Source organism: Streptomyces sp. NPDC002276, from assembly GCF_053891435.1.
This window is the reverse complement of record NZ_JBSFCQ010000015.1, coordinates 167809-223311: the sequence shown is the minus strand read 5'-3', so window position 1 is coordinate 223311 and position 55503 is coordinate 167809. Positions and strand designations below refer to the sequence as shown.

Annotated in this window: 55 protein-coding genes and 3 pseudogenes (2 of these 58 cut by a window edge); 31 read left to right on the top strand and 27 right to left on the bottom strand. The window is 69.7% G+C overall.

Annotated elements, in window-relative coordinates; genetic code table 11:
- A protein-coding gene (locus tag ACWIHT_RS33335) for an alpha-ketoacid dehydrogenase subunit beta (protein WP_456172027.1) crosses the window boundary here: on the top strand, positions 1 to 389 show its end. 604 nt of this gene lie to the left of the window's left edge; only the last 389 of its 993 coding nucleotides appear in the window; the start codon falls outside the window, past its left edge; the stop codon is at positions 387 to 389.
- Positions 390 to 399: 10 nt separating this feature from the next.
- Positions 400 to 1851 (top strand): dihydrolipoamide acetyltransferase family protein, encoded by a 1452-nt coding sequence (locus ACWIHT_RS33330; RefSeq protein ID WP_456172026.1) that lies wholly within the window; start codon positions 400 to 402, stop codon positions 1849 to 1851.
- Between the two features lie 41 nt (positions 1852 to 1892).
- On the opposite strand, the pseudogene ACWIHT_RS33325 reads toward ACWIHT_RS33330, so the two are convergent.
- The 4 genes and pseudogenes from ACWIHT_RS33325 to ACWIHT_RS33310 all read right to left on the bottom strand — a co-directional run bounded on the left by ACWIHT_RS33325 (position 1893) and on the right by ACWIHT_RS33310 (position 4473).
- Positions 1893 to 2577: pseudogene (locus ACWIHT_RS33325) on the bottom strand (contact-dependent growth inhibition system immunity protein).
- A gap of 27 nt (positions 2578 to 2604) precedes the next feature.
- Positions 2605 to 2903 (bottom strand): annotated as a pseudogene (locus ACWIHT_RS33320) (RNase A-like domain-containing protein).
- Positions 2904 to 2937: 34 nt separating this feature from the next.
- The gene (locus ACWIHT_RS33315; protein ID WP_456172025.1) at positions 2938 to 3636 is read right to left on the bottom strand and encodes a hypothetical protein; all 699 of its coding nucleotides are present in this window, start codon (positions 3634 to 3636) and stop codon (positions 2938 to 2940) included.
- Between the two features lie 81 nt (positions 3637 to 3717).
- A complete protein-coding gene (locus ACWIHT_RS33310) occupies positions 3718 to 4473 on the bottom strand; it encodes a hypothetical protein (protein ID WP_456172024.1) in 756 nt (251 codons plus the stop codon).
- A gap of 216 nt (positions 4474 to 4689) precedes the next feature.
- Between ACWIHT_RS33310 and ACWIHT_RS33305 the strand changes: the two genes are divergently transcribed.
- Both ACWIHT_RS33305 and ACWIHT_RS33300 read left to right on the top strand, forming a co-directional pair.
- Complete coding sequence (locus tag ACWIHT_RS33305; protein WP_456172022.1) at positions 4690 to 5238, top strand: DUF5753 domain-containing protein; 549 nt, start codon at positions 4690 to 4692, stop codon at positions 5236 to 5238.
- A gap of 5 nt (positions 5239 to 5243) precedes the next feature.
- A complete protein-coding gene (locus ACWIHT_RS33300) occupies positions 5244 to 6380 on the top strand; it encodes a DUF6183 family protein (RefSeq protein WP_456172021.1) in 1137 nt (378 codons plus the stop codon).
- Positions 6381 to 6455: 75 nt separating this feature from the next.
- On the opposite strand, the gene ACWIHT_RS33295 is transcribed toward ACWIHT_RS33300, so the two are convergent.
- Positions 6456 to 7364, bottom strand: coding sequence for a D-alanyl-D-alanine carboxypeptidase family protein (locus ACWIHT_RS33295; RefSeq protein WP_456172020.1), 909 nt, complete (start codon positions 7362 to 7364; stop codon positions 6456 to 6458).
- A gap of 289 nt (positions 7365 to 7653) precedes the next feature.
- Between ACWIHT_RS33295 and ACWIHT_RS33290 the strand changes: the two genes are divergently transcribed.
- Together ACWIHT_RS33290 and ACWIHT_RS33285 are read left to right on the top strand one after the other, a co-directional pair.
- Positions 7654 to 8349, top strand: a complete 696-nt coding sequence (locus tag ACWIHT_RS33290) for a GntR family transcriptional regulator (RefSeq protein WP_456172018.1) — start codon at positions 7654 to 7656, stop codon at positions 8347 to 8349.
- Positions 8346 to 9674: an MFS transporter gene (locus tag ACWIHT_RS33285; protein ID WP_456172017.1), complete on the top strand. Its 1329-nt coding sequence runs from the start codon at positions 8346 to 8348 to the stop codon at positions 9672 to 9674. The genes ACWIHT_RS33290 and ACWIHT_RS33285 overlap by 4 nt, the downstream gene beginning before the upstream one ends.
- Positions 9675 to 9713: 39 nt before the next feature.
- Here ACWIHT_RS33285 and ACWIHT_RS33280 read toward each other — a convergent pair whose 3' ends face one another.
- Positions 9714 to 10499 carry an SAM-dependent methyltransferase gene (locus tag ACWIHT_RS33280; protein ID WP_456172016.1) on the bottom strand — a complete coding sequence of 262 codons (786 nt, stop codon included), beginning with the start codon at positions 10497 to 10499 and terminating at the stop codon, positions 9714 to 9716.
- Positions 10500 to 10594: 95 nt separating this feature from the next.
- Positions 10595 to 11419, bottom strand: a complete 825-nt coding sequence (locus tag ACWIHT_RS33275; RefSeq protein WP_456172014.1) for a maleylpyruvate isomerase family mycothiol-dependent enzyme — start codon at positions 11417 to 11419, stop codon at positions 10595 to 10597.
- 189 nt (positions 11420 to 11608) lie between these two features.
- Between ACWIHT_RS33275 and ACWIHT_RS33270 the strand changes: the two genes are divergently transcribed.
- Together ACWIHT_RS33270 and ACWIHT_RS33265 are read left to right on the top strand one after the other, a co-directional pair.
- Positions 11609 to 12409 carry a carbon-nitrogen family hydrolase gene (locus tag ACWIHT_RS33270; RefSeq protein ID WP_456172013.1) on the top strand — a complete coding sequence of 267 codons (801 nt, stop codon included), beginning with the start codon at positions 11609 to 11611 and terminating at the stop codon, positions 12407 to 12409.
- The gene (locus ACWIHT_RS33265) at positions 12406 to 13002 is read left to right on the top strand and encodes a hypothetical protein (protein ID WP_456172012.1); all 597 of its coding nucleotides are present in this window, start codon (positions 12406 to 12408) and stop codon (positions 13000 to 13002) included. The genes ACWIHT_RS33270 and ACWIHT_RS33265 overlap by 4 nt, the downstream gene beginning before the upstream one ends.
- Here the strand turns inward: ACWIHT_RS33265 and ACWIHT_RS33260 are convergent.
- Complete coding sequence (locus tag ACWIHT_RS33260; RefSeq protein WP_200712920.1) at positions 12999 to 13490, bottom strand: LURP-one-related/scramblase family protein; 492 nt, start codon at positions 13488 to 13490, stop codon at positions 12999 to 13001. The two genes, ACWIHT_RS33265 and ACWIHT_RS33260, sit on opposite strands and share 4 nt — an antisense overlap.
- On the bottom strand, positions 13487 to 14497 hold the full coding sequence (locus ACWIHT_RS33255) for a GlxA family transcriptional regulator (RefSeq protein ID WP_456172011.1): 1011 nt from the start codon (positions 14495 to 14497) through the stop codon (positions 13487 to 13489). Before ACWIHT_RS33255 ends, ACWIHT_RS33260 begins: the two co-directional genes overlap by 4 nt.
- A 43-nt stretch (positions 14498 to 14540) precedes the next feature.
- Here ACWIHT_RS33255 and ACWIHT_RS33250 point away from each other — a divergent pair, with 43 nt between their 5' ends.
- From ACWIHT_RS33250 to ACWIHT_RS33240, 3 genes are all read left to right on the top strand, one after another.
- A complete protein-coding gene (locus tag ACWIHT_RS33250) occupies positions 14541 to 14939 on the top strand; it encodes a cupin domain-containing protein (protein WP_456172010.1) in 399 nt (132 codons plus the stop codon).
- A gap of 108 nt (positions 14940 to 15047) precedes the next feature.
- Entirely contained in the window at positions 15048 to 15845 is a 798-nt protein-coding gene (locus tag ACWIHT_RS33245) for a class I SAM-dependent methyltransferase (protein ID WP_456172009.1), read from the top strand.
- A 120-nt stretch (positions 15846 to 15965) separates the two neighbouring features.
- A complete protein-coding gene (locus ACWIHT_RS33240) occupies positions 15966 to 17066 on the top strand; it encodes an FAD-dependent oxidoreductase (RefSeq protein ID WP_456172008.1) in 1101 nt (366 codons plus the stop codon).
- Positions 17067 to 17072: 6 nt separating this feature from the next.
- Here the strand turns inward: ACWIHT_RS33240 and ACWIHT_RS33235 are convergent, their stop codons facing one another.
- Together ACWIHT_RS33235 and ACWIHT_RS33230 are read right to left on the bottom strand one after the other, a co-directional pair.
- Entirely contained in the window at positions 17073 to 17264 is a 192-nt protein-coding gene (locus ACWIHT_RS33235) for a DUF397 domain-containing protein (RefSeq protein ID WP_456172007.1), read from the bottom strand.
- Between the two features lie 10 nt (positions 17265 to 17274).
- On the bottom strand, positions 17275 to 18120 hold the full coding sequence (locus ACWIHT_RS33230; RefSeq protein WP_456172006.1) for a helix-turn-helix domain-containing protein: 846 nt from the start codon (positions 18118 to 18120) through the stop codon (positions 17275 to 17277).
- Positions 18121 to 18349: 229 nt separating this feature from the next.
- On the opposite strand from ACWIHT_RS33230, the gene ACWIHT_RS33225 reads away from it, so the two are divergent.
- The 3 genes and pseudogenes from ACWIHT_RS33225 (at position 18350) to ACWIHT_RS33215 (ending at position 21026) form a co-directional block, all read left to right on the top strand.
- Positions 18350 to 18805, top strand: a complete 456-nt coding sequence (locus ACWIHT_RS33225; RefSeq protein ID WP_456172005.1) for an ATP-binding protein — start codon at positions 18350 to 18352, stop codon at positions 18803 to 18805.
- Positions 18806 to 18906: 101 nt separating this feature from the next.
- Positions 18907 to 19135 (top strand): annotated as a pseudogene (locus ACWIHT_RS33220) (DUF6879 family protein).
- A 46-nt stretch (positions 19136 to 19181) separates the two neighbouring features.
- On the top strand, positions 19182 to 21026 hold the full coding sequence (locus ACWIHT_RS33215; protein ID WP_456172004.1) for a thioredoxin-like domain-containing protein: 1845 nt from the start codon (positions 19182 to 19184) through the stop codon (positions 21024 to 21026).
- Positions 21027 to 21052: 26 nt separating this feature from the next.
- Here ACWIHT_RS33215 and ACWIHT_RS33210 read toward each other — a convergent pair whose 3' ends face one another.
- From ACWIHT_RS33210 to ACWIHT_RS33190, 5 genes are all read right to left on the bottom strand, one after another.
- On the bottom strand, positions 21053 to 21217 hold the full coding sequence (locus ACWIHT_RS33210; protein WP_019055237.1) for a hypothetical protein: 165 nt from the start codon (positions 21215 to 21217) through the stop codon (positions 21053 to 21055).
- A gap of 66 nt (positions 21218 to 21283) precedes the next feature.
- Positions 21284 to 22342, bottom strand: a complete 1059-nt coding sequence (locus ACWIHT_RS33205; RefSeq protein ID WP_456172003.1) for a glycosyltransferase — start codon at positions 22340 to 22342, stop codon at positions 21284 to 21286.
- Between the two features lie 172 nt (positions 22343 to 22514).
- Entirely contained in the window at positions 22515 to 22745 is a 231-nt protein-coding gene (locus ACWIHT_RS33200; protein ID WP_093627866.1) for a DUF6458 family protein, read from the bottom strand.
- 98 nt (positions 22746 to 22843) lie between these two features.
- The gene (locus tag ACWIHT_RS33195) at positions 22844 to 24139 is read right to left on the bottom strand and encodes a M18 family aminopeptidase (RefSeq protein ID WP_456172001.1); all 1296 of its coding nucleotides are present in this window, start codon (positions 24137 to 24139) and stop codon (positions 22844 to 22846) included.
- A gap of 119 nt (positions 24140 to 24258) precedes the next feature.
- Positions 24259 to 26085 (bottom strand): acyl-CoA dehydrogenase, encoded by a 1827-nt coding sequence (locus tag ACWIHT_RS33190; protein WP_456172000.1) that lies wholly within the window; start codon positions 26083 to 26085, stop codon positions 24259 to 24261.
- A gap of 137 nt (positions 26086 to 26222) precedes the next feature.
- Here ACWIHT_RS33190 and ACWIHT_RS33185 point away from each other — a divergent pair, with 137 nt between their 5' ends.
- From ACWIHT_RS33185 to ACWIHT_RS33150, 8 genes are all read left to right on the top strand, one after another.
- On the top strand, positions 26223 to 26696 hold the full coding sequence (locus ACWIHT_RS33185) for an SseB family protein (RefSeq protein ID WP_019073480.1): 474 nt from the start codon (positions 26223 to 26225) through the stop codon (positions 26694 to 26696).
- Positions 26697 to 26851: 155 nt separating this feature from the next.
- Positions 26852 to 27664 (top strand): SDR family NAD(P)-dependent oxidoreductase, encoded by an 813-nt coding sequence (locus tag ACWIHT_RS33180; protein ID WP_456171998.1) that lies wholly within the window; start codon positions 26852 to 26854, stop codon positions 27662 to 27664.
- 463 nt (positions 27665 to 28127) lie between these two features.
- Positions 28128 to 29453, top strand: coding sequence for an aminotransferase class I/II-fold pyridoxal phosphate-dependent enzyme (locus tag ACWIHT_RS33175; RefSeq protein ID WP_456171996.1), 1326 nt, complete (start codon positions 28128 to 28130; stop codon positions 29451 to 29453).
- On the top strand, positions 29401 to 30387 hold the full coding sequence (locus tag ACWIHT_RS33170) for a diiron oxygenase (protein ID WP_456171995.1): 987 nt from the start codon (positions 29401 to 29403) through the stop codon (positions 30385 to 30387). Before ACWIHT_RS33175 ends, ACWIHT_RS33170 begins: the two co-directional genes overlap by 53 nt.
- Positions 30384 to 31127, top strand: a complete 744-nt coding sequence (locus ACWIHT_RS33165; RefSeq protein ID WP_456171994.1) for a tryptophan 2,3-dioxygenase family protein — start codon at positions 30384 to 30386, stop codon at positions 31125 to 31127. The genes ACWIHT_RS33170 and ACWIHT_RS33165 overlap by 4 nt, the downstream gene beginning before the upstream one ends.
- A gap of 143 nt (positions 31128 to 31270) precedes the next feature.
- Positions 31271 to 32242, top strand: coding sequence for a pirin family protein (locus ACWIHT_RS33160; RefSeq protein WP_456171993.1), 972 nt, complete (start codon positions 31271 to 31273; stop codon positions 32240 to 32242).
- A gap of 444 nt (positions 32243 to 32686) precedes the next feature.
- Positions 32687 to 32854 (top strand): hypothetical protein, encoded by a 168-nt coding sequence (locus ACWIHT_RS33155; RefSeq protein WP_456171992.1) that lies wholly within the window; start codon positions 32687 to 32689, stop codon positions 32852 to 32854.
- 63 nt (positions 32855 to 32917) lie between these two features.
- A complete protein-coding gene (locus tag ACWIHT_RS33150) occupies positions 32918 to 33988 on the top strand; it encodes an AI-2E family transporter (protein ID WP_456171991.1) in 1071 nt (356 codons plus the stop codon).
- On the opposite strand, the gene ACWIHT_RS33145 is transcribed toward ACWIHT_RS33150, so the two are convergent.
- On the bottom strand, positions 33934 to 36102 hold the full coding sequence (locus ACWIHT_RS33145; protein ID WP_456171990.1) for a SpoIIE family protein phosphatase: 2169 nt from the start codon (positions 36100 to 36102) through the stop codon (positions 33934 to 33936). The two genes, ACWIHT_RS33150 and ACWIHT_RS33145, sit on opposite strands and share 55 nt — an antisense overlap.
- Before the next feature lie 174 nt (positions 36103 to 36276).
- On the opposite strand from ACWIHT_RS33145, the gene aspS reads away from it, so the two are divergent.
- The 3 genes from aspS (at position 36277) to ACWIHT_RS33130 (ending at position 39669) form a co-directional block, all read left to right on the top strand.
- Positions 36277 to 38040 (top strand): aspartate--tRNA ligase, encoded by a 1764-nt coding sequence (aspS, locus tag ACWIHT_RS33140; RefSeq protein ID WP_456171989.1) that lies wholly within the window; start codon positions 36277 to 36279, stop codon positions 38038 to 38040.
- A 129-nt stretch (positions 38041 to 38169) separates the two neighbouring features.
- Complete coding sequence (locus ACWIHT_RS33135) at positions 38170 to 39132, top strand: intradiol ring-cleavage dioxygenase (RefSeq protein ID WP_456171988.1); 963 nt, start codon at positions 38170 to 38172, stop codon at positions 39130 to 39132.
- 162 nt (positions 39133 to 39294) lie between these two features.
- Entirely contained in the window at positions 39295 to 39669 is a 375-nt protein-coding gene (locus tag ACWIHT_RS33130; RefSeq protein ID WP_456171986.1) for a hypothetical protein, read from the top strand.
- Between the two features lie 13 nt (positions 39670 to 39682).
- Here ACWIHT_RS33130 and ACWIHT_RS33125 read toward each other — a convergent pair whose 3' ends face one another.
- The 3 genes from ACWIHT_RS33125 to ACWIHT_RS33115 all read right to left on the bottom strand — a co-directional run bounded on the left by ACWIHT_RS33125 (position 39683) and on the right by ACWIHT_RS33115 (position 41909).
- Positions 39683 to 40462: a hypothetical protein gene (locus ACWIHT_RS33125; RefSeq protein ID WP_456171985.1), complete on the bottom strand. Its 780-nt coding sequence runs from the start codon at positions 40460 to 40462 to the stop codon at positions 39683 to 39685.
- 41 nt (positions 40463 to 40503) lie between these two features.
- Complete coding sequence (locus tag ACWIHT_RS33120; RefSeq protein ID WP_456171984.1) at positions 40504 to 41406, bottom strand: hypothetical protein; 903 nt, start codon at positions 41404 to 41406, stop codon at positions 40504 to 40506.
- 80 nt (positions 41407 to 41486) lie between these two features.
- Positions 41487 to 41909: an ATP-binding protein gene (locus tag ACWIHT_RS33115; protein ID WP_456171983.1), complete on the bottom strand. Its 423-nt coding sequence runs from the start codon at positions 41907 to 41909 to the stop codon at positions 41487 to 41489.
- Between the two features lie 216 nt (positions 41910 to 42125).
- On the opposite strand from ACWIHT_RS33115, the gene ACWIHT_RS33110 reads away from it, so the two are divergent.
- From ACWIHT_RS33110 to ACWIHT_RS33095, 4 genes are all read left to right on the top strand, one after another.
- A complete protein-coding gene (locus tag ACWIHT_RS33110) occupies positions 42126 to 42968 on the top strand; it encodes a helix-turn-helix domain-containing protein (protein ID WP_456171982.1) in 843 nt (280 codons plus the stop codon).
- A 3-nt stretch (positions 42969 to 42971) separates the two neighbouring features.
- A complete protein-coding gene (locus ACWIHT_RS33105; protein WP_456171981.1) occupies positions 42972 to 43151 on the top strand; it encodes a DUF397 domain-containing protein in 180 nt (59 codons plus the stop codon).
- Positions 43152 to 43169: 18 nt separating this feature from the next.
- Entirely contained in the window at positions 43170 to 43364 is a 195-nt protein-coding gene (locus ACWIHT_RS33100; RefSeq protein WP_456171979.1) for a DUF397 domain-containing protein, read from the top strand.
- A 149-nt stretch (positions 43365 to 43513) separates the two neighbouring features.
- Entirely contained in the window at positions 43514 to 44869 is a 1356-nt protein-coding gene (locus tag ACWIHT_RS33095; RefSeq protein WP_456171978.1) for a pectate lyase family protein, read from the top strand.
- 52 nt (positions 44870 to 44921) lie between these two features.
- Here ACWIHT_RS33095 and ACWIHT_RS33090 read toward each other — a convergent pair whose 3' ends face one another.
- The gene (locus tag ACWIHT_RS33090; protein WP_456171977.1) at positions 44922 to 45398 is read right to left on the bottom strand and encodes a hypothetical protein; all 477 of its coding nucleotides are present in this window, start codon (positions 45396 to 45398) and stop codon (positions 44922 to 44924) included.
- 46 nt (positions 45399 to 45444) lie between these two features.
- Positions 45445 to 46095: a TetR/AcrR family transcriptional regulator gene (locus ACWIHT_RS33085; protein ID WP_456171976.1), complete on the bottom strand. Its 651-nt coding sequence runs from the start codon at positions 46093 to 46095 to the stop codon at positions 45445 to 45447.
- A 116-nt stretch (positions 46096 to 46211) separates the two neighbouring features.
- On the opposite strand from ACWIHT_RS33085, the gene ACWIHT_RS33080 reads away from it, so the two are divergent.
- A complete protein-coding gene (locus ACWIHT_RS33080; protein WP_456171975.1) occupies positions 46212 to 46949 on the top strand; it encodes an SDR family NAD(P)-dependent oxidoreductase in 738 nt (245 codons plus the stop codon).
- Here the strand turns inward: ACWIHT_RS33080 and metG (ACWIHT_RS33075) are convergent.
- The 3 genes from metG (ACWIHT_RS33075) to ACWIHT_RS33065 all read right to left on the bottom strand — a co-directional run bounded on the left by metG (ACWIHT_RS33075) (position 46946) and on the right by ACWIHT_RS33065 (position 52137).
- Complete coding sequence (gene metG, locus ACWIHT_RS33075) at positions 46946 to 48529, bottom strand: methionine--tRNA ligase (protein WP_456171974.1); 1584 nt, start codon at positions 48527 to 48529, stop codon at positions 46946 to 46948. The genes ACWIHT_RS33080 and metG (ACWIHT_RS33075) overlap by 4 nt on opposite strands.
- Before the next feature lie 4 nt (positions 48530 to 48533).
- On the bottom strand, positions 48534 to 50258 hold the full coding sequence (gene metG / locus ACWIHT_RS33070; protein ID WP_456171973.1) for a methionine--tRNA ligase: 1725 nt from the start codon (positions 50256 to 50258) through the stop codon (positions 48534 to 48536).
- Between the two features lie 136 nt (positions 50259 to 50394).
- Positions 50395 to 52137, bottom strand: coding sequence for a VWA domain-containing protein (locus tag ACWIHT_RS33065; RefSeq protein WP_456171972.1), 1743 nt, complete (start codon positions 52135 to 52137; stop codon positions 50395 to 50397).
- A 214-nt stretch (positions 52138 to 52351) separates the two neighbouring features.
- Here ACWIHT_RS33065 and ACWIHT_RS33060 point away from each other — a divergent pair, with 214 nt between their 5' ends.
- Entirely contained in the window at positions 52352 to 52885 is a 534-nt protein-coding gene (locus tag ACWIHT_RS33060) for a hypothetical protein (RefSeq protein ID WP_456171971.1), read from the top strand.
- Between the two features lie 16 nt (positions 52886 to 52901).
- On the opposite strand, the gene ACWIHT_RS33055 is transcribed toward ACWIHT_RS33060, so the two are convergent.
- Together ACWIHT_RS33055 and ACWIHT_RS33050 are read right to left on the bottom strand one after the other, a co-directional pair.
- A complete protein-coding gene (locus ACWIHT_RS33055) occupies positions 52902 to 54863 on the bottom strand; it encodes an FUSC family protein (RefSeq protein ID WP_456171970.1) in 1962 nt (653 codons plus the stop codon).
- Between the two features lie 26 nt (positions 54864 to 54889).
- On the bottom strand, positions 54890 to 55503 hold the 3' portion of the coding sequence (locus tag ACWIHT_RS33050; protein WP_456171969.1) for an endonuclease/exonuclease/phosphatase family protein. It continues 385 nt past the right edge of the window; 614 of the gene's 999 nt are visible here — the last part of the coding sequence; its start codon lies beyond the right edge, outside the window; it ends in the stop codon at positions 54890 to 54892.

Below are 55503 nucleotides of genomic sequence, written 5' to 3'. Positions count from 1 at the left end.
GCGTGGTCCGCGAGGGCACCGCCCTGACCCTCGCCGCCTACGGCCCGATGGTGAAGCTCTGCCAGGAGGTCGCCGACGCGGCGGCCGAGGAGGGCAAGTCGCTGGAGATCCTGGACCTGCGCTCGGTGTCCCCGCTGGACTTCGACGCGATCCAGGCCTCGGTCGAGAAGACCCGCCGCCTGGTCGTGGTCCACGAGGCGCCGGTGTTCTTCGGCTCCGGCGCCGAGATCGCGGCCCGCATCACCGAGCGCTGCTTCTACCACCTGGAGGCCCCGGTGCTCAGGGTCGGCGGTTACCACGCCCCGTACCCGCCGGCCCGCCTGGAGGAGGAGTACCTGCCGAGCCTGGACCGGGTGCTCGACGCCGTCGACCGCGCTCTGGCGTACTGAGGAGAGGGTCGTGACGACGATGACTGAAGTGGAAGCGTCCGTACGCGAGTTCAAGATGCCGGACGTGGGCGAGGGCCTCACCGAGGCCGAGATCCTCAAGTGGTACGTCCAGCCCGGCGACACCGTCACCGACGGCCAGGTCGTCTGCGAGGTGGAGACCGCCAAGGCGGCGGTGGAACTCCCCATCCCCTACGACGGCGTGGTCCACGAACTCCGCTTCCCGGAGGGGACGACGGTGGCGGTGGGCACGTCCATCATCGCGGTGGCGATCGCGGGGGGCGCTGCCGCTCCCGAGGAGACCCCGGCCGCCCCCGTGGCCGCTCCCGCACAGGAGGAGGCGAAGCCCGCCGCCCGCACCCCGGTACTGGTGGGCTACGGCGTCTCCACGTCCGCGACGAAGCGCCGCCCCCGCAAGGGCACGGAGATCCCGTCCCAGGAGACGTCGGCGGCGACGGCGGCGAAGGCGGCCGTACAGACGGAGCTGAACGGCCACGCGCCGACCGTGACCTCTCCGTCCCCGTCCCCCTCCCGCCCCCTCGCCAAGCCGCCGGTGCGCAAGCTGGCGAAGGACCTGGGCGTCGACCTGGCGACGGTGACCCCGTCGGGCCCGGACGGCGTCATCACCCGCGAGGACGTCCACGCGGCGCTGGCTCCGGCACCGGAACCGGTAGTTCAGACCCCCGCTCCCGCTCCTGCCCCCGCACAGGCCCCTGCCCCTGTCCCCGCGGCCCTCTCGGTGCCCTCCGCGACGTACGACACGACCCGGGAGACCCGTGTCCCGGTCAAGGGCGTCCGCAAGGCGACGGCGGCGGCGATGGTCGGCTCGGCGTTCACGGCACCGCATGTCACGGAGTTCGTGACGGTGGACGTGACCCGCACGATGAAGCTGGTCGAGGAACTCAAGCAGGACAAGGAGCTTCAGGGCCTACGGGTGAACCCGCTCCTGCTGATCGCCAAGGCGTTGCTGGTCGCGATCAAGCGCAACCCGGACGTCAACGCGTCCTGGGACGAGGCCGCCCAGGAGATCGTCCTCAAGCACTACGTCAACCTCGGCATCGCGGCGGCGACCCCGCGCGGCCTGATCGTGCCGAACATCAAGGACGCCCACACGAAGACGCTGCCGCAACTGGCCCAGTCGCTGGGCGAGTTGGTGTCGACGGCGCGGGACGGCAAGACGTCCCCGGCGGCGATGCAGGGTGGCACGGTGACCATCACCAACGTCGGCGTCTTCGGCATCGACACCGGCACCCCGATCCTCAACCCCGGAGAGTCGGCGATCCTCGCGGTCGGCACGATCAAGCTCCAGCCGTGGGTCCACAAGGGCAAGGTGAAGCCGCGTCAGGTCACGACCCTGGCCCTGTCCTTCGACCACCGGTTGGTGGACGGGGAGTTGGGCTCGAAGGTGCTGGCTGACGTGGCGGCGATTCTTGAGCAGCCGAAGCGGTTGATCACCTGGGGATAGGCGCAGGGGCCGCGCATCTCCGCGAGTAGGAGGTGCGCGGCTCAGCTCCGTTGCGCCGGGGGCCCGTAGTCAGCGCGTGGCGCGGTCAGCCGGTCGGCGACCAGCGCGATCCAGCCGCTGGGTGAGTACGGCGCCGGTGGGTCGACCTCCATACCCAACTCGGCGAGGGCGTAGTCGGACTCGTCGAGGTCCAGGGCGATCAGTTCGTGCAGCTCGCCGACGAGGCGGGCGGCCAACTGCGGGTCGGCCGACGTCCGGTAGTCGTCGATCGCCACGTTGTGGTCGTCGAACTCGTCAGGCATGTTCTGGGAGAACCAGCCGCCGAGGAACTGACCGAGTTCCGGGAAACGGGCGTGCCATTCCCCGTGGGTGGCGGGGGCGGCCGGGGGCGGGACCTCGCCCTCCTCCACGCTGTGCTTGATGTGGTCGGCGAGGCAGTACAGCCACCGTTGGAGGTCGGATTCGGGAAGGCCGACGTCCGGGACGGCGCAGAACTCGCCGAGCCGCAGCCGGAGTCGGCCCGGCGGATTGTCGGCGTACTCCCGCAGCTGCCGCTCCGCGACGGCGAGGGCCCACGGCCGGCTGTGCCAGGTGTGGCGCAGGCAGGCGATCAGCGCCTGGCTCGGCCTGTCCGCCGTGTCGTCCGGCCGGCTGACCGGCGTAGGCGCGGATCACCTGGTCCAACTCGCCGTAGCGGCGGTCGTGTTCGAGGGGGCTCAGGGGCACGGGGATCAGCCTCTACGGATCGGGTCGTTACAGGTAGACGCGGAACGTGGCGTGTACGGCGAATCCGTGCGGCCGGGACGCGTCCCGCTTCAGGATCATCCGGGCCGCGCGTACGTCGACGGGTTCCCGTCCGGCCAGCGTCATCGCCTGGAGGAGGACCCGTCCGACCGGCTCGGGGCGGGAAGGCCATGTCGCCTCGATCGTCAGGCGGGGCGGGTAGACCGAGCCAGCCAGCGGTGTATGACCTGTTCGTTGGCGGTGACGACCTGTTGGGTGGCCCACTGGGCCGTGGTGCGGTCGAGGTAGGTGGCGGTACGGGTGCGCATGCTGAACGGGTTCCCCTGATCCGGCTCGGCGGCCCTACCGCTTCTGCCAGTGCCACAGGGGTGAGTGGGCTTCCTTCAGGTGCTCTGTGCAAAGGCGGATGAAGAGAGGGAAGAAGTCGGTGAAATCCTCACTCCCCGACCCGCCGTGCACCACGTAACTGAAGAAGTCGTCCAGCTGTTCCTCGGTATGGAAAAGGGTGAGCGCCTCCGAGCATTCAGCAACCGCTCCCGGGAGCTGCCAAGGGCATCGGGGGTGTGTCTCTGAAATGTACATAAGGATACCCTCCTCCGCACTGGCATCCTGCATTTTGTCGCTGACCGCAACGCCATCCTGGCCGAAGTAAATCGGCAGGATCTGGTCGAGGCGAGGAAAGCGAAAATGCAATTCCATTGACGTCATGGGGATTGCGTACAATTCTTCATCGCTCGACGGTGAGAGCCATTGCTCGACATAATCGGCGATCTGTCGGTAGGTAGTCGGCGTATTCGATCCGGATTCCGATTTCGGTAGGTTCTTCAGTGACCGGTGTGACCCGTCCGGGTATTGCTCGAACAAGTCCGCGACGCGTCGTAGCTCGGTCGAGATCTCGTAGATGCTCCGACCGCCGGAAACCTGGGAGTTCCAGATTCCTCGCATCATCGGGAACAGGTCGGCGCGCCACGTACTCGCGTCATCAGGGATCACTTCGGGGAATCCCGCGTAACACGAGAGGAGGAGTCTGGCGCCGGACACGCTGAAATAGTCGGCCAGATTCTGTTTATTGGATGACAAGGTCGAGCACCTGGCCCTTCTATTTGGCGACTGGCATGGATGTCAGGACAGTGAAAGGAGGATCGAGATTTTCATTAGTGTACTGTGCCAACTTCTGTGCGGATTCCAGATCTTTGAACGTGGAGGCCTGGGCGATTTTTGGCTGTCCGTAGGGCCATGTCGTTCCCGGTTTGGGGGACCCTTCAGGTCGTCGCGCAGACGTTGGGCCAACTGGTCGTCCGTCAGGCCGACATGCTTCGAGACGGTGTGGGAATTCTCCAGCCACTCCGTGGACGCCAGGTCGACTCTGTAGACCCCGTTGTCCGCGTCGCCAGGAGTGGACCACACATGGCCGGGCTTGAAGTCGGTCAGGGAACGAGACTCGAACGCCTCCGCGCGGGCTTCCTCGGCCTCGTACGTCGGAGCGCTCATGGCGGCTTCCGTCAATTCGGGGAGGAGCTTGCGCAGCCGTTCGGCGCCATCGTGAAATGCCTTGTGATACGCCTCCACGGCGACATCGCACCCACCCTTGTCCATATGTGAACGGAACGTGAGGACGATCTCGCCAAAGGTGGCATAGGCGCTCAGTTCGGTGAACTCGTCCCAGGAGAAGCCGTCCGGGACCATGTCGTGGACGGTCGCCTTCGTGGCCTCCAAGGCCAGGCGCTCCGTCGTCTTCCGGCATTTCTCGGCGGCGTCCGCGACATAGTGGAAGATCTGCTTCATGTCGTCACCGGTCTTCTTGAGGACCTCGATGACGGGGCGGCGGTCGGCGGGCGCCGTACCGGGATTGGTACGCCAGTCACGGCCGCAGGTCACGGCCGCCGGTCTGGGACGGCGGTATGGCGTTGTTCTCACCGTCACGTCGGCCGCCCCACGCGGTGGTGCCCCAGATCGACTGGCAGAAGGCGTTCATCGCGCTCTGCCAGTCGTTGTTGCCGCAAGCTCCTGGCCCTCGCGAAGGCGGACCGGGACCGTCGCAAGGTCCAGGGCTGGTGGAATCAGTACCCCCAGCTGAAGGAGCAGATGGAGTACGTGGCTCTGGAGGACGTCGTCACAGAACTCCGGATGTGGCAATTGACCTTCATTCCGGGCTTGTTGCAGACACCGGACTACGCCCGGGCTCTTGCGGTGGGCAACGGAACCTGGGAGAACCCCGACGAGATCAGCCCCTTCGTCGAGGCGCGGATCGCCCGTCAGGCGCGGCTGGTCGGCGAACACCCCCTGCGACTGTGGGCGGTGCTGTGCGAGGGGGTGTTGCGACAGTCGGTCGGTGGACGGGACATCATGCGGGCTCAGTTGGACCATCTCCTCGGAGCGGCCGAGTCGTCCAACGTACGAGTACAGGTGGTCCCGTTCACCGCAGGCGCTCATCCCGGTATGACCAGTGCCTTCACCGTGGTCTCCTTTGCGGAGCCTGGCGCCTTGGACCTCGTGCAGGCGGATACCTTCTCGACGAAGGTCTGGCTGGAGAGCGAGGCTGACGCCGCGCGTCACAACGAGGTCTTCAGCCGCATCACGCGGTTGGCGCTGACGCGGCAAGACTCCCTCAGCCTCATCGACAGTGTCCGTAAGGAGATGTAGGTCCCTTGTCCGACTTCGAGTCCGCCAAGTCCACGCACACCGGCGGTGACGCGCACGGGGGACACGGGGGACACGGGGGACCACCGCGGGGTGACGCGTCGTATCTGCGTGAGCTGGGCGAGCAGTTGGCCGACCGGCATGCGGACGCGGTCCGGCAGGTGCGGGAGTACGAGCGCCAACTGGCCCACGTGGTGCGGGTGCTGGCCTTCACCCCCGGCCGGGACAGCCTGGTCAACCTCCTCCGGTTCCTCGACGAGAAGCGCCCGTCCACCGGCAGCCCGCGCCCCCTGCTGCCCTACGTCGCCTCGGTCCTCGCGGAGCACCACCAGGTCGCCGACCTCGCGGCCGTCGTCTTCGAACCTCGCGGGCGGGAGTACCTGAACGAGCTGCGTGCCTGCCTCCTCCACGAGTTGGTCCTCCGTGGCGTGCGGACCGACACGTATCCGGCGCTGCGTTCCGCGCTGCACTTGCGCCCCCCGTGGCACGCGCTGTCCTGGCTCCCGGCGCACCGTCTCGACGTGGAGTCCGGCGCCGACTTCCCGAGGCGTTCGGTCAACGGCTCCGCCTACGGGGTGCCGAGCCAGCTGCCCGCCGAGGGGCGCGTGGACCTGCCGACACCCCGTACGTCCGAGCGGTCCGCCCTGCGCGACATGGCCACGGCGGACGTACGCGAGAGCATCGTCGCCGCCGTGCGGGCGGGCGAATGGGCCGACCACGGCGCCTGGGTGTTCGTGCTGGACGAGGCGCTCCCGCCCGAGCGCGTGCCCGCCCTGCTGCCGACCCTGCCCATGGGCTGCGTCGACGGGCTCGGCCCCATGGACCGCTTCGAGGTCGCCGTCCGCCCGCTGGAAGAGATCTGGCGGCTCCTCTTCGACACGGCGTCGATGGGCGGCATGCACGACTCGGGCGTGCACGGCGCGTACGGCCGCCTGTGGGCATGGCGTTCGATCGCGGGGCTCAGCGGGGCTCCGGCGGACGCGAGCGCGGAGGAGGTGGAGCACCTCGCCCGGCAGAGCACCTGGTTCCACTTCGAGGCCGACACGGACTGGTTCCATGGCGACATCGACTCCGACTACGGCATGGCCGCCCTCTCTCCCGACCGCCGCCGGATCGCGGTGCTGGCGGCGACGGACACCGATTAGGGACGAATAGGGGGGCGTACGACGAAGGGCCCGCCGCTGGCATGCGGCAGGCCCTCCATGAATGTGTCGGTTGCGTCAGATCGTCGCGAAGCCGTAGTTCAGGAGCTTCGTCGCGTCCGTCGCGCGCTGGGTGACGGAGGACGACGCGAGGACCGTGCCGATGACCGTCTTGCCGTTGCGGGTGGCGGCGAAGACGAGGCAGTACTTGGCCTCGGGGCCGGAGCCGGTCTTCACGCCGATGGTGCCGCTGTAGCTGCTGAGCAGGGTGTTCGTGTTGGTCCAGGCGGTCATCGTGCGGGTGCTGCCCGTCTTGGTGATCGTCTTGGCCTTGTAGGACTTCGTCTTGACGACCGTCTTGAACGTGGCGTTCTTCATCACGTTGCTGGCGAGCTTCGTCAGGTCGCGCGGCGTCGAGTAGTTGTTGCCGTTGCCGATGCCGTCGAACGAGTCGAACTTCGTGTTCGTCATGCCGAGCGTCTTCGCCGTGGAGTTCATCTTCGCGATGAACGACTTCACGCGCGCGGCCCGGGTCGAGCCCGTGCCGAACTTGTCGGCCAGCGCGTAGGCCGCGTCGCAGCCCGACGGCAGCATCAGGCCGTAGAGGAGCTGACGGACGGTGACCTTGTCGCCGACGATCAGGTGGGCGGAGGAGGCGGTGTTGGCGACGATGTAGTCGCTGTACGCCTTCTGGATGGTGACCTTGGCGTCGAGGTTGAGGTTCGACTGGGAGAGAACGACCTTCGCGGTCATGATCTTCGTCGTGGAGCCCGTCGACCGCTTGGTGTCCGCGGCCTTCGTGTAGAGCGCCTTGCCGGTCGCGTTGTTCATCACGAAACCGCCCGCGGCCACGATCGTCGGCTTCGTGACGGCCTGCGCGGGTGCCGCGGTCAGGGCGCCGGTCGCGAGCACGGCGCCTGCGGTCACGGTGACCGCGGCGGCTCTGCGGAGGCGGCTGCCCTTGATGCCGGTAATGGCAGTAATCAACTGAGGTACCCCGAATACGTTGAATGCCCCTGAGGAACGGCCCAGTTGGAGGGGGGAAAGAGAAGGGCCGCACGTGTGTGACACGTAAGTAGCACAGAAGGTTGTGCGGTTGCTGGGGCGGGTTCCCCGAAGGTGTGAAACGCCCCCGGGAACCGGCCGCCGAAACGCACCCCCATAGACGCGCCCCCGGCCCTCCTTGGTTCCGGCCGGTTCCGTCCGGTCCCGGCCGATCCCGTCCGCATCCTGGACGCCCGTCCTCATGCGTACGTGTTGTATCTATGCTGTCCTCATGCCGTACCCGTCCCCCTCCCCGTCCCTCGTCGCCACCGGTTCCGTCCCGCCCGCCGTCAAACAACCGCCCGCCGCGGACCGCGTCTACACCCACGTCAAGCAAGGTGTCCTGGACCGGCTCTACGAAGGCGGAACCCTGCTCACCGAGGGCGAGTTGGCCGAGGCCGTCGGAGTGTCACGGACACCCGTGCGCGAGGCGCTGCTGCGCCTGGAGGTCGAGGGGCTGATCAAGCTCTACCCGAAGAAGGGCGCCCTCGTCCTGCCCGTCTCCTCGCAGGAGATCGCGGACGTGGTGGAGACTCGGATGCTGGTCGAGCAGCACGCGGTCCGCAAGGTCGTACCGGCGTCACCGACCCTCATCGCCCGGCTCGAAGAACTCCTCGCGCGGCAGAAGGAACAGGCCGCCGCGGGCGATCTGGCCGGCGCCGCCGTCACCGACCGCTGCTTCCACGCCGAGATCGTCCGCAGCGGCGGCAACGAGATCCTCTCCCGCCTCTACGACCAACTCCGCGACCGCCAGCTGCGGATGGGCGTCGCCATCATGCACTCCCACCCCGACCGCATCGCCAAGACGCTCACCGAGCACGAGGCGATCCTCGACGCGCTGCGCACCGGCGACGCCGAGGCGGCCGTGGAGATCGTGCACCAGCACGTCGACTGGTTCTCCCACCTGGCCCGGGGCGAGGTCCGATGAGCAGCAGCAGTAGTTCGAGTTCCGCTCTCTCCCTGCCCGGTGATCCCCCCGGCGGCCGCCGCGCCCTCGCCGTGTGGGGCATCGGCGTCTCCGTCTACTTCGTCGCCGTCATCTTCCGTACGTCCCTGGGCGTGGCCGGACTCGACGCCGCCGAGCGCTTCCACGTCAACGCCTCCGCCCTCTCCACCTTCTCGATCCTCCAACTCCTGGTCTACGCGGGCATGCAGATACCCGTGGGCCTGCTCGTCGACAGCCTCGGCACCAAGAAGGTGTTGACCATCGGGGTGGTGCTCTTCACCGCAGGCCAGCTCGGCTTCGCCTTCTCCCCCTCCTACGGCACCGCCCTCGCCTCCCGCGCGCTGCTCGGCTGCGGCGACGCGATGACGTTCATCAGCGTGCTGCGGCTCGGCACCCGCTGGTTCCCGGCCCGGCGCGGGCCGATGGTCGCGCAGCTCGCGGGCCTCGCGGGAATGGCCGGAAACCTCGTCTCCACCCTGGTGATCGCCCGCCTGCTGCACGGCATCGGCTGGACGGCCGCCTTCGCGGGCAGCGCGCTCGCCGGGGTCGTAGTCCTCGTCCTGCTGCTGCTCTTCCTGAAGGACCACCCGGAGGGGCACGAGCCGGAGCCGTTCCCGCACCGGGGCGCGGCCTACGTCCGCCGCCAGATCGCCGCCTCCTGGCGCGAACCCGGCACCCGCCTGGGCCTGTGGGTGCACTTCACCACCCAGTTCCCGGCGATGGTGTTCCTGCTCCTGTGGGGCCTGCCGTTCCTGGTCCAGGCCCAGGGCCTGTCCCGCGCCACCGCCGGCGAACTCCTCACCCTCGTCGTGCTGTCCAACATGGTGGTGGGTCTCGTCTACGGCCAGATCGTCGCCCGGCACCACGCGGCCCGGCTGCCGCTGGCGCTGGGCACGGTCGGCGCTACGGCGTTCATCTGGGCGGTCGTTCTCGTCTACCCCGGCGAGCACGCGCCGATGTGGCTGCTGATCGTGCTGTGCGCGGTGCTCGGCTCCTGCGGTCCCGCCTCGATGCTGGGCTTCGACTTCGCCCGCCCGGCCAACCCGCCGGAACGTCAGGGCACCGCCTCCGGAATCACCAACATGGGTGGTTTCACGGCCTCGATGACGACGCTGTTCGCGGTCGGCGTCCTCCTCGACGCGACCGACGACAACTACTCGATCGCCTTCTCGGTGGTCTTCGTGCTCCAGGCGCTCGGCGTCAGCCAGATCCTGCGGCTACGGCGCAGGGCGGCCCGCCGCGAACGCGAACGCCTCGTGGCGAGCCGGGTGGAGACAGTCCACGTGCCGCACGCGAGCCACCCTTAGCAAGGGGCCAGAGACCCCTGACAAGGGATCAGGCAGGGATCAGGCAGGGATCAGCGTCAGATAGGCGAGGCCCAACACGCCCCGGTAGCCCATCCATTGGGCCCGGTGCCGGTCGAGGCGCTCGCGGGTCGCGGCGGCCAGCGGATGGTCGCCGTGCCCGGCGAGCCACACCTCCACGTCCGCCTGGTACCCCGCCTCGAACTCCTCCCACTCGTCCAGGTTCGCCGTCTCGACCCACTCGGGACGGAACCCGGCCGCCACCGCCAGGTCGACCAGCGTCGCGAGGTCGAGATGGTCGTCGGCGGAGGCCTCCGGCCACATGCGCGCCAACTCGGCCGCCGTCGGCGGACGTTGCCAGAACCCCTCGCCGAGCAGCACCCGCCCGCCATCGGCGACGAGCCGCCGCAACGCGCGCAAAGCCTTGGAGATCTCGGGAGCGAGGGCCTGGCTCGCACCCACGCACAGCACCAGATCGGCCGGCCCGCGCGCCGTCCCCACGGCCGACTCCGCCACGAACGCGACCCGCTCCGCGAGCCCCCGCGCCTCGGCACCACGCCGCCCGCGCGCCAGATCCCGCACGTCCAGGTCGACCCCGGTACCCCGTGCCTCCGGTACGGCGGTCAGCACCCGGAGCATCAACTCGCCCCAGCCGCACCCCAGATCGAGCACCGTCCGCGGCGCCGAACCGGCAAGCCGCCGTACGATCCGGGTCGCCCGCTCCTCGGAGAGGGGACCGTGGAAGATGAGCCGGGTGAGGCGGGGCGGACCGTCGCCGGGCTCGGCGTTCTCCGCGCTGTCGGTTCTGGTGGACGTCACGTCAGACATGCGGCGGAGGCTAGCCGCGGACGGCCGGCCACCGACAACGAATTCCCGCTCCCGGTGACTGACTTGGGTGTGTTACCTCGACTGACTTGGGTGTGTTACTTCGTGACCGCGAAGTTGCGCAGTATCGACGCCGCCAGCTCCGGATCGCCGTCCGCCTTGACGCGGTCCGACACCGATTCGAGGGGGACCCGCCCGCACGCCAGCCGGACGTACGTCTCCCAGTCGAGGATCAGGGTCGCGGCGGGGCCGAGCGCGGGGGCCGTCTCCAGGGAGCCGCGGCCCTGGATGTCGACGCGGATCGTACGGAGGAACTCGATCGGACCGTGCACGTCGAAGACGACCGCCGAACTGCGCGGTGCGCCCGAGTCCTCGGCGACCACCTTCGGGAGCTCGGCGAGCAGCACGTCACGGGCGATGTGCGCGCCGGGCGAGTCGAGGTTGCCGGGGCGGCCGAGGGCGGTACGCAGGTCCTGCTCGTGCACCCAGATGTTGAACGCGTGGGTGCGCATGGACTCTTCGAGCGTGACCTCGGTGCTGACATGACCGCGGACCGTCCGGCCCGGCTCCCGCGACTCGTTGCGCAGCTGCCGGTTGCGCCGGATGATCGTGTACTCCAGCTCCGACGTCATCTCCGGCGCCGTGTGGTGGCGGCGGACGTCGACCTGCATCTCCATGTACCGCTGGTGCTCGTTGGTGACGTGGTAGAGGTCGCGCGGGAGGGTGTGGATGGGGCGCGGGTCGCCGAGCATCTCGTTGTCCAGCCCGATGACGTGCGAGACCACATCGCGCACCGACCAGCCCGGGCACGGCGTTCGCCGGTTCCACTCTCCCTCCACGAGCGGGGTCACCAGCTCGGATATCGCTTCGATGGAGTGGGTCCAGGCGTCGGCGTAGGGCTGGAGAGTGGGATGCAGACTCACGGAACGGGACCCCTCGGCGGTCGGTACAGGTCGGTACAGGTCGGGTGGCAGGCGTCGTTGCCAGCGGGAGGTGGCTGTCGGCGGGCGTCTTGGAACGCTAAGTTACGCTGCTGTGAGGCAGCCCGGCAGTGCTTTCGTGTGACGATCGTAGGCCCGTGTGAACGGCTTGAATGCCAGGACGGTGGTAGTGTGCGCGCCTCTCTTATCCAGATCGCCGTAGAAGAGGGCGAATCGGTCGAATCTCGTCGGGTTCGGATGGGCGGTCTCGTCCGCGAACAGGCGGGCGCCGACCTGGTCGTCCTGCCGGAACTGTGGACCACGGGCGCGTTCGCCTACGAACTGTTCGGCAGCGAGGCCGAGCCCCTGGAGGGGCCGACCTACGAGGCGATGGCCAAGGCGGCGAGCGACGCGGGCGTCTGGCTGCACGCGGGCTCGATCCCCGAACGGGACCCTGATGGACCCCTCTACAACACGTCCCTCGTCTTCTCCCCCTCCGGTGAACTGGCCGCCGCCTACCGCAAGATCCACCGCTTCGGCTTCGACAAGGGCGAGGCCGTGCTGATGGGCGCGGGCAGCGAACTGGTGACGGTCCGTCTGCCCCAGACGGTCATCGGTCTCGGCACCTGCTACGACCTCCGTTTCCCCGAACTCTTCCGCGGCCTCGTCGACGCCGGCGCCGAGACCCTCGTCCTCCCCGCGGGCTGGCCCGAACGCCGCCGCGCCCACTGGACCCTCCTCGCCAAGGCCCGCGCGGTCGAGAACCAGTCGTTCGTCCTCGCATGCGGAACGGCCGGTACGCACGCCGGAGTTCCCCAGGCCGGTCACTCGATCGTGGTAGATCCCTGGGGCGAGGTCCTCGCGGAGGCGGGCGCCGGCGAGGAGGTCCTCACGGTGGAATTCGACCCGGCGCGGGTGTCCGTGACACGGGAACAGTTCCCGGCACTGAAGGACCGCGTGCTGGGGCTGGAACGTCCGCGGCACGCGGGGTGAGCGGCAGACCCGAGGCGGGCGACGGGTCTGAGGCGGGCGGCAGATCCAGGCGGCTGCGGGCCGGACTACGGCGCGCCTTCTGGGCCGTCGACCGTGGCTTCGACGGCGCGGACCCGCCGCCCCGGCCGCTGGTGTTCGCCGCGCGGAACGCGGCGGGCTGCGCGACGGTCGCGGCCCTCCTCGTCGCGGCCCCCGTCGGCCTGGCCCTCTCGGTCTTCACCGACCCGGTCTGGGGCCGTCTCCTGGAGACCGTCCTCACCGGCACGTGCGCGTGGCTGCTGTTCTGGGCGTTCCTGCGCTTCGAAGGCCGCCGTCAGGCCCACTACGCCCGCACCGGCTACGACCTCGCACCGCGCGACTCCGGGGCGCCCACCGGCGCCCGGGCCCTACTCACCGACCTGCTCATCGCGTGGGTCCCCACCACGGTCCTTGTCCGGCTCGTCGGCAGGCTGGACGACACCCCTCCCAACTGGACGGACAGCGCGGTGCTCGCCGCGCTGGTCGTCGTCTGCATGCGCTTCGCCGACCACCTGAGGGAACGCCGCCGGACCCGTGCCCGCAAGGCGGCCGCCCCCGGCCCCGAAGCGCGTTAGTCCTCCCGCTCCTTCTCCGCCAGGTGGATCACGCACACCGCCACCGCGATGAGCAGCGCCGCGTCCGCGTCCTCCCGGACGATGTCGACGCCGTACGTCTCCCGGATGTGCAGCCAGCGCCGGGAGATCTGCGCGAGCAGCTCACCGTCGTAGTCGACGCCGAACTCGCGGTCCAGGATCTTGCCGCTGACGTCGAGTTCGGTGCCGTCCACCAGGGACACCCGATAGTGGTTGCGCAGCAGCGAGAACCGCTTGCGTCTGATCGTCGCGAGGGGCTCGCCGTCCCGTTCGATCACCATCGTGTCGCGCAGGGCGAGCATCTTCTTGTGGATGTCGATGAGCACGCGCCCGTGCGTGTCCTTCAACTCGAAGGTGTCCCTGATCCGCATGGCCTTGCCGTCGACCAGGAACACCTTGTTGCCGTGCTGGTCCTCGATCCAGTAATCCTCACCGAAGCCGAGGATCCGATCGCGTACGAGGAATCTCATGCCTCTACGGCTTCCCCGGCAGCCGGTCCGAAACGCCGCCGGTAGGCCGACGGGCTCAATCCGGTCTCCTTCCGCAGGCGTACGCGCAGGTTCGCCCCGGTGCCGAGCCCGCACCGCGCGGCCACCACGTCGAGCCGTTCCTCCCCGCGTTCGATCAGCCGGCAGGCCAGCGCCACGCGCTCCCCGGTCAGCCACGCGAGCGGAGTCGTCCCGAGCTGCGCCCGGAAACGCCGGTGCAGGGTCGCGGGGGAGACGGCCGCGCGGGCGGCCAGCCCGGCCACCGTCAACGGCTCCCCCAGCCGCCCCTGCGCCCACGCGAGCAGCGGCGCGAGCGACTCGTCGGGTACGTCGGGAATCGGCCGTTCCACGAACTGCCGCTGCCCTCCATCCCGGTGGGCCGCGAAAACGAGCCTCCTGGAGACCGCGTTGGCGATCTCGGCGCCATGGTCACGCCGTACGACATGCAGCCCCAGGTCGAGCGCGGCGGCGCTGCCGGAGGCGGTGAGGATGTCGCCGTCGTCCACGAAGAGGACGTCCGGTTCGAGCCGCACGCGCGGGTGCAGGGTGCGGAAACGGTCGGCCCACATCCAGTGGGTGGTGGCCCGGCGCCCGTCCAGCAGCCCGGCCTCGGCGAGCGCGAAGCTGCCGGTGCACAGGCTCATGACACGGGCCCCGCGCGCGTGGGTGCGCCGGATGGCGTCCAGGACGGCGGCCCCGCGCGGTACGACGTTGTCGGGTCGGCCCGGTACGACGAGGGTGTCGGCCGAGTCCACGGCGTCCAGGCCGTGCGCTCCGGTGAGGGTGAAGAACCCGTGGTTCATCCGCACCTCACGCGCGGGCGTGCACACCAGGACCTCGTACAGCGGCCCGGGGAGCCCGAGTTCGGGCCGGGGCAGCCCGAACAGTTCGGTGGCGACGCCCACTTCGAAGGGGTTGGTTCCTTCGTCGACGATCACGGCGACCCGGTGCGGACGTGTTCGAGGTCGCTGAGAGGATCCTTGCGGCATGTGCGATTCCTAGCACTCGTGAGGCGCTCACGGAACCCGCACGATGGCCCCCATGGAACCGATCTCTCTCACAGCCGCGCTCGCGTCCTTCACGGACCACTGGAGCCCCCGCATCGTCACGACCGTCAACGACTACGACGTACGCGTGGCGAAGGTCGAGGGCGAACACCTCTGGCACACGCACGACCACACCGACGAGTTCTTCCTGGTCCTGGCCGGTGAACTGCACATCGCGCTGCGCGAGTTGGCGGGGGAGCGCACGGTCGTCCTCTCCAAGGGCAGCGTCTTCACGGTCCCGCGCGGCACGGAACACAAGCCGTACGCCCCCGTCCCGTCCGAGATCCTCGTCCTCGAACCCACGGGCACGCTCACGGTCGGCGACCGGCACGAGGAGATCCCGGCCCACGTGGACGCGACGACGGGACGACGGGTCACACCTTGAACCGACCCTCTGCCCGCTAATTCTAAAAATCTAAATTCGTTGAGCGCGCACTCCACGATCGTGTTGGCTGGCGGCACCGGACTGTGTCAGTACCGCAGGGAGTTGAACGTGCAGGACAGTGGTGTCGACCTCGACCCCGTCGCCCACAATCGGGTGGCCTGGGACAAGTACGTCCAAGAGGGCAACGAGTGGTCGAGGCCGGTGAGTTCCGAGGATGTCGAGCGTGCCCGCAAGGGCGACTGGTCGATCGTTCTCGTCGGGCACGAGCCGGTCGACCGCTCCTGGCTGCCGGCGGACCTGACCGGCAAGGACGTGTTGTGCCTGGCCTCCGGCGGTGGCCAGCAGGGTCCGATCCTCGCAGCGGCGGGGGCGAGGGTCACCGTGTTCGACAACTCACCCGGCCAACTCGGCCAGGACCAGCTGGTGGCGGCCCGCGACGGACTCGAACTGCGCACCGTCCTGGGCGACATGCGCGACCTCGGCGCCTTCGGCGACGCGACGTTCGACGTCGTGTTCCATCCGGTCTCCAACCTGTTCGTACCGGAACTGGCACCGGTGTGGCGCGAGTGCTTCCGCGTCCTGCGACCGGGCGGAACCCTGCTCGCGGGCTTTCTCAACCCTGACGCGTACCTGTTCGACCACGAGGCCCTCGACGAGCGCGGCGAGCTGATCGTCGTACACAAGCTGCCCTACAGCGATGTCACGCAGTACTCCGCAGAGGAACGCGCCACGAGGTTCGGCGCGGATGCGGCTCTGGAATACAGCCACACCCTCACCGGCCAGATCGGCGGGCAACTCGCCGCGGGCTTCGTCCTCACCGGCTTCGCGGAGGCGCCACACCAGTCCGACGCGTCCGCCCAGTACATGTCGCACTACTTCGCGACGCGAGCGGTCAAGCCGGGCTGAGCCCACGGCAGCATGTTGGTGGTGTCGGTGTGCTGTCGGATCTTTGTCGGCGGGGTCTGGAACGTTTCGGACAGGTCCTGCCGGAGGTCATCCGGCAGGCGCGAAACGCGAGGAATCACCATGACCACTCACGTCACGATCATCGGTGCCGGGCTCGGCGGTCTCACGCTCGCCCGTGTCCTGCACGTCCATGGAATCCCGTCGACGGTCTACGAGGCGGAGCCCTCCGCGACGGCACGCACGCAGGGCGGGCTGCTCGACATCCGCGACTACAACGGCCAACTGGCCCTACAGGCAGCCGACTTGATGGACGAGTTCCGCGCCATAGTCCTGGAGGGACGTCAGGCGATGCGGGTCCTGGACCGGGACGGGAAGATCCTGCTCGACCTGCCGGACGACGGTACGGGCGGCAGTCCCGAGGTGCTGCGCGGCGAGCTGCGGCAACTGCTGCTCGACTCGCTCCCCGCGGGCACCGTCCGGTGGGGGCACAAGGTCGGCGGTGTCCGTCCCCTGGGCGACGGCCGCCACGAGGTGACCTTCGCCGACGGCACGACCGTCGTCACCGGCCTACTGGTCGGCGCGGACGGCGCCTGGTCGAGGGTCCGGCGACTGCTGTCCGACGCGACGCCCGAGTACATCGGCATCTCGTTCGTCGAGACGTACCTGTTCGACGGCGACACCCGGCACCCGACCAGCGCGAAGACGCTGGGCGCCGGAGCGACGATGGCCCTTGAGCCGGGAAAGGGGATCATGGCCCACCGGGAGCGCGAGGGGAACATCCACTCCTGGGTGATGCTCGCCAAGCCGCGGGACTGGTTCGAGGCGACCGATTTCACCGCGCTGATCGTGCGGGAGTTCGACGGCTGGGCGCCGGAACTCACCGCACTGATCACCGACGGTGAGACCCCTCCGATCCTGCGCACCCTCCACACCCTGCCCGCCGACCACCGCTGGGCCCGGACACCGGGCGTGACCCTGATAGGCGACGCCGCCCACCTCACGGGCCCGAACGGCGAGGGCGCCAACCTGGCGATGTACGACGGCGCGGAACTCGGCAAGGCCCTCGCGGCTCACCCCGACGACATGGAGGCCGCGCTCACGGAGTACGAGCAGGCGATGTTCCCCCGCAGCGCCGCGTCCGCCGCCGAACAACCCGACCTCCACGAGGTCCTGGGCGACGACACACCCCACAACCTGCTGAACAGGTTCGCCGGGAGTTGAGCGCGCTCACACCCTGAACTGATCTTTGAGTGAGGTGAGTAGGGCGTTCAGGGCGGTGGGGGCGGGGGTGAGGAGCGTGGCGGGGGCGTCGCTCTCGCGGAGGTGGAGGGTGGTGGGGCTGGCGGCAATCTCCAGGCAGCTGGTTTCGACGTTTCCTCCGGAGTACGACGACTTCTGCCAATGGAGGGCTTTGGGCACGGGCGTTCCTTCAGAATTCCTGGGCGATACGTCGGATGAGGTCGAGGGAAGCCTCCTGCGGGAGAGCTGCCTTGTCGATGCTCTCGCCCCAGGTTCGGTAGCGGCTCAGCCGCATTGGGGCATCGATGAACTCGGCGCCATGGGGCGCGTCGATCTGCACGGTATCGAGTTGGGGAATGGCGCCGCCAACGTACTGCATGGAAAATTCCGCCCCTGCGAACCCCTCGGCTGCGAACGGGATGACACGAAGAGTGACCGACTTCCGGTCGGATGCCTCAAGGAGATGGTCGAGTTGGGCGCGGGCAACCTTGGAGCCACCCACCCGCATCCGTAGTGCGGCTTCGTGGACGATCACGTCGTACGGCGTCCCCGAAGAGATCACCTGCTGACGACGCATCCGGAACGCGACACGGGTCTCGCACTCCTCCTCCGTGAGACTCGGCGCGGCGAACATCGAGACTGCGCGTACGTGTTCCTCGGTCTGGAGAACTCCAGGGATGTGCACCATGTGGAACACGCGGACATACAAGGCGTGGTGCTCCAACTCGGCGAGGTCGAGCGCCTTGGGCGGGAGCACACCGCGGTACTCCTCCCACCAGCCCTTGGACCGCGGCGCCGCCATCTCGACCAATGCGTCGATGAGTTGGCTGTCGTCGCATTTGTAGAACCTGGCCAGTCCGCGCAGCCGCTGCTCGCCGATTCCGAACCGGCCGGACTCGATGTGGCTGATCTGGGTCTGGTTCACCCCGAGGAAGGCGGCGGCGTCCCGCGACTCGATACCCGTCGCCTCGCGCAGCTTGCGTAGTTCGGCGCCGAGTCGCCCTTGGCGTGCGGTGGGGTTCGCCCTCGGCGGCATGGAGGTCTCCTCGTTCGGCGCACTTTCCTTGAACGGTTGGTGCGTATCAGGCTGAGTCGCTATGGTCGTAACGTACCTCACGGAGGGTGCCAACACGGTCACCCATCCGCAACTCCCGCACGCCCAACGCCCGTTGGACGCGCCACCCCGGCCGTCGACACCGGGGCGCCGGACAGCAACGAGCCCGGGCTCGCACAAACCCCCCTCACTCCACCGGAGTTGATGCCCCATGCCCTCGTACACCCTGATCTGCCCACCCCTCGACACCTCCCCCCACATCGCCCGCGACTTCGTCGCGGCGGTCCTCCGCACACTGGAACTGGACCGCACCCTGGTCGACGACGCGATCCTCTGCACCTCGGAACTCGTCACCAACGCCTGCGTCCACGCGAAGGGCGGTGACGGCACGGTGCTGTGGCTGGTGGTGGAGGAGGGCCGGCTGCGGGTCGTGGTGTACGACGGGGACGAGAACCCGCCGGTGATAAGGGAGTTGACGGCCGAACCCGGTGAGCGATGCGGTGGCCGTGGCCTCTACCTGGTGGACGCCCTCACCGAAGGCCACTGGGGCCACGGCCCGGACATCCCGTACGGCGGCCAGTCCCACCCGGAGGGCAAGGGAGTGTGGTTCGACCTGCCCGCAGAGCCGGTCGCGGACCCGCCCGTACAACGCCCGGCATCACCATGACTAGACAGTGAGGCCAACGATGGCAACAGCGGTACCTGAAGCACTCGCCAAGTCGCGGCACTCCCCGGTGCACGTCCTGGTGGCGCTCCTGGCCGGACGCGGTGGCCGAGACGACCGGCACCTTCACGAACGTCGCCGCGGGTGAAGATGTGCGTTGGCTACCCCGCTCGCGAGCCCACGGCCTCTTGGTCCCCGCACTGGACGGATGGGCAGTGGACCGGTGAGCGGATGGCAGTGCGCCACGATCCGGCCTTGGCGGAGCAGTACGCGACCGCCCACGAGGCAGCCTGGGAGAGGGCCGTTCCCCACGCGGAGTACCGGCCGGACTGACGAACGCGCTGTCGTGACTGTCAGTGGTGGGTGGCAGTCTTGATTCATGACCGATGCATCCGCGACCCCGACTCCTCGACGCGCCCGCGCCCGCGTCCGCGCCCCCCAGCTCACCGGCAAGGGCGGCTGGCTGAACACGGGGGACAAGCAGTACAGCCTCGCCGACCTGCGCGGGCGCATTGTCATTCTGGATTTCTGGACCTTCTGCTGCATCAACTGCCTGCATGTCCTCGATGAACTGCGGGAGTTGGAGGAGAAGCACCGCGACACGGTCGTGATCATCGGCGTGCACTCGCCGAAGTTCGTGCACGAGGCCGAGCATCAGGCTGTCGTGGACGCGGTCGAGCGATACGGCGTGGAGCATCCCGTGCTGGACGACCCGGAGTTGGCGACCTGGAAGCAGTACGCGGTGCGCGCGTGGCCGACGCTCGTCGTGATCGACCCGGAGGGGTACGTCGTCGCGCAGCACGCGGGCGAAGGCCACGCGCACGCCATCGAGCGGCTGGTCGCGGAGTTGGAGACCGAGCACGCGGCGAAGGGGACGCTACGGCGCGGGGACGGGCCGTATGTGGCCCCGGAGCCCGAGCCCACCGTGCTCCGTTTCCCGGGCAAGGCGTTGGCCCTGCCGTCCGGGAACTTCCTGGTCAGCGACACCACCCGGCACCAGCTGGTCGAGCTGGCGGCGGACGGGGAGACGGTCGTACGGCGGATCGGTTCCGGGGCGCGCGGCCTGCACGACGGTTCGGCCGACTCCGCCACCTTCAACGAACCCCAGGGGCTCACCCTCCTCGACGACGGCTCCGTGGTCGTCGCCGACACCGTGAACCACGCGCTACGACGCCTCGACCTCGCCACCGGCGCCGTGACCACCCTCGCGGGCACCGGCCGCCAGTGGATGCAGGGCGAGCCCACCTCGGGTCCCGCGCGCGAGGTCAGCCTCTCGTCCCCGTGGGACGTGGCCGAGTGGCAGGGCAAGGTCTGGATCGCCATGGCCGGTGTGCATCAGCTCTGGGCCTACGACCCTGCCGACGAGACCGTCTTCGTCACCGCCGGTACCACCAACGAAGGGCTCGTCGACGGGCCCGGCCCCGAGGCCTGGTTCGCGCAGCCGTCCGGACTCGCCGCGACCGCCGACCGGCTCTGGCTGGCCGACTCCGAGACGTCCGCCCTGCGCTGGGTGGACGTCGAGGGTGTCGTCCACACCGCCGTCGGCACCGGGCTCTTCGACTTCGGGCATCGTGACAGAGCCGCCGAACAGGCCCTGCTCCAGCACCCGTTGGGCGTCACCGCGCTCCCGGACGGCTCGGTCGCGATCAGCGACACGTACAACCACGCGCTGCGCCGCTACGACCCCGCGACCGGCGAAGTCACCACGCTGGCCACGGACTTGAGGGAGCCGAGCGATGCCGTGCTCGTCGGTGACGAGATCCTGGTCGTCGAGTCGGCCCGGCACCGGCTGACCCGGCTGCGGTTGCCGGAGGAGGCGGTGCGGGTCGAGTCGGTTGCCCATCGGACCCAGCGCGCCGCCACCGAAGTCGCCCCGGGCGAGCTGGAGTTGGACGTCATCTTCCAGGCCCCGGCCGGGCAGAAGCTCGACGCCAGCTACGGGTCCTCGACCCGGCTGCTCGTCTCCGCCACCCCGCCCGAGCTGCTCCTCGCCGGCGAGGGCGCGGGCACGGACCTGAACCGTACCCTCACCCTCAACGAGGCCGTCGTAGAAGGCGTGTTGCACGTCTCCGCCATGGCCGCCTCCTGCGATGACGACCCCGCCAACAAATACCCCGCCTGCCACGTCCACCAGCAGGACTGGGGCGTCCCGGTCCGCCTCACCGAGGGCGCGACGGACCGCCTCCCCCTCGTCCTGGCCGGTATGGACGACCGGGGCGCCTGAAACGGGGGATCGCCCGGGGCAACGCCCTACCGCCGCCGCGCCCGCGGTGCCAGCTTGTACAGCGCCATCCCCGCCGCCACCAGCGTGGTCGCCGCCACCATCATCGCCATGCTGTTCAGCCACAGGCCGGTCGCGGCCAGTGTGGCCCCACCGGCGCCGGTCGTGCCGGCGCCGACAACTCTTCCGTACATAAACGTTTCTCCTTGCGAACGTGAAGTGATGTGAGAAGGGGTGTGAGAGGTGCTGTGAGGGGTGGGCTAGGTAGCCACCCACTTCTCCTCGCTGCGGCGGACCAGGCCCCACAGGGAGGTGAAGTAGACGGCGTGCTGGAAGAGGTCGTAGAGCATCTCGGGGATCATCAGCGCGGCGACCAGGATCGCGAGGGGGCCCGCGCGGCGGACCGAGACGGTTTTCTCGACCACGAAGATCAGGCCGATCGCCGTCCAGAACGGGGAGAGGCCGGGCCAGCCGTAGAGCGTGGTGTACGTGGCCATGAAGGTCAGGTAGATCAGGAACGACAGCGCGCCGAAGCCCATCAGGAACTGCTGGAGGAAGTAACGCGCGGTGACCTTGGTCCAGCCGTAGTCGCGGAGGTTCTCCAGGGCGCCCCGCTGCCAGCGCAGGCGCTGGTGCCAGAGTTTGGGGAGGCTGGTCATGACCTCGGTGGTGACCGCGCAGCCCGCCGGGGACATCGCGCGGTAGCCGAGGGTCTTGACCGCCTTGGTCATCTCGTCGTCCTCGGTGAGGGAGGCGAGGCTGTAGTAGCCGTCGCCGCCGCCGATCCGCCCCGAGTGGCGGGCCTCGCGGACCTCGCGCAGGACGCGGGCGCGGAACATCGTGCCGGTGCCGGTGAGGACCTGGGCTTTGCCGCCGGTGCGGTTCAACTCCCAGGCGTAGCGCTGGAACTCCATGCGCTGGAGGAGTCCGAGGAGGCCGCCGCCCTGCTCGCCGTAGAAGACTCCGCCGACGGCGCCGACCTTGCGGTTGAAGGTGGCCATGGCGGTCTCGCTGAACCAGGGGTTGAGGACGGTGTCCGCGTCCTGGACGAGGAGCAGGTCGCGTTCGTCGAGGTGGGGCAGGACCCAGTCGATGGCCTGGTTGAGGGCGCCGGCCTTCTTGTGGGTGTTGCCCTGCGTGGCGAAGATGTCCGCGCCGTGCGAGGCGGCGACCTCGGCGGTGTCGTCGGTGCAGTTGTCGGTGACGACGACGATCAGGTCGGGTTTACGGGTTTGCCGCCACAAGCCCTCGATCGCGGCGCCGATGCGGTCCGCCTCGTTGTGCGCCGGTATGAGGACCACCAGCCGTGGTTCGGGCACGGCAGTGACTCCCTGTGACGATCGCGGGGCGGGCCCGGGGCTGCCTCTCCCCGGGCCCTCAACTGCGCAAAGTCTTCACGAGGTTCACACAACCGCACAATGCGCCCAGCGTCACGGATTGCTCACGGTTGGCTGTGTATGTCCTGTGCGGGCGATTCGGCCCGTGTGCGGGTTACGCCCGGTATCCGTCGCGGTTCCGGTCCTCGTCCACGACGGTCGTCGAGCCCGGCAGCAGCACCCGGCGGCGCCGCGCGATGCTGCTGAACGTCACCACGCCGATCAGTCCGACGGCCATGAGGATCACGCCGACCAGCGTGAGATTGACCCCCTGCATGTGCCAGTCGGTCGCGAACGCGAGAATCGCGCCGACGGCGATGAGGATGATGCAGCCTCCCAGGCCCATGGGTGTCGCCTCCCTGTGCTGTCCGCTCGTTCCGGTCCGCGACCGGGTACCCGGGAAGGCAACACCCATGCGCCGAACGGGAGTTGGCCCACCGTTGGCTAGCCCTCCAGGAATGCCACCAGCGCGTTGGCCAGCAGGAACGGGTCGCGGTCGCCGCAGAGTTCGCGGGCGCTGTGCATGGAGAGGATCGCCACGCCGATGTCGACGGTCTTGATGCCGTGGCGGGCCGCGGTGATCGGGCCGATCGTCGTGCCGCAGGGCATGGAGTTGTTGGAGACGAAGGTCTGGAACGGCACACCGGCCTTCTCACAGGCCGCGGCGAACACCGCGCGGCCCGAACCGTCCGTGGCGTAGCGGTTGTTGACGTTGACCTTGAGGATCGGCCCGCCGTTGACGCGCGGGTGGTGCGTCGGGTCGTGCCGTTCCGCGTAGTTGGGGTGCACGGCGTGCCCGGTGTCGGAGGAGAGGCAGACGGTGCCCGCGAAGGCCCGTGCCCGGTCCTCGTACGAGCCGCCGCGCGCGAACACCGAGCGCTCCAGGATCCCGCCGAGCAGCGGCCCGTCCGCGCCCGTGTCGGACTGCGAGCCGTTCTCCTCGTGGTCGAAGCCGGCGAGCACGGGGATGTACGGCAGGTTCTCGCGGGCCGTGACGGAGGCGAGGGCGGCGGCGCCGGCGTGCAGGGACAGCAGGTTGTCCATGCGCGGTCCGGCGAGCAACTCCTGGTCGCGGCCCAGGTAGGAGGGCGCCTCGACGGAGTGCGTCATCAGGTCCCAGCCGGTGACCTCGCCCGGCGCGAGACCCGACTCCTCCTCCAGGAAGGCGATCAGGTCGCCGTCGCGGACGTCGTCGCCCAGGCCCCAGATCGGCTGGAGGTGGCGCTGCTTGTCCAGCTTGAGCCCCTCCGACGACACGGAACGGTCCAGGTGGATGGCGAGTTGGGGCACTCTGAGCAGCGGGCGGTCCACGTTCACCAGGCGGGTCGAGCCGTCCCGCAGGCTCAGCCGGCCGGCCAGACCGAGGTCGCGGTCGAGCCAGGAGTTGAGCAGCGGGCCGCCGTAGATCTCGACGGCGACCTGGCGGAAGCCGTGCGCACCGGTGTCCGGGCGCGGCTTGACCCGCAGGTTCGGGGAGTCGGTGTGGGCGCCGATGATGCGGAAGGGGGTGTGGGGTGCCGCACCTTCGGGGACGAACCAGGCCACGATCGCGCCGCCGCGCAGTACGTACTTGCCGCCGGTCGTCCCCTCCCAGGCGTCCGTCTCGGCGACCTGCTTGAATCCGGCCTTCTCCAGCCGCTCGGCGGTGTTCGCCACGGCGTGGTACGGCGTGGGGGACGCCGCCAGGAAGGACATGAGGTCGTCGGTGTGGCCGCGGTCGAAGCGGGGGGGTTCGCTCATGGGTTCACCTTAACGACGTACGAGGGCCCGCTCCGGGTGATGGGAGCGGGCCCTCGTAAGGGCGATGTGGGGTTTCGCGAAGCTGTTCCGGTCTGTCCCGGAAACGGTTCTGCGGCTGGCTAGAAGGCGGCTTCGTCCAGTTCCATCAGGTCCAGCTCGACACCCTCGGCGACCTTGCGGGCCAGGGTCAGACCGGGCAGCACATTGGCCGCGAAGAACTTCGCAGCCGCGATCTTGCCGGTGTAGAACGCGCGGTCCTTGGCCGACGCCGTCTCCAGTTTCTCGACGGCGACCGCGGCACCCTTCAGCAGCAGGTAGCCGACGACGACGTCACCGGAGGCGAGCAGCAGGCGGGTGGTGTTGAGGCCCACCTTGTAGATGTTCTTGACGTCCTGCTCGGTGGCCGCGAGGTCGGTCAGCATCAGACCGACGATGGCCTCCAGCTCTACGGCCGCCTTGGCGAGGTGCTCACGGGCACCGGCCAGCTCCTCGCCGCCCGTGCCCAGCGCGAGGAACTTCTTGATGTCCTCGGCGAGGGAGTTGAGGGCCGCGCCCTGGTTGCGGACGATCTTCCGGAAGAAGAAGTCCTGGCCCTGGATGGCCGTCGTGCCCTCGTAGAGGGTGTCGATCTTGGCGTCCCGGATGTACTGCTCGATCGGGTACTCCTGGAGGAACCCGGAGCCGCCGAAGGTCTGGAGCGACTGGGCGAGCTGCTCGTAGCCCTTCTCGGAGCCATAGCCCTTGACGATCGGCAGGAGCAGGTCGTTGAGCGCGTGCTCGACCTTCGAGTCCTCGCCGTTCGCCTCCTTGACGGCGATCGCGTCCTGGATCGAGGCGGTGTACAGCACGAGCGCGCGCATGCCCTCGGCGTACGCCTTCTGCGTGATCAGCGAGCGGCGCACGTCCGGGTGGTGCGTGATGGTGACCTTGGGCGCGGCCTTGTCCATGAACTGCGCGAGGTCGGGCCCCTGGACGCGCTCCTTGGCGTACTCAAGGGCGTTGAGGTAGCCGGTCGACAGCGTGGAGATGGCCTTCGTCCCGACCATCATGCGAGCGAACTCGATGATCCGGAACATCTGGCGGATGCCGTCGTGCTTGTCGCCGATCAGCCAGCCCTTGGCGGGGTGGCGGTCGCCGAAGGTCATCTCGCAGGTGTTGGACGCCTTGAGGCCCATCTTGTGCTCGACGTTCGTCGCGTACACGCCGTTGCGCTCGCCCAGCTCGCCGGTCTCGACGTCGAAATGGAACTTCGGCACGAGGAAGAGGGAGAGCCCCTTGGTGCCCGGCCCGTGGCCCTCCGGCCGCGCGAGCACGTAGTGAAGGATGTTCTCCTCCATGTCGTGCTCACCGGACGTGATGAACCGCTTGACGCCCTCGATGTGCCAGGACCCGTCGTCCTGCTGGATCGCCTTGGTCCGCCCGGCACCCACGTCCGACCCCGCGTCGGGCTCGGTCAGCACCATGGTGGACCCCCAGGTCCGCTCCACGGCCAACTGCGCGATCTTCTTCTGTACGTCGTTGCCCTCGTCGTAGAGGATCCCGGCGAAGGCCGGACCGGAGGAGTACATCCACACGGCCGGGTTCGCGCCGAGGATCAGCTCCGCGTACGACCAGATCAGGGAGGGCGGAGCCGTCGTACCGCCGATGGCCTCGGGGAGCCCCAGCCGCCAGTACTCGCTCTCCATGAAGGCCTTGTAGCTCTTCTTGAAGGAGGCCGGTACGGGCGCGGTGTTCGTCTCCGGGTCGAAGACCGGCGGGTTGCGGTCGGCGTCGGCGAAGGACTCCGCGAGCTCGTTCTCCGCGAGCCGGGTCAGCTCCTCCAGGACGCTCTTCGCGGTGTCCGTGTCCATCTCCGCGAAGGGACCGGTGCCGTACAGCTTGTCGCGCCCGAGGACCTCGAAGAGGTTGAACTCGATGTCGCGGAGATTCGACTTGTAGTGCCCCATGGCGACGACTCCGTAAGAGATATGTGCAACGAGATGTGTATCGAGAGGAGTACTAAGCAGTAGCTACGATGATGCTACCCGTCGGTAATAAGACGCAACCCCAAGCCGTCCATCTGTGACTCAGTACTCTTGCGGGCATGTACGGCTACGACCAGAACGTGGGCGCTCAGCAGGGGTACGTCCCGCCCCAGCAGCAGATGGCCGGTGGCGTGGGCGGCTACGGCCAGCAGCCACCGCTCTACCCCGAGCCGTCCCCGCCCTCGCTGGCGGACGCGGTACGCGCGTTCACCACCGGGCAGATGGCCGCGGAGGACTTCCAGCAGGTCTTCGCGACCTCCAAGGTCTACTGTCCGCGCGGCGACAACCCGGGCTTCCTCGCACTCCACAACACCCAGCAACCGGTGATCCCGATGTTCACCTCGCTGAAGGAACTGCGCCGCTACGCGGGCAAGGAGTCCAAGTACTTCGTGATCACCGGCGCCGAGGTGATCGACCTGCTGCCGACGGGCTACGGCTTCGTCGTCGACATGGAGGGTGAGCACCGCATGGTGTTCGACGCGAAGGCGGTCGAGCAGATGGTGGAGTTCGCGATGCGCAGGATGTACGGCTGAGCGGCCGACCCGACCCAGTGGCTTAGTCGCTGAAGTGTCGGGCCCGATCCGACGAGATGTCGACCGGGTTCCCGGTGCCGCCGGGTTGTGCCCCGGTTGGCTGGAAGTGTGCGGTTCCGTCAGACAGCGGACGCGGCACACCGACGGGGGCCCGCATGGCGGCGGCACGGAACGTACTCATCACAGGCGGTTCGGCGGGGATCGGACGGGCGTGCGTACGGCGGTTCGCGCGCGGCGGCGACCACGTCTGGTTCACGTACCACTCGGGGCGCGAGCGCGCGGCCCGGCTGGTCGCCGAACTCGCCGGCACCGGCCGGCACCCGGCGCGGGCCTTCGAGTTCCGCCAGGGCGAGTGGCCCGACCACGAACGCCTGGTCGCGGAACTGCCCGGACCGGTCGACGTACTCGTCAACAACGCGGCGGTCGGCTCGAAGACCGTCGAGCAGTACGTCCCCGGACCCGGCCACACCCAGGACGCGGCGTTCCTACAGATCAACGCGGTCGGGCCGCTCTGGCTCACCGAGCAGCTGCTACCGGGGATGCGGGCGCGCGGACGCGGCACGATCGTCAACGTCGCGAGTGTCGGCGGGGGCGTGGCGCAGTTCCCGGGTTTCCGTGTCGCGGACGGCATGAGCAAGGCCGCCCTCGCCTACCTCACCCGTCACCTGGCCGCCGAGCTGGTCCACGACCCCGTCGACGTCGTCGCCGTCTGCCCCGGCGCGGTGGACACCCCCATGTTCGAGGCCAGCACCCTCGCGGGCCTCACCCCGCAGGAACGCGCCACCCTGGAAGCCACCCTCCCCCGAGGCCGCCTGATCGCCCCCACGGACATGGCCGACCTGATCTGGCACCTGACCGGCCCCCTCGCCACCCTCCTCCACGGAGCGGTGCTCGACGCGTCGATGGGGCTGGGGGTCCGCCCGGGGTTGCTGGGCGGGGTGGCGGAGGGGGCGGGGGTGGAGCGGTGAGGGCGAGTATCCGGTGGGGCGCGGGCGTGGTTGCCGGTGCTCGCGTGTCGGTCTCGGATTCCTGCCGCGGCACGCGCCGCGTGGTCGGTCGCCGTGGGTGCGTGACGGTCCGATCAGGCTCGGCTTCCGGCCGGGCCGTGCTTTGTGTGGCTGGTTCTTGTGGGGGTGGGGCTGTCCGGTGGGTCCCGGCTTCCCGCCGAGGCGCGGGACCGGTCGCCTTTCCTTGCGCGGCGGCCCCGATTTCCCGCCGACCCGCGCGTCGCGTCGCCGCTTCGCGTGGGGGCGGGGCCGTCCAGTCGGTTCCGGTTTCCTGCACGGGCGCGGGTCCGGTCGCCTTTCCTTGCGCGTCGGCCCCGATTTCCCGCCGGGGCGCGAGCCCGGTCGCCGTTCCTCGCGCGGCGGCCACCGCTCCCCGCCCGACCCCGCGTCGCGGCCCCGCTCCGCTCGCGCTCGGAGTCGGCTCGTGACCGCGGTCTCGCGACAAGCCGCCCGGCTGGTCGTCGGTTCGCCCGCCATCGCGGAGGCGCACTTCCGGGCGGAGGCGTTGCCGTATCACCCACGGCTGCGGCCCGACGGCTGGCTGAATCTCGGGACCGCGGAGAACCGGCTCGTCCAGGACCTGCACACCGAGCCGCCCCGCCCGCTCACCGCCCGCGACACCCGTTACGCGCCCCTGTACGGCACCCCGGAGCTGCGCGCGCATCTCGCGCGGCATCTCACCGTCCCGGGGGAGCGGCCGGTCGACCCCGAGGACCTGGTGGTCGTGGCCGGGGCGACCGCGGCCCTGGACGTCGTCGCCACCGCGCTGTGCGACCCGGGCGAGGCGATCGTCGTGCCCACGCCCTGCTACGGCGCGTTCGACACCGACCTCGGGGGCCGCTCGGGCGCCCGGCTGCTGCCCGCCCCACCGGACCCGGACGACGGCCACGGGCTCTCCGTACGCGCCGTGGACCGGACGCTCGCCGAGGCCCGGCGCGACGGCGTGGACGTACGGGCCGTGGCGCTAGCGTCCCCGGCCAATCCGACCGGAGAGGTCCATCCGGCCGCGCGGCTACGGGAGTTGGCCGAGGCCGCGGCCCACCACGGCGTGGACGTCGTCGCCGACGAGATCTACGCGGGCTCGGTGTTCGGGCCGCGCCCCTTCACCGGCCTGCGGACGGTCGCCGCCGACCCCGCCCGCACGCACACCGTGTGGGGCTTCGCGAAGGACTTCGGGCTGCCCGGCTTCAAGGCGGGCGTCCTGCACACCACCGACCCGGAGATCCGCGCCGCCGCCCGCGCCCTCGCCTACTTCGCCCCCGTCTCCACCCACACCCAGGCCCATCTCACCGCGCTCCTCGCCGACCCCGCCCGGGTGCACGCGTTCCTCGCCGAGAACCGCCGCCGCCTCGGTGCCTCGTACGAGCGCGCCGTAGCCCTGCTCGACGCCTTCGGCATCCCGTACGCCCCCGCGCAGGCGGGCTGCTCGATCTGGGCCGACCTGGGCGCCCACCTGCCCCACCCCGGCTTCGCGGGCGAACGCGCGCTGTGGCGGGAGATCCTCGACCGCACCCACGTCAGCATCCTGCCCGGTGAGGCCTTCCACGCCCCGCGCCCCGGCTGGTTTCGCGTCTGCCACTCGCTCGACGCGGCCGTCGTGGCGGAGGCCCTGACCCGCCTCGGCCACCTGCTCACCGAGAAGGCCGAGAAGGCCGAGAAGGCCGTAAAGAACGGAAAGGCCGAGAAGGGAGCACCCCATGACGACCCACGGCACCGACACCCCACCGGGCCCGCTCGACCGCTGGTATGAGCAGGCGGGCGTCCGCACCGGCACGCGCCGCGTGTTCCACGAGGAGACCGAGCGTGGCCGGGTCTTCTTCCCGGCCGCCCTGGTGCCGTACGCCCGCCACGAGGCCGTACGGGAACTGTCGCCCGAGCGGCTGCGCGAGCTGACCGTGCGGCACCTCTACCAGTTCCTGCTGTCGACGACCCACCTGGAGACCCGGGTCGTCAACACGGCCGCCGAGGCCGTCGCCAACGGCCGTACCGGACTCGACCTGCCCGCCGCCCTGCGCCCGGACGCCTTCAAGGTCTACTGCGACGAGGGCTACCACGCCCTCTACAGCCTCGACCTGGCCGACCAGATCGCCGCCGTCACCGGCATCGCGATACCGGACCAGGACTACGGCGGCTTCGTCGAGCGGCTACGGGCCTCCGCGCACCGCTCGCTGCCGGGCGCGCCCGCGCTCGCCGGGCTCCTCCAGGCGGTGGTGTTCGAGACCCTGATCACGGCCGTCCTGAACGAGGTGCCGGGCGACCCGTCCGTGGTCGGAGTGGTCCGCGACCTGCTGCGCGACCACGCCCGGGACGAGGGCCGCCACCACCGTTTCTTCTCCGCCCTGTTCCGGGAGGTGTGGGCCCACCTCTCCGGCACCGACCGGACCGCCGCCGCCCACGCCCTGCCCGAACTGATCCGGGCCGCCCTGACCTGGGACCTCGCCCCCGTCCGCACCTCGCTGCGGCTGGCGGGCCTCGCCCCCGACACCGCCCGCGAGGTCGCCGACGACTGCTGCGCGGCCGGCCCGGACCCCCGCCGCCTGAACGACACCGCCCGCTCGACGCTACGGCTCTGCGCGGCCGTCGGAGTCCTCGAACTCCCGGGCGCCCGCGAGCACTTCGCAGCCCACGGCCTCGGCGACGGCGATGCCGATGGCGATGGCGACGGCCACGAGGAGACCCCGTGAACCCGACCCCGGCCACAACCACCACGAGCCTCACCTACGGCACGTACCTGCGCCTGCCGCAGCTCCTCGACCAGCAGCTGCCCCTCGCCCCCGCCGCGCACGACGAGCATCTGTTCATCACCGTGCACCAGGTGCACGAGCTGTGGTTCAAGCAGTTGCTGGTCGAGCTCACGGACGCCCGCGACCGGATGTCGGCGGGCGAGAACGCCGTAGCCGTACGACGGCTGCGCCGCTGCCGCGAGATCGAGCGGGCGCTGCTCGACGCGCTGACGCTGCTGGACACCATGGCGCCGGACGACTTCCGGGAGTTCCGCGGTGCGCTCGGCACGGCCAGCGGCGTGCAGTCCGCGCAGTTCTACGAGATCGAGGTGCTCTCGGCGCGCCGGGACCACCGCACCCGCTCGATGCGCTGGCTGACGGCGGCCGAGAGGGCCCGCCTGGACCGGCGGCTGCTGGAACCGACGCTGTGGGACGGGTTCCTCGCGGCGCTGGCGGGCCTCCCGAGGGCGGACCGGGCCGCCGCCTTCCGCGGCGAGGGACCGTTCGGGGAACTCGCGGACGCGCTGCTCGGCCACGACGAGGGCTGGGCGCTGTGGCGGGCCCGGCACGTCCAGGTCGTGGAGCGGCAGATCGGCGGGCGGCGGGGTACGGCGGGCAGTTCGGGGGCCGCGTATCTGCGGGAACGCGGCGGGGAACGGTTCTTCCCGGAGCTGTGGGAGGCTCGGGGCGCCGTGCTGTGAGCCCCTGAAGTGCCCGCTGTGTGTGCCCGCCGTGCGGGTGGGTCGGGCGGGAGCCCGGAGGGAATGTCCTCCGGGCTTCTTCTGTTGTGGGGTAGCAGAAAGTTCAACGCTCAACTAAACTCGACGCACAAGGAGGTCCCGACATGCCTGCAGTGACCGTAGAGAACCCGCTGACCCTGCCCCGCGTGGCCGCGCCGGCCGACGCCGTGGCACGTCCCGTGCTCACCGTCACGACCGCACCCGGCGGTTTCGAGGGTGAGGGCTTCCCGGTGCGCCGCGCGTTCGCCGGGATCAACTACCGTCACCTCGACCCGTTCATCATGATGGACCAGATGGGCGAGGTGGAGTACGCGCCGGGCGAGCCCAAGGGCACCCCCTGGCACCCGCACCGCGGCTTCGAGACCGTCACCTACATCATCGACGGCGTCTTCGACCACCAGGACTCCAACGGCGGCGGCGGCACCATCACCAACGGCGACACCCAGTGGATGACGGCGGGCGCGGGCCTGCTGCACATCGAGGCGCCGCCGGAGTCGCTGGTCGTGTCCGGCGGGCTGTTCCACGGGCTCCAGCTCTGGGTCAACCTCCCGGCCAAGGACAAGATGATGGCCCCCCGCTACCAGGACATCCGCGGCGGCCAGGTCCAGCTCCTCACCACCCCCGACGGCGGCGCGCTCCTGCGTGTCATCGCCGGTGAGCTGGACGGCCACCAGGGCCCCGGCATCACGCACACCCCGATCACGATGGTGCACGCCACCGTGGCCCCGGGCGCGGAACTGACCCTGCCCTGGCGCGAGGACTTCAACGGCCTCGTCTACGTCATGGCGGGCAAGGGCTCGGTCGGCGCCGACCGCCGCCCGATCCACCTGGGCCAGACCGCCGTCTTCGGCGCCGGTTCCTCGCTGACCGTCCGCGCGGACGAGCAGCAGGACTCGCACACCCCGGACATGGAGGTCGTCATCCTCGGCGGCCAGCCGATCCGCGAGCCGATGGCGCACTACGGCCCGTTCGTCATGAACACCCGCGAGGAACTCCAGCAGGCCTTCGAGGACTTCCAGAAGGGCCGACTGGGCACCATCCCCGCCGTGCACGGGATGGGCGAGGGCGGCCTGTAAGCCTTCGCAGAGCTTTCGTAGCGCCTTCGTAGAGTGCTTTCGTAGAGCGGAACTTCCCGAAGCCCCGTCCTTGTCCGGACGGGGCTTTCGGCTTGCGGGTCGGCGGCCGGTCCGGGTCCTCCGTCCGGGTGACCCGGGCCCGGCCGCGGCATGAAGGCCCAGCTCATGGAAAGGGACGGGCTGAAAGTGGACGTCGAATGCAAGGAAGTCACCCGTGCGTATCCGCATGAGTCTGGCCGTCGCCCTGGCAGCCACCTGTCTCGCCCTGACCGGCGCGGCAAGCCCCACCCAGGCCCGTACCCCCGCCACCTCCACCCAACAAGTCGCGAGCGCCGCGTCGCATCGCGCGGACGAGAACTGCGGGGCCGGGGAGATCTGCTTCTGGCACGACAGGAACTACTCGGGCACCCCTGGCGGTGGACCCCCGGCTCCGGGTACCGCGACATGCCGTCCAACCTGCATGACCACGTGTACTCCTTCAAGGCCAACGCCAACGCCTGCTTCATCGACTGGAGCCCGCAGGAGAAGCGGCAGGTCCTCTCCGGCGACTACGCCCAGGCCTACGACACCAACTTCGGTACGCGGATCGACGCGGTGGGCCCCACCTGCTGAGTCCGTCACCCGGGCGGGCCGTCCCCACGGGACGGCCCGCCTTCCGCGTGTTCGGCTGGGACCGTGCAGCTGCTCCCGGACCCCGTACGACGCCTCGCCGCCTGGTGCGCCGTCGTCCTGCTCGTCTCCGGGGTCGTCTACGTCGGGATCCGGCTCTGCGTGGAGTTCAGGACCGCCGTCACGCCCGTGCTGCTCGCGCTGCTCGGCACCGCGCTGCTCGGGCCGCTGTACCGGCGGCTGGTGAAGGCCGGGGTCAACCGGTCCGTGGCCGCCGCCGTCACCTGTGTCGCGGTCGTCGCCGTGGTCGGCGGGGCCGTCTACATCGTCGTGGCCGCGCTGATCGACACCGGGGACCAGATCGTGTCCTCGCTCAAGAACGCGGCGAACTCCGTCTCCGACCACTTCGGGGCCGCCGGGACCTCACTGGACGACCTCGCCTCCAACGCCAAGGAACTGCTCACCAAGTTCGGCGGGACGGCCGTCTCGAACGTGATCAGCGGGGTCAGTGTCGTCGGCGAGACGATCGCCATGGCCGTCCTGGCGCTGCTGCTCGTGTTCTTCTTCCTGCGGGACTCCCACCTCGCGACCGGACTGCTGCGCTCGCTCGCCCCGCACGGCACCGCCGACCTCGTCGAGGCCATGGCCCGCCGGGCCTTCGAGGGCGTCGAGGGCTTCATGCGCGGGACCACCGTGATCGCCCTCATCGACGCCACCTGCATCGGCATCGGCCTGCTCGTGCTGGATGTGCCGGGTGCGGTGGGTCTCGCCGCGCTGGTCTTCGTCGGCGCCTACATTCCCTACCTCGGCGCGTTCCTGTCCGGCGCGGTCGCGGTGCTGGTCGCGCTCGCCGACCGGGGTGCCGTCATCGGCCTGTGGGCCCTCGGAGTCGTCCTCGCCGTGCAGGTCCTGGAGGGCCACGTGCTCCAGCCGATGATCCAGAGCCGGACCGTGCAGATGCACCCGGCGGTCGTGATGATCGCGATCACCGCCGGAGCCTCCGTGGCCGGCATCCTCGGCATGCTGCTCGCGGTCCCGCTGACCGCCGCCGCCTTCGGAATCGTCCACGAACTGCGCGAGCGCTACGGCACGACCGACCCCGCCGGGGAGCCGTCGCCGTCGCCGTCGGACTCGTAGAGCTCGAACCAGATGCTCTTGCCCTCGCCCCTCGGGTCCACGCCCCACGTCTCGGCGAGCAGCTCGATCAGCAGCAACCCGCGCCCGGAGGACGCCAGTTCACCGGGGTGCCGCTTGTGCGGGAGGTCGTCGCCGGCGTCCGTGACCTCGACCCGCATCCGCCGCTCACCGGGCTCACCGGCCACCTCGGCGGTCAGCAGGGCATCGGCGTCGGTGTGCACGAGAACGTTGGTGAGCATCTCGGAGACGAGCAGCACCGCCGAGTCGACCTGGTCGGCGCCGGTCCAGTCGTGGAGGAGTTCGCGCAACTGCTGCCGGGCCACCGCGATCCGCTCGGGCTCGGCCTGCGCGACCGTGAGGACCGTACGGCGGATCTTCGGCGGGTCGGTCACCGTGTCGCCGCAGCCGCAGCTCTCGCCCTCCCGGGACAGCAGGAGTACGGCGATGTCGTCTTCGCGGCGGTCGGCGAGCGGGCCGGTGGTGTGGTGCGAGGAGGGCCCGTGGACGGCCTGGACGAGCGCGTCGGCCAGTTCCTCCAGGTCGCCCTTGTGCTCCTCCAGGATGGTCCGGATGCGCTGCCAGCCGGTCTCCAGGTCGTGGCCGCCGGTCTCGATCAGCCCGTCGGTGCAGATCAGCATGGTCTCGCCGGGTTCCAGGGCGAGCGTGGTCGTCGGATAGTCGGCGTCCGGGTCGATACCGAGCGGCAGTCCGCCGGCCGTGGGCCGCATCAGCACCGTCCCGTCCGCCATGCGTATCGCGGGGTCGGGATGGCCCGCGCGGGCGATCTCCAGCACGCCGGTCTCCGGGTCGGCCTCGACGTAGAGGCAGGTCGCGAAGCGCGGGTCGGTGATCTCGGCGCCGCCGTTGGTGATGCCGTGCAGGAAGCGGGAGGCGCGGGACAGTACCGCGTCGGGCCGGTGCCCCTCGGAGGCGTAGGCGCGCAGGGCGATGCGGAGCTGCCCCATCAGCCCGGCGGCGCGCACGTCGTGCCCCTGCACGTCCCCGATGACGAGCGCGATACGCCCTCCCCCAGAGGGGGGACCCCCAGGCAGCGGGATCATGTCGTACCAGTCGCCGCCGACCTGGAGGCCGCCGCCGGTCGGTATGTAGCGGGCGGCGACGCTCATGCCCGGGATCTCAGGGCCCAGCGTGGGCAGCATCGAGCGCTGGAGGCCGTCGGTCAGCTCCCGTTCGGACTCGGCGACACCGGCCCGGGACAGGGCCTGGGCGAGCATCCGGGCGACCGTGGTGAGGACGGACCGCTCGTCGGGGGTGAAGGCGACGGGGTAGGTGAAGGCGGCCATCCAGGCGCCCATCGTGCGCCCGGCGACGGTCAGCGGCAGGAACGCCCAGGACTGCCGGTGGAAGTGCTGGGCGAGCGGCCAGGTGACCGGGTAGCGGGTCTTGTACTGCTCGGGCGTGGACAGATAGACGGCACGGCCGGTGCGGACGACCTCGGCGGCCGGATAGTCGGTCACCGTGGACATGTGCGAGAACGGGTCCTCGTCGCCCGGCTGATGCCCGTGGTGCCCGATGATCGTGAGCCGGTCGCCCGACACCCCGAACACGGCGAGGCCGTCCGGTGAGAAGCCCGGCATCGACAGGCCCGCCGCGACCCGCAGCACCTCCGCCGTGGACCGCGCCTCCGCGAGCGCCCGGCCCGCGTCCAGCAGGAACGCCTCGCGGGAGCGCCGCCAGTCACCGGTGACCGCCGTCCGTCCGGCGGGCGTGCCCGGCGTGGGCTCGGTGACCTCCTGGAGGGTGCCGATCAGCTCGAAGGACCGGCTCTCGGGGTCGTAGGACGGCTTGGAACGGCTGCGGACGGTGCGGATGACCCGGCCCCGCCCGTCCATGATCCGGATCCGTACCTCGGCGAGGGTGTCCTCGGCGACGGCAAGGCCGACGACCCCGGCGATCTCGTTCCAGTCGACCGGGTGGAGTCTGGCCCGGGTCTGGGCCTCCGTGAGGGTGGTCGGCTCGGCGGGCAGCCCGAGCAGCCGTGCGGCCTCGGCGTCCACCGTGACCAGCTCCGTGGCGGTGTCCCAATGCCACAGACCGGTCGCGAGGGCGGCGAGTACCTCCCCCACGGCGGGCAGGGGCTCACCAGTGCGCATTGCCCCACTCTAAGAAGGTGAGATCGAACCCTGCCACCGAGGGAGCCCCGAGTTAATGGTGGGGAGGCGCTCCATGGGTGGCCGGTACCCTTGGGGGGTCCGGGCTCCGGCCCCGGATGTTTCACGTGAAACACATGAAACAGACTCTGATCCGCGAAGGCTGGATGAACGACGATGCATCGGTACAGGTCCCACACCTGCGGCGAGCTCCGCGCCTCTGACGTCGGCACCGACGTCCGGCTGAGTGGCTGGCTGCACAATCGGCGCGACCTGGGCGGCATCCTCTTCATCGATCTGCGCGATCACTACGGCATCACGCAGCTCGTCGCCCGCCCCGGCACGCCCGCGTACGAGGCTCTCGACAAGGTCACCAAGGAGTCGACGGTCCGTGTCGACGGCAAGGTCGTCTCCCGGGGCACGGACAACGTGAACCCGGACCTGCCGACCGGTGAGGTCGAGGTCGAGGTCGGCGAGGTCGAGCTGCTTGGTGCCGCCGCCCCGCTCCCCTTCACGATCAACACCGAGGACGGGGTCAACGAGGAGCGGCGCCTGGAGTACCGCTTCCTGGACCTGCGCCGCGAACGCATGCACCGCAACATCATGCTGCGGTCCTCGGTGATCGCCTCGATCCGCTCGAAGATGGTCGCCCTCGGCTTCAACGAGATGGCCACCCCGATCCTCTCGGCGACCTCCCCCGAGGGCGCGCGCGACTTCGTGGTCCCCTCCCGCCTGAACCCGGGCAAGTTCTACGCCCTCCCGCAGGCCCCGCAGCAGTTCAAGCAGCTGCTGATGATCTCCGGCTTCGACCGCTACTTCCAGATCGCGCCCTGCTTCCGCGACGAGGACGCGCGTGCGGACCGCTCGCCGGGCGAGTTCTACCAGCTCGACGTGGAGATGAGCTTCGTAGAGCAGGAAGACGTCTTCCAGCCGATCGAGAAGCTGATGACGGAGCTGTTCGAGGAGTTCGGCGGCGGCCAGCCGGTCACCTCGCCCTTCCCGCGCATTCCGTTCCGCGAGTCGATGGTGAAGTACGGCTCCGACAAGCCGGACCTGCGCGCGAAGCTCGAACTCACCGACATCACGGACGTGTTCGAGGGCTCGGATTTCAAGGCGTTCAGGGGGCAACACGTCCGTGCGCTGGCGGTGCCGGACGTGGCGTCGCAGTCCCGCAAGTTCTTCGACCAGCTCGGTGACTTCGCGGTCACCCTCGGCGCGAAGGGCCTGGCCTGGGTCCGCGTCGCCGAGGACGGCTCGCTGACGGGCCCGATCGCGAAGTTCCTCACGGAGGAGAACGTCGCCGAGCTGACCAAGCGCCTGTCGCTGGCGGCGGGCCACGCGGTGTTCTTCGGCGCGGGCGAGTTCGAAGAGGTCTCGAAGATCATGGGCGCGGTGCGGGTGGAGGCCGCGAAGCGCGCCGGCCACTTCGAGGAAGGCGTCTTCCGCTTCTGCTGGATCGTCGACTTCCCGATGTACGAGAAGGACGAGGAGACCGGGAAGATCGACTTCTCGCACAACCCGTTCTCGATGCCGCAGGGCGGTCTGGAGGCCCTGGAGACCCAGGACCCGCTGGACATCCTGGGCTGGCAGTACGACATCGTCTGCAACGGCGTCGAGCTCTCCTCCGGCGCGATCCGGAACCACGAGCCCGACATCATGCTCAAGGCCTTCGAGATCGCGGGCTACGACCGCGAGACCGTCGAGGAGCAGTTCGCGGGCATGCTGCGCGCGTTCCGCTTCGGCGCTCCGCCGCACGGCGGGATCGCCCCCGGCGTCGACCGCATCGTCATGCTCCTGGCCGACGAGCCGAACATCCGCGAGACGATCTCCTTCCCGCTCAACGGCAACGCGCAGGACCTGATGATGGGCGCGCCGACGGAGCTGGACGAGACGCGCCTGCGGGAGCTGCACCTTTCGGTGCGGAAGCCGCAGCCGAAGTAGTAGGCGTTAGGCGTTAGGCGGGAGTTGGGGCTCGGAACCGGGATCGGTTTCGAGCCCTTTCGCTTGTGCACAGGATTCACAGCGCATTCTCATGTTCATGTCATGTTTCTTACCTCTACCTTCCGGGCCATGACGGATTCCCAAGTACCCGAAGCTCAAGTACCCGAAGACAGTGGACGGTTGGCGCGCCGTACGGTCCTGGTGGCGGGCGGCGTGGCGGTGACGGCGGTGGGTGCCGCCGGAGCGCTGTCGGCGAGCGCCTCGGCCGCGCCGGAGGAGGCGCCCCAGGACGCGCCCCAGGACGCCTGCTACACACTCACCTCCGAGCTGGTCGAGGGCCCGTACTACATCGACGCCGACAAGATCCGCCGCGATGTGACGGAGGACCAGGAGGGCATCCCCCTCACGCTGGCGTTGAAGGTGATCGACGCCGACACATGCAGACCGCTGCGCAACGCGGCGGTCGACATCTGGCACTGCAACGCGACCGGCGTCTACTCCGGTTACGAGGCGGGCGGCGGCGGTGGCGGCCCCGCCCCGACGGGCGCGCCGCCCTCCGGTACCCCGACCGGCACCCCGACGGGTGGCCCGCCGCCCGGTGGCGGCGGAGGCCACCAGGAACCCACCGACGACGACCGCTTCCTGCGCGGCACCTGGCACACGGACCGCCACGGTCAGGTCACGTTCAAGACGGTGTTCCCCGGCTGGTACCAGGGCCGTTGCGTCCACATCCACGTCAAGGTGCACGTCGACGGCGAGTGGACGGACGCGGGCTACGAGGGCGGCCACACCTGCCACACGGGCCAGCTCTTCTTCGACGAGAAGTCGGTCCTGGCGACGGCGGTCCTGGAGCCGTACGTCTCCAACACGGCGACCCGCACGACCCTCACCGAGGACGGGATCTATCCCCAGAACGGCCACGAGGGCGGCCTGCTCTACCTCAAGTACGACAGGCGCCGCATCGGCCGGGGCGTACGCGCGCATCTGACCCTGGCGGTGGAACCGGACGACACGAACGACGGCACGGGCGGCGGAGGAGGCCCGGCCCCGTCGGCTTCCGCGTCCGCCTCACCGTCGGCCACGACAGGCTGACGACCACCACATCGGCCTCGTACGCCCCTCCGGCACCCCACCATGGAAACCTCGCAGCGGACACACAGGAATATCGATGTGCCTGCACAGAGGCGGGGCGTGTCATGGACGTACGAGGCCGGAACCGCCCGGCCCGTTGACCGTGAAGGCCGGGAGGAAGCGATGGGATACGTCGTACTCGCACTGCTGTTGACAGCCGGGGCGGCGTTCGCCGTCGTCGCGCAGCGCCGCTCGCACCAGCCGCGGGCCCTGTCCGACCTCGACGCGGAGGTCGAGGCCAGCGGCTGGGTACTGCGGCTCGGCGCGGGCCTGTCCGTCCCCGAGGCGAGGATCTGGGCGGGCGCGGGCGAAACAGCGACGCGGGCGCTGACGGCCGCGGCGGAATGCCACCGGGCCGCGGGCGCCCAACTGTCCGCGGCCCACACGGCGGACGAATACGCCCAGGCGACCCGCACGGCTCAGGAGGGCCTGGCCCACATCGCCACGGCACGCGCCGCTCTGGGGAGCGGGCCGGTACTGGCGGACTCGGCGGCGTAGGAGATCGGGCCGGTCAGCCGCGCCGCTGCCACCAGCGGCGTCGGCGGGGCGGGGCGTCGGCTGCGAGTGCGTGCAGGGCTCGTCGTACGGCGTCGAAGGTGGCCACGGGATGGTGGCCGAAGCCGTGGTCGTCGCGCGGCAGGGCGACGCCTACGCAGACCAGTTTGAAGCTGTCGCCCTCCAGCGGGACGGACATGAACACCGGGGCGCCCACGCACCCTTGGGGCAGCAGGCCGCCCCAGCGGACGGTCCCGTCGTCCGCGCGGGCGAGTTCACCGACCACCGCGGCCTGATCGCGGGCACCGTCGTCCGGATTCACGTCATGACCGAGGACGTACGCTACGACAGGTTCGGCGCCGATCCGCGCGATGTCCTCGTCGCGGGCGGCGATGCCGTCGGTTATCTCGTCGGTGTTCCAGCGCCAGCCCTTGCGGTCGGCGTACGTGTGCAGAACGGCCGCGGGCATCACCGCGACGCCCAGATCCCCCAGGTGGATCCAGCCCTCGGCGAAGTCGGTGAGCATCAGTTTCCCGGCGCTGGGAGCGGGGTCGCACAGGGCCGGCCGTATGGTCACCTCGGCCAACTCGACACCCCGGGTGAGTTCCCCGGCCGTCACGAGGAACTGCCGGATCACGTCACCGTCCGGTGCGCTGTCGACAAGCTCGTTGAACCAGAAGAACGTCCCGTGACTCCCCTTCCGGCCGATGGCCTCCTGGAAGGGAAGTGTCGCGCCACCGACACTTCCGACGATGGCGTCGACGGTGGCTTCGTGAAGACTGGGCAGTTCAGGCATGCGGTGGAGCCTATGCGCTGACTGTCAGCCCCGACGACGGGTTATGCACTGGGCTGGTCGGCCTCAGGCGCCTCGACGAACAGGTCTTCGGCAGTGGAGGCGGTCAGGGAGCGGTCGAACCAGAGGGTGAGGGTGTCGAGGTCGGTGCAGGAGGTGATGCGGTCCCGGATGTCCTCGGGGACGTCGATACCGTGCTTCTCCAGCACACGCAGGATCAGCGAGGCGCGATCCTCGGTCTTGCCCTCCAGGTACTTCTCCTCGAAGAGCGTCCCGTGGCCCGGGAAGTGGGTGATGACGTTCGACATCAGCTCTCTCCATTTCTTCTTGGCCGGAGTGTTCTCCAAGCCGACTTCCGTTACCTCGAACCAATACGCCGTGGTACCTGAGTCGAATGACAGGAGTCCGCGGGCCAGCGTCTCCAGTATGGCGGGCGCTCGCCGGTCGTCGCTATGGACGATGGCCGAGAGCACGGAGAGCGCCGGTTGCCGGGCAACCGTCGACTCGTCGGTGATCACCGGGACGGTGCCCGGCCCCAGCACGAACGGGCGCGTGACCTGGGTCGGCCATGGACCGACGGCGCACTCGAAGGGACCGGCTGCCCACTTCGCCGTCGACCGGTCCCGGCATACGGCCACCAGCAGCACCGGCATGTCGTACTTCGCACTGAGGTGGGCCACGTAGTAGGCCCAGCTCTTCGCCTTGTCCGGGTCCTTCTTGGTCTGGGACTCGATGGCGAGCAGGAAGCTCTCGCCCATGGCGGGTTCGAACTTGAGCACGGTGTCCACCCGGCGTTCCAGGGGCCGGATTTCGGTGGCGTCGGGCGTGATCGAGCCGAAGTCCGACTTCGCGGGCGGCGGGATGCCCAGCGATTCGAAGACGAGGGTGAGGGCCTCCGGATGCTCCTGGAAGAGCCGGTGGGTCGCCTCGTGGGTTGATGTGACCATGTGCGCAACCTAGGTGGATCAAGGACGGGGATGTCCGGTCGAATGGGTGACGTTCACTCTTTCGAGGGGCGGAGGAACGTTCAGGCCGCCGTGGTCAGTTCGCACCAGACGTACTTGCCCTTGCTGCCGTTCTTGGGCAGTGGCTGCCAACCCCACTGGTCCGCGCAGGCCTTGACCAGGACCAGGCCGCGGCCGCCCTCCGGGTCCAGGTGCTTGGTCAACTCCCGCGGTGGCTCCGGGGGTTCGGGGTCCGTGTCCCAGGCGCCGATGCGGAGAGTGCCGGGTTTCCAGGTGATCCGGAGGATCGCGGGGCCTTTTGTGTGGCGTACGGCGTTGGAGATCAGCTCGGTTGCCAGGAGTTCGGCGGTGTCGACCAGGGCGATGAGGCCGTGCATCGTCAGGATCAGGCGGAGGGTGCGGCGGCTGACGGTGACGGCGCGGAGGTCGTGGGGGATGGTGAGGGTGTACTCCCAGGGGGCGGCTGGTACTTCGGTTTCGGGCATGCGTGACTCCTGGTCAGGGAGGGGGAGTTGGCGGGTCGACGGTGGCTTGTCGCGGCCGGCATGGCATGGCGGGGCGGTGCGCTTCCGGGGCCCGGGTTCCGCAGGGTGTGCGGTGCGTCACCGACGGTAGGGCATTAATTTGCTCCGCCGCAAGCGGCTTGCGTAGTCTGACCCCGCAAGAGGGAAGCTGCGAGCGCCAGTTGAGAAGGGGCCACCATGCCGCCGAGGGTTCGGCCGACTGTGCGTCAGGTGCGGGTGGGCACCGAACTGCGCAGGTTGCGGGAGGCCGCGGGGATGACCGCGCGAGAGGTTGCTCAGTTCCTGGGGTCGACCTCGGCCCAGATGAGCCACATCGAAGCGGGTGTCGGTGGGGTCAGTGGGGAGCGTGTGCGCATGCTCGCGGCGCATTACGCCTGTGCGGACGCCGAGTTGGTCGACGCATTGGTGGAGATGGCGACGGATCGCACGCGGGGGTGGTGGGAGGACTACCGGGACGTGCTGCCACCCGTGTTCTGCGACCTGGCGGAGCTGCAGGATCGCGCGGCGTATCTCCAGGAGATCGCTACGGCACATGTGCCGGGGCTGCTGCAGACCGAGGAGTACTCGCGGGCCGTGTTCGCCTACTGGCGCCCGGAACTACCCAAGCCCGACATCGAGTTGAGGGTCGAGCACCGGTTGCGGCGCAGGGAAGTCCTAGGGGCCGTTCCCTACCTGGCGGTACTCCACGAACCCGTGCTGCGTACGAGGGTGGCCGACAGGCGGGTTGCGCGGGCGCAGCTCGACGTCGTGCTTGAGCTGTCGGACAGGCCGGGAGTCACCGTGCGGGTGATCCCCTTCGATGTGGACGGCTTCGCGGGCGCGAGCGCGGAGTTGCTGTACATGGGCGGTCGCGTGCCGGCGCTGGACACGGGGCAGAGGGATACCGCCCACGACACGGCGTTCGTGGATGCGCCTGCGCAGTTGCTGGCCATGCGAACGCTCTTTCGTAAGGTGGAAGCAGTCTCCCTGGACCCGTCCCGGTCCCGGGCCTACATACACCGCATGGCCAAGGAGCTGTGAGACATGATCCAGTGGCAGAAATCCAGCTTCTCCAACGGGAACGACGGCGCCAACTGCGTGGAAGTGGCCGCTTCCGAAGGTGAACTCCTTCTCCGCGAGAGCGACGACCCCACTCGAATACTCCTCGTCACATCGACCGGTCTCGCCGGACTCCTACGCCGTCTCGGAGCCGACCCGCGATAGCTGAAGGAGCTGTGAGACGTGATCCAGTGGCAGAAGTCGACCTTCTCCAGCGGAAGTGACGGGGCCAACTGCGTGGAAGTGGCCGCCTCTGAAGGTGGGTTGCTGCTCCGGGAGAGCGACGACCCTGCCCGAATACTCGCCGTCTCCTCCACCGGGCTCGCTGCCCTCCTCCGTCGCCTGCACGGGCCCCCCACCCCCCTTCAAAAAGCGTGACACTCTCCCGCCAAAGCGACACACTTTTTTTCGGGTGCCCCTGGGGTGGGCACCCCCCGTCCCGAAAATCTTCGCAACCGCGGCAACCTTCCTGATCTCCACGGCCACTGAGGAGTCGTAACCCCCTCGCCGCACCAAAGGACTCCCCCGTGGCCACGCCTTCCCCCTCTCACCGCCGCTCCCTCCGCAAGCGCCGCACCCTCGTCGTCACCGCTGCCGCAGCCGCCGCAGGCATCGGTGCGGGCATTCTCGTGCTCAACGCGAACGCCGCCAGTACCAGCGTCGACCTGTACCACCAGACCCTCGCCGCCAAGGACGGCTGGGCCTCGTCCGGGACCGGGACCACCGGGGGCGCGAAGGCGGACGCCGCGCACACCTTCACCGTCAGCACCCGCGCCCAGCTCGTGAAGGCGCTGGGGTCGGCCAGTGACACCACGCCCCGGATCGTGAAGATCAAGGGCACGATCGACGCCAACACCGACGACTCGGGGAAGAAGCTGAGCTGCGCCGACTACTCGGCGGGGACCGGGTATTCGCTGTCCGCCTATCTCAAGGCCTTCGACCCCTCCACCTACAAGACCTCCAAGCTGCCCTCCGGTACGCAGGAGAAGGCGCGGGCCGCCGCGCAGGCCAAGCAGGGGAAGAACGTCATCTTCCGGGTGCCCGCCAACACGAGCGTCGTGGGCGTGCCCGGCACCAACGCCGGGATCACCGGCGGCATGTTGCAGATCCAGGGCGTGGACAACGTCATCGTGCGGAACCTCACCTTCGCCGCCACCCAGGACTGCTTCCCGCAGTGGGACCCGACGGACGGGGACAGCGGGAACTGGAACTCGCAGTACGACGCCGTGACGCTGCGCGGTGCCACGCATGTCTGGGCCGACCACAACACGTTCACCGACGCGCCCGGCCTCGACACCTCCGACCCGACGTACTACGGGCGCCAGTACCAGATCCACGACGGCGACCTCGACATCACCAAGGGTTCGGACCTGGTGACCGTGGAGCGCAACCAGTTCACCAACCACGACAAGACGATGCTCATCGGCAGCAGCGACACCGACAGCGTCGGCAAGCTGCGCGTCTCCATCCACCACAACGTGTGGAAGGGGATTGTGCAGAGGGCTCCGCTGGCTCGGATCGGGCAGATCCACATCTACAACAACTTCTACGACACCACGAACCTCAACGGGTACGTGCTCCAGTACAGCGTCAACTCGCGGGCCAAGGCGCAGGTCGTGGCCGAGGACAACTACTGGAAGATTCCCGCGAGTCAGAAGGTCGGCAAGTTGTTCAGCGGGGACGGCACCGGGTCCATCGCCGGTGGCGGCAACCTCGTCAACGGCACCGCCACCGACCTCGTCGCCGCCTACAACGCCGCCAACTCCAAGAAGCTGAAGACCACCGTGAACTGGACCCCGACCCTCACGGCCGGCCTGGAGACCTCCGCCAAGAACCTCCCGACGGAGCTCGCCACCACCACCGGGGCCGGGGTGCTCAAGTAGCGGTCGCGCGCTTCGGAGCCGCAACTTCCCTTACCGACAGGGAAGTTGCGGCTCAGCTGTCGTACGTGCCGTCCCACGGCGGCCCGAAGGCGTGCCGGTCCGGGTACAGCTCGGCCCAGCTGCCGTCCTCGTCCTCCTCGACCAGCAGGCCGAACAGGACGCCGTCCACGGTGCGTTGGAAGGGGCGCACCGCGATGTCGGTGTAGCTGCGGCGGGGGAGGGCGCGGAGCAGTTTCGCCAGGTGGATGCGGGCCTGGGAGAGGACCGACCCGTCGCCGTGCGGGGCGCGCTGCTGCTCGGCCCAGGTACCGGCGCACCAGATCTCCGAGTCGCGGTAGCGCCCCGCGGCGTCGAAGGTGTGGAGCACCGTGTAGAGACGTTTCTGCTCTTCCCAGCCGTCGCCGGGACGGAAACCCTGGGGGAACGCGTAGGTGACCGACGCCAGGAACTGACCGTCCGCGTAGCGGCCGACGGCACCGCTGCGCTGATTCGGGTCGTAGGCGATCGGGATGACCTCGGGGACTGCCATGGCGGCACCTTACGGGTTGGCGCGAACACGTCTACGTCGGGGTCCGTCACCGAGCCCGCATGACCTCGCTGAGTTGACCCGGGGTCAATGGTGGCACCGCGAGGGGACGCGCCGCACCAGCCCGCAGACCGTCGAGGAAGAAGCCCAGGCAGCGGCGCCAGGCGTCGGGCGCCGTCGCCATCGACTCGCGGATCACCTGGGACATCGCCCAGATCAGGGTGACCAGGTCCTCCGGCTCGAAATCGGGGCGCAACTGCCCGCTGTCCCGGGCCCGTTCGATGATCTGCTCCGCGCGCCGGAAGCCCTGGTGACAGGCCTGTTCGACCTCTCCCGCCGCCCGGAACCGCTGCGCCAGCGCGTCGTTGAGGCCGTGGTCCTCGGCCTGTAGCGCGAAGAGTCCCTCCAGGTACCCGACGAACCCGTCCCAGGGGTCCGGGGCCGCCAGCGCCGAGTCGATGATCCGCTCCAGCGCGGCCAGCCGCTCCGGGAAGATCGCGTCCCAGAACGCCTCCCGGGTCGGGAAGTGGTTGTACAGCGTGCCGATGCTGACCCCGGCCCGCCGGGCGATCTCCTCCAGCGACGCGTCGAGCCCACGCTCGCCGAACACGTCGGTGGCGGCGGCCACCAGTTTCGCCCGGTTGCGCGCGGCGTCGGCCCGTAGGGGCTTGGGGGCGGGGGTGGGGGCGGGCTGGTGCATGACGCCATCATACGGAACTTGAGGTGAGCCTCAGGTTCCGTGCTACGGTCGGAAATGTAAGTTGAGGTGCGCCTCAAGTTAGCCGTGTCCGTGAATTCACCCCGGAAGGCTCCGCCATGCCCACAGCGCAACAGCCCAAGGTCGCCGTCGTCCTCGGGGTCGGCCCCGGCCTCGGCATGTCCGTCGCCCACCGTTTCGGCCGCGAGGGGTATGCCGTGGCGCTGGTGTCCCGCAGCGACACCCGGCACGCCGGCTATGTCGCGCAGCTGACGGAGGCGGGCGTCGAAGCGCGGTCCTACGTCGCCGATGTGCGCGACACCAAGCAGCTCGGCTCGGTTCTCGACACCGTCGTCGAGCGCTACGGCCGTATCGACCTCGTCTACTACGGGCCGGGCGCCCTCGACCTCGATGAGAGCCGCCCCAAGTCGATCACCGAGACCGACTCCGCCGGTGTCCAGGAGGCGATGAGCTGGATGTATCCGGCCGTCGACGTGGTGGGCAAGGTGCTGCCCGGCATGGTCGAGCGCGGGAGCGGTGCCCTCGTGTTCGCGGGCGGGCTCAGCGCCGTAGTGCCGATGCCCGCGCTCGGCGCGCTCGCCGTCTCGTCCGCCGCCCTGCGCAACTACGCCCTGACCCTCAACGCGGCGCTCGCCGACACCGGGGTCTACGCCGGGAACCTGGTCATCGGCGGACTCATCGAGCGCGGTGACATCCACCAGCTGGTGACGGCCGACCCGGAACAGTTCGGGGATGTGGGTGACAGGACCCTCGACCCCGACGAAATCGCCGACGGCGCCTGGGAGTTGGTGGCGCGGGGGGACCGGGCCGAGGACACGTTCAGCGTGCTCGGTTAGGAGTCCGTACGGTCGTCGAGGCGCGGGAAGAGAACCTCGCCCTTCGTCACCGGGGAGCCGGGCGGAAGCGCGCCCCAGGCCGAGGCGTCCCGGATCCGCTGGTCGGCCAGGGGGCCGAGGGTCGCCCCCGCGCCCAGGGAGTCCCACAGGCGCTCCGACGTCTCCGGCATGACCGGTGCGAGGAGGATCGCGATCGCGCGGAGGGAGTCGGCCGCCGTGTAGAGGATCGTCGCCAGGCGGTCGCGGGCCCCGGGGGAGTCGGACTTGGCGACCTTCCAGGGTTCCTGGTCGGTCAGATAGCCGTTGACCTGCTTGACGAAGTCGAAGACGGCCAGGATGCCGCCCTGGAAGTCGAGTTGGTCGCCGATACGGTGGTCCGCCTCCGAAGTCGCCCTCAGCAGGCCCGACTTGAGTGAGCGCTCGGCCTCGGTCTCCTCCCCCGGCGCGGGCAGCGCGCCGTCGAAGTAGCGCGCCGTCATCGCGGTCACCCGGGACGCCAAGTTGCCGTAGCCGTTGGCGAGTTCGCTGGTGTAGCGGGCGGTGAAGTCCTCCCAGGAGAAGGAGCCGTCCTGGCCGAAGGCGATGGCGCGGAGGAAGTACCAGCGGTAGGCGTCCACGCCGAAGTGCGCGGTCAGGGACCGCGGGCTGATGCCGGTCAGGTTCGACTTGGACATCTTCTCGCCGCCGACCAGCAGCCAGCCGTTGGCGGCGATCCGGCCCGGCAGCGGCAGGCCGTTGGCCATGAGCATCGCGGGCCAGATCACGGCGTGGAAGCGGAGGATGTCCTTGCCGACCAGGTGGACGTCGGCCGGGAAGGTCGCCTCGAACTTCGCCGGGTTCGAGCCGTAGCCCACCGCCGTCGCGTAGTTGAGGAGCGCGTCGACCCAGACGTAGATCACGTGCGAGTCGTCCCAGGGGACCTTGACCCCCCAGTCGAAGGTCGAGCGGGAAATCGACAGGTCCTGGAGGCCCTGCCGGACGAAGTTCACGACCTCGTTGCGGGCCGAGGCGGGCTGGATGAAGTCCGGGTGGGCTTCGTAGTGGGCGAGGAGCCGGTCGCCGTACTCGCTCAGCTTGAAGAAGTAGTTCTCCTCCTTGAGGAGTTCCACCGGCCGCCGGTGGATGGCGCACAACAGCGTGCCGCTGCCGTCCTCCGCCTCGATCAGCTCGCCCGGGAGCTTGTACTCCTCGCAGTGGACGCAGTACGGGCCCTCGTAACCGCCCTTGTAGATCTCACCCTTGTCGTGCAGGTCCCGCACGAACTCCTGGACGCGGTCCGTGTGCCGGCGCTCCGTGGTGCGGATGAAGTCGTCGTGGGAGATGGCCAGATGGGCCCACAGCGGCTTCCAGGACTCCTCGACCAGACGGTCCGCCCACTCCTGCGGGGGCACGCCGTTCGCCTCCGCCGTGCGCAGGATCTTCTGGCCGTGCTCGTCCGTGCCGGTGAGGAACCAGACGTCCTCACCGCGCCGGCGGTGCCAGCGGGCGAGGACGTCGGCGGCGACGGTGGTGTAGGCGTGGCCGAGGTGCGGGGCGTCGTTGACGTAGTAGATGGGGGTGGTGACGTAGTAGTACGTCACCGGGTCACCCCTGGTCTCCGCCGAACCGCTCCTTGTACGTCTCCAGGTCCTCCTCCGTGAGCTTCGCGAAGAGCACGGGGGGGACGGTGAAGGGGGTGCCCGCGGGGACGGAGGACAGGGCGCGGGCCTCGTCCGCCGAGACCCAGGTCGCGGTGTCCTCCTTCAGCGCGAACGCCTGGCGCATCGCCGCCGAGGAGGACGGGATGAAGGGCTCCGAGACCACCGCGTAGAGGTGGATCAGGTTCATCGCCGTGCGCAGGGTGAGGGCCGCGGCCTCCGGGTCGGTCTTGATCTCCAGCCAGGGGGCCTTCTCCTCCAGGTAGGAGTTGCCCGCCGACCACAGGGCGCGCAGCGCCGCCGCGGCCTTGCGGAACTGGAGGGCCTCCATCTGGGTCTCGTACTCGGCGAGGAGGTCGGCGATCTGCCCGCCCAGCTTCGTCTCCGGCTCGCCCGCCGCCGCGCCCGCCGGTACCTCGTCGCCGAAGCGCTTCTTCGAGAAGGACAGGACACGGTTCACGAAGTTGCCGAGGGTGTCCGCCAGGTCCTTGTTCACCGTGGCGGTGAAGTGCTCCCAGGTGAAGGAGGAGTCGTCGGACTCGGGGGCGTTGGCGATCAGGAAGTAGCGCCAGTAGTCGGCCGGGAGGATGCTGAGCGCCTGGTCGGTGAAGACGCCCCGCTTCTGGGACGTGGAGAACTTCCCGCCGTAGTACGTCAGCCAGTTGAAGGCCTTGACGTAGTCGACCTTCTTCCACGGCTCGCGGATGCCGAGTTCGGTGGCCGGGAACATCACCGTGTGGAACGGGACGTTGTCCTTCGCCATGAACTCCGTGTAGCGGACCGGGTTCTCGCCCGCGTCCGACTCGTACCACCAGGACTTCCAGTCGCGGGTCTCCGGGTCCTGGTCCGACCACTCCTTCGTCGCGCCGATGTACTCGATCGGGGCGTCGAACCAGACGTAGAAGACCTTGCCCTCGGCCGCCAGCTCCGGCCAGGTGTCCGCCGGGACGGGGACGCCCCAGTCCAGGTCGCGGGTGATCGCGCGGTCGTGCAGGCCCTCGGTGAGCCACTTGCGGGCGATGGAGGAGGCGAGCTGCGGCCACTCCTCCTCGTGCGCGGCGACCCACTCCTCGACCTCGTGCTGGAGCTTCGACTGGAGGAGGAAGAGGTGCTTGGTCTCGCGCACCTCCAGGTCGGTGGAGCCCGAGATCGCCGAGCGCGGGTTGATCAGGTCGGTCGGGTCCAGGACGCGGGTGCAGTTCTCGCACTGGTCGCCGCGGGCCTTGTCGTAGCCGCAGTGGGGGCAGGTGCCCTCGACATAGCGGTCCGGGAGGAAACGGCCGTCCGTGGGCGAGTACACCTGGCGGATCGCGCGCTCTTCGATGAAGCCGTTCTCGTTCAGGCGGCGGGCGAAGTGCTGGGTGATCTCGCGGTTCTGCGGGGAGGAGCTGCGGCCGAAGTAGTCGAAGGCCAGCGCGAAGCCGTCGTAGACCGCCTTCTGCGCGTCGTGCGCCTGCGCGCAGAACTCCGCTACGGGGATGCCCTGTTCCTTCGCGGCCAGTTCGGCCGGGGTGCCGTGTTCGTCCGTCGCGCAGATGTACAGGACGTCGTGGCCGCGCTGGCGGAGGTAACGGGAGTAGACGTCCGCCGGGAGCATGGACCCCACCATGTTGCCCAGGTGCTTGATCCCGTTGATGTACGGAAGGGCGCTGGTGATGAGGTGTCGAGCCATCGGGGGCTGCTCCCAGGTCGGTCTGCTGGTGTGCTGTGTGGTGCGAACCTTGAAATCGTAGCCGACATGGGTGTGCCGCCCGCCTCCCGTTTTACGGGGTGGGAAGCGGGCGGCACGTTGTCCTACGGCCGTGCGGTTACGGGCGCCAGTCGATCAGTACGCCGTCGTAGAGCTCCGCGTCCGTGAGCTCCAGGGGGGTCGGGCCCGCGTGGAAGAAGGCCGTGTTGTCGGTCTTCAGCTTGCGGAGGTAGTCGAAGGCCTTGTTGTCGTGGTCGCCGAACGCGACGAACGAGAAGAACACCGAGGCGTGCGACTTCGCGGCGTCCGTGAGGGACTGGGTCGCCGGGGTCTTCGCGTCCGGGGCGCCGTCCGTCTGGAAGACGACCAGGGCGGGGGTGCCGGGGGTGGCGTTCGCGTCGTAGTGCGCGAGTACGGCTTCTACGGCGGCGTGGTAGCTGGTACGGCCCATGCGGCCGAGGCCGGCGTGGGCCTCGTCGACGGCGTTGTCGGGGGAGGTGGGGGTCAGGTCGGTCGTGCCGTCCACTTCGGTGGAGAAGAAGACGACGTGGACGGTGGGGGTGGGGTCCGGGTCCAGGTGGGTCGCGAGGGCGAGGGTCTGGTCGGCGAGGGCTTGGGCGGAACCGTCCTTGTAGTACGCGCGCATGCTCGCGGAGCGGTCCAGGACGAGGTAGGTCTTCGCTCGGGTACCGGTGAGGGTGGCCTTGGCGAGGGCGACGGCGGCGGAGTCGCTGCCCACGGCCTCGGCTACGCCCTCGGCCTCGATCGTTTCCCCACCCGCACCGCCCGTGACGGACTCGTTGTCGGGTGCGGGTGGCCCCTGTGGGGCGGACTCGCCGTCGGCGGCAGCGGCTGCGGCTGCGAGCGCGAGCGCGGGGACGGGTTCGGCGACCGGTTCGGCGACTGGTTCGGCGACTGGTTCGGGGGCGGTTTCGGTGGCGGGCTCCGCCTCCGGCGCGGCTTCCGCCTCCACTGCCTCCGGCTCAGTTTCCGCTTCCGCGACCGGCTGGGGTTCCGGTTCCGGTTCCGGTTCCGGGGCGACCTCGGCGACCGGCTCGGCCTCGGGGGCGGCGGCTTCCGCGACCGGCTCCGCCTCGGGCTCGGGCTCGGGCGCGGCTTCCGCGACGGGCTCCGCCTCGGGTTCCGGCGTCACCTCGGCCACAGCCTCGGCTTCTTCCACCGTCGGCTCGACGGTCGGTTCGGTCTCCGTGACCGCTTCCGGTACGGTTTCCGGCTCGGTGTCCACGACGGGCTCCGGCGCGGCATCCGTGACCGGCTCAGTCACCGGCTCCGCCTCGGAGGTCTCCTCAGCCGTAGCCTCGGTTTCCTCTGTCTTCGTCTCGGCGGCCGGCTCGGGCGCGGCTTCCGCGGCGGTCTCCGCGACCGGCTCCGCCTCGGGCTCCGCCGCCACCTCAGCCGTAGCCTCGGCTTCTTCAGCCACCGGCTCCGCGACCGGCTCGGTCACCGTCTCCGCGACCGGTTCGACAACAGCCGCAGCCTCGACCTTCGACTCACCCTCGGTCTCGGTCTCAACCCCAGCCGTCGCCGCACCCTCCGTACCCTCCGCCCCTTCCTCCGATGTCGCCGGCTTCGGGACCGTCACGTTGTCGAAGGCCAGGGCCACGAGTTCGTGTTCGTCGTCCTCCAGGGTGGAGGACGGGCGGGGTTCCGGGACCTGGGCGACTGCCGTGGGTGCCGGGGTGGTGAGGTCGGGTTCTGTGGACGGGGACGGGACCTTGGCGTCCGGTTCCCGCGTGGTCTGCTGCTCTTGCGAAGGAGTGCGTTCCGCACTCTCTGCTTCCGCGGCACGCTCCTTGCGTGACCTGCCGAACGCATTCCGCAGGAGAGTGAGAATGCCCATGTGCGCAACCCTTCGCGTGAGTTGAAGCCGTCAATCCCTGGCCAGGACGGACACGTAAGGTTAGCGGCCCCGGACGGCGATCTTAGGCAGGGTCGACGCGCGTGGGAGGCCTTCTGTCAACACCCCCTGTTTCAGCCACCACTTCGCTCACCCGTTCACCTGCCACTTCACCGAACGACGGGCATTGTCAGTGGGTCCCCCTACCGTGCCTTCCATGACACACGTGACGCACCGCACGTACCGCACCCACTGGATACACGGCCCGCTCGCCGGTCATCAGGAGGTCAACGTCGTCTTCTTCCGGGGGATGTCGCTGGACGCGCTCACGCGAGGGCTGCTCGCCGCACGGCGCATCCCGCTCGCGTACGCCAAGGGCGGTGAAGGCGAATGGGGGCTGGTCATGCATGACATGTTCGGCTGGAGCCACGACGACTACGACGATGCCGACTACCGGCAGTTGTGCCGGGACGGCGGTGAACTCGCCGTCTTCACCACGGAACCCTGCATGGCCAAGGCGCACGGCCCCCGGTTCGACTACTTCCGCGAGGGACGCGTCGTCTGCGGGATGAGCTTCGAGACCCTGGCCTACGGCGTCGGGGACCACCCGGATCTGCTGTCACCCGCCCTCACCGCCGCGCGGCTCATCGGGCCGCACGCGGAATACGACCGGGAGGACAGGGAGGAACGGACCGTAGAGACGATCTCGGCCTTCTTCTCCCTGCCCGATCCCGACTTCTCCCTGACCTGACCTCAGCGCGGTGCACTCAGTGCGGTGAAGCGATAGCCCGTGCCGCCGCGACCTCCTGCCGCAGCGGCTCCAGCACACTTCCCGCCGGTCCCGTCAGATCCGTACGGACCTCCACCAGCACCTCCGACTCGCGCACCCCCTCCGCCAACTCCCGCAGCTGGAGTGCCACTTGGGTCACCTCCGCCGATGACGGCGGCGGCGCCCCGTGTTTCACCCGGACCCTCGCCGCCGTCGTCGCGTCGACGATCCGTTCCACGGCGACGACGAGGGGGAGCCAGCCGGCGGCGAGGCGGCCGGTGGGCGGAGGCTCGGTGAGGGCGCGTTGGAACTCCGTGCGGATGACGGACAGGTCCCGGTAGAGGCGGCGCCGCATCCGGGCCCGGACCGCCGGATCGGCCTCCACACCGGCGGAACCGGGCGTGCCGAACGCCGACTCCACATACCGCGCCGTGTCCGCCACCGCCTCCGCCAACCGGTCCCCCACCCGCGTGTGCCAGCTCTCCGGCCAGAGCAGATAGCCCGCGATCAGCGCGATACCGCAACCGATCAACGAGTCCACCAGTCGCGGGAGCAGCAGTGCCGTCCCCTGGTGGTTCAGGATGTCGGACAGGAGCAGGATCACCGGGGTGATCGCCATCGTCTGGTAGCCGTAGCCCCGGGGGGTCAGGGCGGGGATCAGGGGGGCCAGGACGAGCAGGACCAGTACGTCCCACCAGCCCCTCGGTACCGCCGACAGGACCGCCGCCGCGATCACCAGCCCGGCCACCGTGCCGAGCGCGCGCAGCAGTGCCCGGGAGAAGACCGAGCCGAAGTCGGGCTTGAGGACGAAGGTGATCGTCAGGGCGATCCAGTACGAGCGCGGGACCGGGACCGTGGACACCAGGATCTGCGCCAGGCCGATGCAGAGGGCCAGGCGCAGGCCGTAGCGCCAGGAGCCGGAGGAGAGAAGGACGTTGCGGGCCGCCCGCGCCGCCCGGATGCGGAGGGCCGCCGGACGGCCCAGGCGGTCGTCGATGCCCCGGGGGTCGACATCGGGCGCGGTGACGACCTCGGCCGCGTGGCGCAGGGCGTGGTCGACCGCGCGGGTCGTCTCGCTGGTGGGGGCGGGGAGGTCGAGCCCTATCGGACCGGTGTAGCCCGTCTCGACGGCGTGCGCGAGATGGCGGACCGCGTCGTGGATCCCCGGCGGAAGGGAGCGGCCCGACTGATGGACCGCGGGGGCCGCCTCGACGACCGGCGTGATCGCGTTCAACTGGGCCAGCAGGCGGGTGAGTTCGGGGTTGCGGCCGTGGTGGCGGGCGCGCCGGGCGAGGACGAGGTCGTAGGACTGGTTGAGGGACTGGGTGACGGCCTGGCGGGTCGCGTCGTAGGCCGCCGTCGGGTCGTCGCCGCAGGTGGTGAGGAGGTCGGCGACGGTGCGGTAGGTGTTCGCGACCGCCGTCCGTTCCGGGACGCCGGAGCGCAACGGCCAGGCGAGGAGCGCGAGGAGGAGGACCAGGAGGCCGCCGCCGGACATCAGGACGGGGGCCAGCCACCACGCGCCGGGGAGCGGAAGTCCCGCGCCGATCACCGAGTTGAGGAGCAGCAGCAGGCCCGACACGGAGGCCACCGCGCCGATCGTCGAGATCATCCCGGACGCGAGCGCGATGAGGGTCAGGGCGGTGACCGCGTACCAGCCGTGGCCGTAGACCGCCGCGCCGAGCGTGACGCCGATCGCGCCGAAGAGCTGGGGGATCGCGATGTTGAGGATGCGCATGCGGTAGGCGTCGGCGGTGTCGCCGATCACGCCGGAGAGGGCGCCCATGGAGGCGAGGGCGCCGTAGGAGGTGTGTCCGGTGGCGAGGCCGAGGGTGAGGGGGAACGACATCGCCACGGCGGCGCGGGCGATCGCCGGGCGGTTGAGGGGGGCCTGCTGGGGTTGGAGGTTCCTCACCAGCCAGTCGGGGGGTGTGAGGCCGATGGGGAACTCGCGGGACATGCGCCCATTATGAGCGGCCTCCCGCGTTATTCGTGCTGGTGGAGCGCGATGTCCACCAGCAGCGCGCGGTGGTCGGTGTCGGCGAGGTCGAGGAAGCGGGCGCTGTTCGCGGAGAAGTCCGGCGAGAGGAGGACGTGGTCGATCTGGGTGCCGAAGGTGGGCAGCAGGCGCTCGGGCCAGCTGGGGGTACGGGGGTGTCCGGCGAGGCGGGCCGCGTCGCGCAGGCCGGTGTCGAGGATGCGGCGGAACGCGGCATGGTCCTGGGAGGAGTTGAAGTCTCCGGCCAGGACGGTGGGGGTGGTCGGGTCGGTGGCCGCGAAGGTGCGCAGCCTGCCCAGCTCGCGGCGCCACAGGCCGACCTGGTTCGGCAACGGGGGCATGGGGTGGGCGAGTTGGAGGCGGACGGGATGGCCGTCGACGTCCGCGACCGCGCCGGGCATGCCCATCGTGCCGGTGACACCCTTCGTGCCCTTGAGGGGGAAGCGGCTGAGAACCACCGAGCCGTGCGAGCCGGCCGCCACCACGGCCTGCCGGTAGGGGAGTTGGGTGCCGAAGTCCCGCCGCAGGGTGGCCTGGCAGGTGTACTCGCACTCCTCCACGAACACCACGTCCGGCCGCTCCCGCCGGATCACCGGCACCA

Excerpts from the sequence above, each read along its gene's own strand:
- ACWIHT_RS33290 (WP_456172018.1), top strand. The coding sequence starts at position 7,654 with ATGCCGTACCCGTCCCCCTCCCCGTCCCTCGTCGCCACCGGTTCCGTC.
- ACWIHT_RS33285 (WP_456172017.1), top strand. The coding sequence starts at position 8,346 with ATGAGCAGCAGCAGTAGTTCGAGTTCCGCTCTCTCCCTGCCCGGTGAT.
- ACWIHT_RS33280 (WP_456172016.1), bottom strand. The coding sequence starts at position 10,499 with ATGTCTGACGTGACGTCCACCAGAACCGACAGCGCGGAGAACGCCGAG.
- ACWIHT_RS33260 (WP_200712920.1), bottom strand. The coding sequence starts at position 13,490 with ATGAGATTCCTCGTACGCGATCGGATCCTCGGCTTCGGTGAGGATTAC.
- ACWIHT_RS33255 (WP_456172011.1), bottom strand. The coding sequence starts at position 14,497 with ATGCCGCAAGGATCCTCTCAGCGACCTCGAACACGTCCGCACCGGGTC.
- ACWIHT_RS33250 (WP_456172010.1), top strand. The coding sequence starts at position 14,541 with ATGGCCCCCATGGAACCGATCTCTCTCACAGCCGCGCTCGCGTCCTTC.
- ACWIHT_RS33240 (WP_456172008.1), top strand. The coding sequence starts at position 15,966 with ATGACCACTCACGTCACGATCATCGGTGCCGGGCTCGGCGGTCTCACG.
- ACWIHT_RS33230 (WP_456172006.1), bottom strand. The coding sequence starts at position 18,120 with ATGCCGCCGAGGGCGAACCCCACCGCACGCCAAGGGCGACTCGGCGCC.
- ACWIHT_RS33225 (WP_456172005.1), top strand. The coding sequence starts at position 18,350 with ATGCCCTCGTACACCCTGATCTGCCCACCCCTCGACACCTCCCCCCAC.
- ACWIHT_RS33215 (WP_456172004.1), top strand. The coding sequence starts at position 19,182 with ATGACCGATGCATCCGCGACCCCGACTCCTCGACGCGCCCGCGCCCGC.
- ACWIHT_RS33210 (WP_019055237.1), bottom strand. The coding sequence starts at position 21,217 with ATGTACGGAAGAGTTGTCGGCGCCGGCACGACCGGCGCCGGTGGGGCC.
- ACWIHT_RS33200 (WP_093627866.1), bottom strand. The coding sequence starts at position 22,745 with ATGGGCCTGGGAGGCTGCATCATCCTCATCGCCGTCGGCGCGATTCTC.
- ACWIHT_RS33195 (WP_456172001.1), bottom strand. The coding sequence starts at position 24,139 with ATGAGCGAACCCCCCCGCTTCGACCGCGGCCACACCGACGACCTCATG.
- ACWIHT_RS33190 (WP_456172000.1), bottom strand. The coding sequence starts at position 26,085 with ATGGGGCACTACAAGTCGAATCTCCGCGACATCGAGTTCAACCTCTTC.
- ACWIHT_RS33185 (WP_019073480.1), top strand. The coding sequence starts at position 26,223 with ATGTACGGCTACGACCAGAACGTGGGCGCTCAGCAGGGGTACGTCCCG.
- ACWIHT_RS33180 (WP_456171998.1), top strand. The coding sequence starts at position 26,852 with ATGGCGGCGGCACGGAACGTACTCATCACAGGCGGTTCGGCGGGGATC.
- ACWIHT_RS33170 (WP_456171995.1), top strand. The coding sequence starts at position 29,401 with ATGACGACCCACGGCACCGACACCCCACCGGGCCCGCTCGACCGCTGG.
- ACWIHT_RS33160 (WP_456171993.1), top strand. The coding sequence starts at position 31,271 with ATGCCTGCAGTGACCGTAGAGAACCCGCTGACCCTGCCCCGCGTGGCC.
- ACWIHT_RS33155 (WP_456171992.1), top strand. The coding sequence starts at position 32,687 with ATGCCGTCCAACCTGCATGACCACGTGTACTCCTTCAAGGCCAACGCC.
- ACWIHT_RS33145 (WP_456171990.1), bottom strand. The coding sequence starts at position 36,102 with ATGCGCACTGGTGAGCCCCTGCCCGCCGTGGGGGAGGTACTCGCCGCC.
- aspS (WP_456171989.1), top strand. The coding sequence starts at position 36,277 with ATGCATCGGTACAGGTCCCACACCTGCGGCGAGCTCCGCGCCTCTGAC.
- ACWIHT_RS33135 (WP_456171988.1), top strand. The coding sequence starts at position 38,170 with ATGACGGATTCCCAAGTACCCGAAGCTCAAGTACCCGAAGACAGTGGA.
- ACWIHT_RS33130 (WP_456171986.1), top strand. The coding sequence starts at position 39,295 with ATGGGATACGTCGTACTCGCACTGCTGTTGACAGCCGGGGCGGCGTTC.
- ACWIHT_RS33125 (WP_456171985.1), bottom strand. The coding sequence starts at position 40,462 with ATGCCTGAACTGCCCAGTCTTCACGAAGCCACCGTCGACGCCATCGTC.
- ACWIHT_RS33120 (WP_456171984.1), bottom strand. The coding sequence starts at position 41,406 with ATGGTCACATCAACCCACGAGGCGACCCACCGGCTCTTCCAGGAGCAT.
- ACWIHT_RS33115 (WP_456171983.1), bottom strand. The coding sequence starts at position 41,909 with ATGCCCGAAACCGAAGTACCAGCCGCCCCCTGGGAGTACACCCTCACC.
- ACWIHT_RS33110 (WP_456171982.1), top strand. The coding sequence starts at position 42,126 with ATGCCGCCGAGGGTTCGGCCGACTGTGCGTCAGGTGCGGGTGGGCACC.
- ACWIHT_RS33105 (WP_456171981.1), top strand. The coding sequence starts at position 42,972 with ATGATCCAGTGGCAGAAATCCAGCTTCTCCAACGGGAACGACGGCGCC.
- ACWIHT_RS33090 (WP_456171977.1), bottom strand. The coding sequence starts at position 45,398 with ATGGCAGTCCCCGAGGTCATCCCGATCGCCTACGACCCGAATCAGCGC.
- ACWIHT_RS33085 (WP_456171976.1), bottom strand. The coding sequence starts at position 46,095 with ATGCACCAGCCCGCCCCCACCCCCGCCCCCAAGCCCCTACGGGCCGAC.
- ACWIHT_RS33080 (WP_456171975.1), top strand. The coding sequence starts at position 46,212 with ATGCCCACAGCGCAACAGCCCAAGGTCGCCGTCGTCCTCGGGGTCGGC.
- metG (WP_456171973.1), bottom strand. The coding sequence starts at position 50,258 with ATGGCTCGACACCTCATCACCAGCGCCCTTCCGTACATCAACGGGATC.
- ACWIHT_RS33065 (WP_456171972.1), bottom strand. The coding sequence starts at position 52,137 with ATGGGCATTCTCACTCTCCTGCGGAATGCGTTCGGCAGGTCACGCAAG.
- ACWIHT_RS33060 (WP_456171971.1), top strand. The coding sequence starts at position 52,352 with ATGACACACGTGACGCACCGCACGTACCGCACCCACTGGATACACGGC.
- ACWIHT_RS33055 (WP_456171970.1), bottom strand. The coding sequence starts at position 54,863 with ATGTCCCGCGAGTTCCCCATCGGCCTCACACCCCCCGACTGGCTGGTG.